At 61.3% G+C, this 45,091-nt stretch carries 45 protein-coding genes; 43 read left to right on the top strand and 2 right to left on the bottom strand.

Translation table 11 applies throughout. From position 1 onward, the window contains the following. Window positions 1-231 (top strand): hypothetical protein (locus RG836_RS02810; protein WP_310843034.1); only part of this gene is annotated, 231 nt, incomplete at its 5' end. A gap of 673 nt (window positions 232-904) precedes the next feature. On the opposite strand, the gene RG836_RS02805 is transcribed toward RG836_RS02810, so the two are convergent. Next, window positions 905-1,177 carry a hypothetical protein gene (locus tag RG836_RS02805; RefSeq protein ID WP_310843033.1) on the bottom strand — a complete coding sequence of 91 codons (273 nt, stop codon included), beginning with the start codon at window positions 1,175-1,177 and terminating at the stop codon, window positions 905-907. 336 nt (window positions 1,178-1,513) lie between these two features. Beyond that, entirely contained in the window at window positions 1,514-2,128 is a 615-nt protein-coding gene (locus RG836_RS02800; RefSeq protein WP_310843031.1) for a hypothetical protein, read from the bottom strand. A gap of 1,297 nt (window positions 2,129-3,425) precedes the next feature. Here RG836_RS02800 and rfbF point away from each other — a divergent pair. The 42 genes from rfbF to flhB all read left to right on the top strand — a co-directional run bounded on the left by rfbF (window position 3,426) and on the right by flhB (window position 44,850). Further along, on the top strand, window positions 3,426-4,199 hold the full coding sequence (gene rfbF / locus RG836_RS02795; protein WP_310843029.1) for a glucose-1-phosphate cytidylyltransferase: 774 nt from the start codon (window positions 3,426-3,428) through the stop codon (window positions 4,197-4,199). Next, window positions 4,181-5,263 carry a CDP-glucose 4,6-dehydratase gene (gene rfbG, locus RG836_RS02790; RefSeq protein WP_310843028.1) on the top strand — a complete coding sequence of 361 codons (1,083 nt, stop codon included), beginning with the start codon at window positions 4,181-4,183 and terminating at the stop codon, window positions 5,261-5,263. Before rfbF ends, rfbG begins: the two co-directional genes overlap by 19 nt. Then, a complete protein-coding gene (locus RG836_RS02785) occupies window positions 5,260-5,817 on the top strand; it encodes a dTDP-4-dehydrorhamnose 3,5-epimerase family protein (protein ID WP_310843027.1) in 558 nt (185 codons plus the stop codon). The genes rfbG and RG836_RS02785 overlap by 4 nt, the downstream gene beginning before the upstream one ends. After that, window positions 5,814-7,040, top strand: coding sequence for a class I SAM-dependent methyltransferase (locus RG836_RS02780; RefSeq protein ID WP_310843025.1), 1,227 nt, complete (start codon window positions 5,814-5,816; stop codon window positions 7,038-7,040). The genes RG836_RS02785 and RG836_RS02780 overlap by 4 nt, the downstream gene beginning before the upstream one ends. Then, window positions 7,037-7,894, top strand: a complete 858-nt coding sequence (locus RG836_RS02775) for an NAD-dependent epimerase/dehydratase family protein (protein WP_310843024.1) — start codon at window positions 7,037-7,039, stop codon at window positions 7,892-7,894. The genes RG836_RS02780 and RG836_RS02775 overlap by 4 nt, the downstream gene beginning before the upstream one ends. After that, window positions 7,884-8,954, top strand: a complete 1,071-nt coding sequence (locus RG836_RS02770) for a class I SAM-dependent methyltransferase (protein ID WP_310843023.1) — start codon at window positions 7,884-7,886, stop codon at window positions 8,952-8,954. The genes RG836_RS02775 and RG836_RS02770 overlap by 11 nt, the downstream gene beginning before the upstream one ends. A gap of 16 nt (window positions 8,955-8,970) precedes the next feature. Continuing rightward, entirely contained in the window at window positions 8,971-9,708 is a 738-nt protein-coding gene (locus RG836_RS02765) for a cephalosporin hydroxylase family protein (RefSeq protein ID WP_310843021.1), read from the top strand. Between the two features lie 51 nt (window positions 9,709-9,759). Then, window positions 9,760-12,693, top strand: coding sequence for a TIGR00180 family glycosyltransferase (locus RG836_RS02760; RefSeq protein ID WP_310843019.1), 2,934 nt, complete (start codon window positions 9,760-9,762; stop codon window positions 12,691-12,693). Window positions 12,694-12,723: 30 nt separating this feature from the next. Then, window positions 12,724-13,725, top strand: coding sequence for a UDP-N-acetylglucosamine 4,6-dehydratase (inverting) (gene pseB / locus RG836_RS02755; protein ID WP_310843018.1), 1,002 nt, complete (start codon window positions 12,724-12,726; stop codon window positions 13,723-13,725). Continuing rightward, window positions 13,722-14,885, top strand: a complete 1,164-nt coding sequence (pseC, locus tag RG836_RS02750) for a UDP-4-amino-4,6-dideoxy-N-acetyl-beta-L-altrosamine transaminase (protein ID WP_310843017.1) — start codon at window positions 13,722-13,724, stop codon at window positions 14,883-14,885. Before pseB ends, pseC begins: the two co-directional genes overlap by 4 nt. A 3-nt stretch (window positions 14,886-14,888) precedes the next feature. Then, entirely contained in the window at window positions 14,889-15,584 is a 696-nt protein-coding gene (gene pseF, locus RG836_RS02745) for a pseudaminic acid cytidylyltransferase (protein WP_310843015.1), read from the top strand. Then, a complete protein-coding gene (gene pseG / locus RG836_RS02740; RefSeq protein ID WP_310843013.1) occupies window positions 15,581-17,083 on the top strand; it encodes a UDP-2,4-diacetamido-2,4,6-trideoxy-beta-L-altropyranose hydrolase in 1,503 nt (500 codons plus the stop codon). The genes pseF and pseG overlap by 4 nt, the downstream gene beginning before the upstream one ends. Continuing rightward, the gene (pseI, locus tag RG836_RS02735) at window positions 17,080-18,132 is read left to right on the top strand and encodes a pseudaminic acid synthase (protein WP_310843012.1); all 1,053 of its coding nucleotides are present in this window, start codon (window positions 17,080-17,082) and stop codon (window positions 18,130-18,132) included. Before pseG ends, pseI begins: the two co-directional genes overlap by 4 nt. Before the next feature lie 230 nt (window positions 18,133-18,362). Further along, window positions 18,363-19,289, top strand: coding sequence for a ketoacyl-ACP synthase III (locus RG836_RS02730; protein ID WP_310843011.1), 927 nt, complete (start codon window positions 18,363-18,365; stop codon window positions 19,287-19,289). 104 nt (window positions 19,290-19,393) lie between these two features. Next, on the top strand, window positions 19,394-20,683 hold the full coding sequence (locus RG836_RS02725) for a motility associated factor glycosyltransferase family protein (protein WP_310843010.1): 1,290 nt from the start codon (window positions 19,394-19,396) through the stop codon (window positions 20,681-20,683). Further along, window positions 20,680-20,949, top strand: a complete 270-nt coding sequence (locus RG836_RS02720; protein ID WP_310843009.1) for a hypothetical protein — start codon at window positions 20,680-20,682, stop codon at window positions 20,947-20,949. Before RG836_RS02725 ends, RG836_RS02720 begins: the two co-directional genes overlap by 4 nt. 263 nt (window positions 20,950-21,212) lie before the next feature. Further along, window positions 21,213-22,064 (top strand): flagellin domain-containing protein, encoded by an 852-nt coding sequence (locus RG836_RS02715; protein ID WP_310843008.1) that lies wholly within the window; start codon window positions 21,213-21,215, stop codon window positions 22,062-22,064. Between the two features lie 73 nt (window positions 22,065-22,137). Then, window positions 22,138-22,503, top strand: coding sequence for a flagellar protein FlaG (locus tag RG836_RS02710; protein ID WP_310843006.1), 366 nt, complete (start codon window positions 22,138-22,140; stop codon window positions 22,501-22,503). 80 nt (window positions 22,504-22,583) lie between these two features. Further along, window positions 22,584-23,987, top strand: a complete 1,404-nt coding sequence (gene fliD, locus RG836_RS02705; protein ID WP_310843005.1) for a flagellar filament capping protein FliD — start codon at window positions 22,584-22,586, stop codon at window positions 23,985-23,987. Window positions 23,988-24,116: 129 nt separating this feature from the next. Beyond that, window positions 24,117-24,512 carry a flagellar export chaperone FliS gene (gene fliS / locus RG836_RS02700; RefSeq protein WP_310843004.1) on the top strand — a complete coding sequence of 132 codons (396 nt, stop codon included), beginning with the start codon at window positions 24,117-24,119 and terminating at the stop codon, window positions 24,510-24,512. Between the two features lie 11 nt (window positions 24,513-24,523). Next, entirely contained in the window at window positions 24,524-24,820 is a 297-nt protein-coding gene (locus RG836_RS02695; RefSeq protein WP_310843003.1) for a flagellar protein FliT, read from the top strand. Window positions 24,821-24,990: 170 nt separating this feature from the next. After that, window positions 24,991-26,466: a sigma-54 dependent transcriptional regulator gene (locus RG836_RS02690; RefSeq protein ID WP_310843002.1), complete on the top strand. Its 1,476-nt coding sequence runs from the start codon at window positions 24,991-24,993 to the stop codon at window positions 26,464-26,466. A 128-nt stretch (window positions 26,467-26,594) separates the two neighbouring features. Beyond that, window positions 26,595-27,803, top strand: coding sequence for a sensor histidine kinase (locus tag RG836_RS02685; protein ID WP_310843001.1), 1,209 nt, complete (start codon window positions 26,595-26,597; stop codon window positions 27,801-27,803). A 5-nt stretch (window positions 27,804-27,808) separates the two neighbouring features. Further along, window positions 27,809-29,224, top strand: coding sequence for a sigma-54-dependent transcriptional regulator (locus RG836_RS02680; RefSeq protein WP_310843036.1), 1,416 nt, complete (start codon window positions 27,809-27,811; stop codon window positions 29,222-29,224). 134 nt (window positions 29,225-29,358) lie between these two features. After that, a complete protein-coding gene (gene fliE, locus RG836_RS02675) occupies window positions 29,359-29,688 on the top strand; it encodes a flagellar hook-basal body complex protein FliE (protein WP_310842999.1) in 330 nt (109 codons plus the stop codon). Window positions 29,689-29,703: 15 nt separating this feature from the next. Beyond that, window positions 29,704-31,488 carry a flagellar basal-body MS-ring/collar protein FliF gene (gene fliF / locus RG836_RS02670; protein ID WP_310842998.1) on the top strand — a complete coding sequence of 595 codons (1,785 nt, stop codon included), beginning with the start codon at window positions 29,704-29,706 and terminating at the stop codon, window positions 31,486-31,488. After that, window positions 31,481-32,500: a flagellar motor switch protein FliG gene (fliG, locus tag RG836_RS02665; RefSeq protein ID WP_016771079.1), complete on the top strand. Its 1,020-nt coding sequence runs from the start codon at window positions 31,481-31,483 to the stop codon at window positions 32,498-32,500. Before fliF ends, fliG begins: the two co-directional genes overlap by 8 nt. Before the next feature lie 4 nt (window positions 32,501-32,504). Next, window positions 32,505-33,311 carry a flagellar assembly protein FliH gene (gene fliH, locus RG836_RS02660; RefSeq protein WP_310842991.1) on the top strand — a complete coding sequence of 269 codons (807 nt, stop codon included), beginning with the start codon at window positions 32,505-32,507 and terminating at the stop codon, window positions 33,309-33,311. After that, window positions 33,301-34,659: a flagellar protein export ATPase FliI gene (fliI, locus tag RG836_RS02655; RefSeq protein ID WP_310842990.1), complete on the top strand. Its 1,359-nt coding sequence runs from the start codon at window positions 33,301-33,303 to the stop codon at window positions 34,657-34,659. Before fliH ends, fliI begins: the two co-directional genes overlap by 11 nt. A gap of 6 nt (window positions 34,660-34,665) precedes the next feature. Beyond that, window positions 34,666-35,115 carry a flagellar export protein FliJ gene (gene fliJ, locus RG836_RS02650; RefSeq protein WP_310842988.1) on the top strand — a complete coding sequence of 150 codons (450 nt, stop codon included), beginning with the start codon at window positions 34,666-34,668 and terminating at the stop codon, window positions 35,113-35,115. A gap of 84 nt (window positions 35,116-35,199) precedes the next feature. Next, window positions 35,200-35,499: an STAS domain-containing protein gene (locus tag RG836_RS02645; protein ID WP_310842986.1), complete on the top strand. Its 300-nt coding sequence runs from the start codon at window positions 35,200-35,202 to the stop codon at window positions 35,497-35,499. 5 nt (window positions 35,500-35,504) lie between these two features. Beyond that, window positions 35,505-37,211, top strand: a complete 1,707-nt coding sequence (locus RG836_RS02640) for an ATP-binding SpoIIE family protein phosphatase (protein ID WP_409078050.1) — start codon at window positions 35,505-35,507, stop codon at window positions 37,209-37,211. Window positions 37,212-37,242: 31 nt separating this feature from the next. Next, entirely contained in the window at window positions 37,243-37,611 is a 369-nt protein-coding gene (locus RG836_RS02635) for an Hpt domain-containing protein (RefSeq protein WP_310842983.1), read from the top strand. 83 nt (window positions 37,612-37,694) lie between these two features. Then, entirely contained in the window at window positions 37,695-39,056 is a 1,362-nt protein-coding gene (locus RG836_RS02630; RefSeq protein WP_310842981.1) for a flagellar hook-length control protein FliK, read from the top strand. Between the two features lie 404 nt (window positions 39,057-39,460). Next, the gene (gene fliL / locus RG836_RS02625; RefSeq protein WP_310842979.1) at window positions 39,461-39,961 is read left to right on the top strand and encodes a flagellar basal body-associated protein FliL; all 501 of its coding nucleotides are present in this window, start codon (window positions 39,461-39,463) and stop codon (window positions 39,959-39,961) included. Window positions 39,962-39,970: 9 nt separating this feature from the next. Then, window positions 39,971-40,939 carry a flagellar motor switch protein FliM gene (fliM, locus tag RG836_RS02620; protein ID WP_310842977.1) on the top strand — a complete coding sequence of 323 codons (969 nt, stop codon included), beginning with the start codon at window positions 39,971-39,973 and terminating at the stop codon, window positions 40,937-40,939. Window positions 40,940-40,985: 46 nt separating this feature from the next. Then, window positions 40,986-41,447 (top strand): flagellar motor switch protein FliN, encoded by a 462-nt coding sequence (gene fliN / locus RG836_RS02615; protein WP_310842975.1) that lies wholly within the window; start codon window positions 40,986-40,988, stop codon window positions 41,445-41,447. Continuing rightward, entirely contained in the window at window positions 41,448-41,897 is a 450-nt protein-coding gene (gene fliO, locus RG836_RS02610; protein WP_310842972.1) for a flagellar biosynthetic protein FliO, read from the top strand. Then, the gene (gene fliP / locus RG836_RS02605; protein WP_310842969.1) at window positions 41,897-42,652 is read left to right on the top strand and encodes a flagellar type III secretion system pore protein FliP; all 756 of its coding nucleotides are present in this window, start codon (window positions 41,897-41,899) and stop codon (window positions 42,650-42,652) included. Before fliO ends, fliP begins: the two co-directional genes overlap by 1 nt. Then, complete coding sequence (gene fliQ, locus RG836_RS02600; protein ID WP_096509573.1) at window positions 42,649-42,918, top strand: flagellar biosynthesis protein FliQ; 270 nt, start codon at window positions 42,649-42,651, stop codon at window positions 42,916-42,918. Before fliP ends, fliQ begins: the two co-directional genes overlap by 4 nt. 3 nt (window positions 42,919-42,921) lie before the next feature. Continuing rightward, window positions 42,922-43,707 carry a flagellar biosynthetic protein FliR gene (fliR, locus tag RG836_RS02595; protein ID WP_310842966.1) on the top strand — a complete coding sequence of 262 codons (786 nt, stop codon included), beginning with the start codon at window positions 42,922-42,924 and terminating at the stop codon, window positions 43,705-43,707. A gap of 3 nt (window positions 43,708-43,710) precedes the next feature. Further along, complete coding sequence (gene flhB, locus RG836_RS02590) at window positions 43,711-44,850, top strand: flagellar biosynthesis protein FlhB (RefSeq protein ID WP_310842963.1); 1,140 nt, start codon at window positions 43,711-43,713, stop codon at window positions 44,848-44,850. Window positions 44,851-45,091: the final 241 nt, after the last annotated feature.

The raw sequence follows: 45,091 nt of genomic DNA, 5'->3' as shown, positions 1-45,091 counted from the left end.
CCAACGGGGCGGGTGGATCAAAAGCAAAAGCGAGGCGAGCTGACACTCGACCTGATGGGTATACGCAATTCTGTGGATATCCTCGAACACTGGGGGAGCTGCGGTGCGACGATTCGACTTGCCAGCGATGACGGCCTGACAGCCAACCCATCACCGGCGGATGTACCCAAATCAAACCTGTGGGAGCGGGCTTGCTCGCGAAGGCTTTGTGGCTGGCGATGGGGTTGTTGAGGGTGTACATATCCGTTGCTGCGGTAACGGCGACTTACGGTTTCGCCCTTACGGCGAGGCACCTTTTTCAAACGCCAAAAAGGTCCCCCAAAAGGCTGCCCCAAATGTCCGGCCCCTCGCTGAGGCTCGGGGTCCCTTCGCTCCGGCATTCATCCGGGGGCATCGCCCTCCGGTTGGCTTCGCTGGCACCTACATGCGATGGGCATGACTCCGTCATGCGGCGCTACGCGCCAGTCCCCGGATAAACGCCTCCACTCAGCCTCCCAACGGGGCCGGTGGATCAAAAGCCAGATCAAGATCAAAAGCGCGGCGAGCTGACACTCGACCTGATGGTGTACACAGTTACCGCGTACACCTCAAACCACTGTGGGAGCTGGCTTGCCAGCGATGACGGCCTGACAGCCAACCCATCACCGGCGGATGTACCCACATCAAAACCTGTGGGAGCGCGCTTGCTCGCGATGACGGCAGTCCAGTCACTCTCAATCATTGAAGTGACGAGCAAATCACCAGGCAATCACAAGGCCTGTAGAAGCTGCAGTGCGACAATTCGATTCGATTCGTCTACTAACGTATCAGCCCATTTAGCAATTACGCTGGCCCAGCGCTTTGTGGGCGAGGCGTCACTTTTTTTTCCAAAAAACAGGCGCCTGAAAGGCGCCCATTTTTTAACTCAACTCGATACTTGATCCCTGAGTCGCCTTCCAATCACATCCATCAAGTCACAAGCATCCCGCAACGGAATCACTAGCAGTTTGGCGAAGTCATGGAGCACCACGGTGTCACTGCTGAACTCCTCGCGAAATGCGATGTTCTCCAAGACTTGGGTGACTGTGCGGAAGCGGTAATCGGCAGTGGCTTGCAACACATCAAGCGGGGCTTCAGTGTCGATAAGGAAAGCCGCGGGGGTGATGTCGATACCGGTGATAGGCATGTAGCGATTCATATAGTGAAACTCCGATCAAAACGCAAAGTTGACCGCCTCACAGACGTCGCCAAACGGCTGGGTGGCAGCTGTACGCAGGTTGGCGAACCGGGATCGGAAAACCGGCAGACCCGAAGGTCTCCCACGCACAGCTGCCATATATAGGCAGCTTTGCGAGCGTGCAAAAGCGCTTGCAAGAAAGCAATGCTTTTGCACCCGATCGACGGGTCGCCAAACCCGGTCATCGTTTTTGGATGACGGGCGGACTATAAGCGGTGGTCGGCAGAGGGGCAAGGCGGAGCTTTCTGAGCCTTGTGTAGGAATAATTTAGTTTTCTAAGGCGAATATGGCAGCCTCTTACTTACTTGTGCTGCCAGATTTGGCATTCAGGTAAATTTTGTTGCTCACTTTCAATCCCCCGCAATACGTGAAATACATTCCTGCCCCCGCGTTTGTGGATGCCATCCATCCACCCATTTCCTTGAAATCAGCTTCTGTGCATCTTCCATCATCGATCAACTGACGTGCCGCTCGTGCGAATAGATCTTTATAGATCCGGTAGTCATCAGATCCGCTGACTAGCGAATAATCCCCTGTCGCTCCTTCTCCCGGATCTGCTGGTCGATTTGGACTCAGATCTTTGTTCTGCACCCATTCAGCAAACTTTCCGCTTTGAATTCCGTTGGTGCTGGTGCAAGCGCTGTTGCCTTCCTTCACGTACTGACTTTTTCCGCCTTCACAAGACGCTGAATATGATTTGGTAATACGGCTCCAACCATTTTTGATTTCCAGAATCTCTGCACCTTCCCGAAACATGAGATGCCCAGCGACACCACATTCTTTCGAGGGGCAGGTGCGGCGTTCTGTTCGATCAGTCGTCACCCATTGCATATTCTCAGCAAACACACATGTGAGCGGTGCCACCAGTACTGCAAACAGCACCACGTTTCGAATGGCCTTTCCAATATCCAATTTGCAACTCCTGAAATATTACTTCTCGCGAGTTTGCGAATTAGCGAACCGAATCATCCACAGAGGCGAGGACGTCGGTCTTGCCTATTTATCTTTCGGTTTCTCAGCATCACTGCGCTTTTTACGAATTTGACCATCATCGTTTCTTGAGCGAGGCTGATCGCCTCCGCCGGGTTTCGGAACAACAACCCCTTTATTAATCGGCCGCCTATCAGTCATTTTTTTTCCTCTGACTTTGATTGAAATCACTTTCCTTGGCTCGCGGTAATGCGGGCCACCATGAAGGTAGTCGCAATATTCAATATCGGTTGAGGGAATTAAGATTTAGCAAATGGGGTGAGGTTAAGGGTGTTGATGGCAGGTCAGTTATTGCAGGTGGACCCCTATACTCAGGAGCGCCGACTGATCTGTGATGGTGGCCACTTGTGGGTGTACGCAGATGAAGCTTTTCAGGAGCCGGCTTGCTCGCTATGCCGTCCTTATAGACCACCTGAACGTCGTTGATTGAGTACATATCCATTCCTGCGGCAACGGCCACTTACGGTTTCGCCCTTACGGCGAGGCACCTTTTTCAAACGCCAAAAAGGTTCCCCAAAAGGCTCGCCCTAATGTACGGCCCCTCGCTAAGGCTCGGTGTTCCTTCGCTCCGGCATTCATCCGGGGGCATCGCCCTCCGGTTGGCTTCGCTGGCACCTACATGCGATGAGTTCGACTGCGTCGAACGGCGCTGCGCGCCAGTCCCCGGATAAACGCCTCCACTCAGCCTCCCAACGGGGCGGGTGGATCAAAATCAAAAGCGCGGCGAGCTGACACTCGACCTGATGGGGTACGCAAATTAATGCTGACACCTCCGATTCTGTGGGAGCTGCAGTGCGACGATTCGACTTGCCAGCAATAGCGCCCTGACAGCCAACCCATCACTGCCAGATGTACCCAAATCAAACCTGTGGGAGCGGGCTTGCTCGCGAAGACGGTCTACCCGTCAGCCAATAAACCCGGATGTACCTCAGTCCAAATGTGGGAGCGAGCCTGCTCGCGAAAGCGCCTTGTCGAACGCTGAATCTCCATCGCCTGACGAATTGCCTTCGTGAGCAGGCTCCCGCCGCGAGAATCCGCCTGCATCCAAAGCCAATCACTGCCCCGGCGCAATTGGCTCACTTCCTGCAAGTCCCCCGTATATCGCCATAAAACCTTCACCCTCAGCGTGAAAGGCCCAATGGCCACGAGTGAATGACGTGCACTGTCGGTACCGCCACCCCAAGGGACGCCGGGCCGCGCGAAGAGCAAGAGGACAGCGATGAAGGCAGTAATCCTGGCAGGTGGTCTCGGTACGCGGATCAGCGAAGAGTCGCACCTCAAGCCCAAGCCGATGATTGAAATCGGTGGCAAGCCAATTCTTTGGCACATCATGAAACAGTACTCGGCCCACGGGATCCACGACTTCGTTATTTGCCTGGGCTACAAGGGCTACGCGATCAAGGATTTCTTCGCCAACTACTTTCTGCACACGTCCGACGTGACCTTCGACATGTGCAATAACCGCATGGACGTTCACCAGAATTACAGCGAGCCGTGGCGGGTCACGCTGGTCGAGACCGGTGAGGACACCATGACCGGCGGCCGTTTGCGGCGCGCCTCGCGTTATCTGGATGGCGAGCAGGCGTTTTGCTTTACCTACGGCGATGGCGTGTCGGACCTGAATATCGGCGCGCTGGTGGATTTCCATCTGGCCCACGGCAAGCTCGCCACGGTGACGGCGGTGCAGCCCCCCGGCCGTTATGGCGCGCTGGAACGCGATGGCGACAGCGTGCGCGGCTTTATCGAAAAACCGCGCGGTGACGGTGGCTGGATCAACGGCGGCTTCTTCGTGCTGTCGCCCAAAGTGTTGCCGTATATCGCTGATGACCAGACCTCCTGGGAAGCCGAGCCCTTGGCGGCGCTGGCGGCTGAGGATCAACTGCACGCTTTCCAGCACGACGGTTTCTGGCATCCGATGGACACCCTGCGGGACAAGAATCACCTGGAACAGCTGTGGCTGAACGGGGAGGCCCCATGGAAGCAGTGGGACTGAGCCCGGAGTTCTGGCGCGGCAAACGTGTCCTGCTGACCGGCCATACCGGGTTCAAGGGCAGTTGGCTGACGTTGTGGCTGCACAGCCTCGGCGCTGAGGTCAGCGGGTTTTCCCTGGACCCGGCGACCGAGCCGAATCTGTATGACCTGGCGCGGGTCAGCGAGGGCATCAATGACCAGCGCAGTGACCTGCGTGATCTCGGTGCCTTGCTCGAATTGATCGCCGAGACCCAGCCGGAAATCGTCCTGCACCTGGCGGCTCAGCCGTTGGTGCGCGAAGGCTATCGCGATCCGCTGGGCACTTACTCCAGTAATGTCATGGGCACGTTGAATCTGTTGGAAGCGATCCGTCAGATCGGCGGCGTGCGCGCCTGTGTGCTGGTGACCACCGACAAGGTCTACGCCAACCAGGAATGGTTGTGGCCGTACCGCGAGAACGAACCGCTCGGCGGGCATGACCCTTACAGCAGCAGCAAGGCTTGCTGCGAGTTGCTGGCGCAGTCCTATGCCGCGTCGTTTTTCCCGGCCGAGCGGCACGGCGAGCACGGTCTGGCCCTGGCCACCGCGCGCGCCGGCAATGTGTTGGGTGGCGGTGATTTCGCCCCGGAACGCTTGATTCCCGATGTGCTCAAGGCCTGGTCGGCGGACAAACCGGTGACCCTGCGTTATCCACAAGCGGTGCGCCCGTGGCAGCACGCGCTGGAGCCGCTGGCCGGTTACCTGCAACTGGCGGCGGGCCTGTACCAGCATGGTCCTGAGTTCGCTGGTGCGTGGAACTTTGGCCCGAGTGACGCGGACATGTGCAGCGTCGGTGAGGTGGTGGAGTTGCTCGCCAAACGCTGGCCGGAAGCGCCAGGTTTGCGAGTTGAGCCGAGCGAATTGCACGAGGCCGGCCTGCTGCGTCTCGACAGCAGTCGCGCCCGGCAATTGCTGGCTTGGCAACCGCGCTGGTCGTTGCGCGAATGCCTGACGCAAACCCTGGACTGGCATCTGGCCTGGCAGAACGGCGACGACATGCGTGAAGTCACCCTCGGCCAATTGAATCTCTACCGAGGCGCGTTGTGAGCGAGTTTTCCATCCAGGCGTTGCCGCTGAGCGGCTTGTTCAGCGTGCAGCACAGGCGCTTTGACGATCAGCGCGGGCACTTCGCCCGCTTGTTCTGCGAGGGCAGCCTCAGCGCGTTCGGCCAGCCGTTCCATATCCGCCAGATCAATCACTCGTGTACCCGCGAGAAGGGCAGTGTGCGCGGCCTGCATTACCAGAATGCGAAAGCCCCGGAAGCCAAGTTAATCACCTGCCTGCGCGGTGAGGTGTGGGACGTGGCCGTGGACTTGCGCCCCGATTCACCGACCTTCCTGCACTGGCACGCCGAGCATCTGAAGGCCGGTGACGGTCGCAGCCTGTTGATCCCGGCCGGGTTCGCCCACGGATTCCAGAGCCTGAGCGACGACGCTGAATTGCTCTATTTACACAGCGCCGATTACAGCCCCGATCACGAGGGCGGATTGTCGGTGACTGATCCACGGCTGGCGATTAACTGGCCGTTGCCTGTCAATAATCTGTCGGCGCGGGATGCCAGCCATCCCTTGCTCGATGAGTTCGCCGGAGTGCGTGTATGAACTGCCGTGGTTGCGCAACGCCGCTGACGTTGTCGCTGATTGACCTGGGCACCTCGCCGCCCTCCAACGCCTATGTCCACGCCGAGCGGCTGGAGCAGGCTGAGCAGTGGGTGCCGCTGAAAGTCGCGGTGTGCCAGCAATGCTGGCTGGTGCAAACCGAGGACTACACCCGCGCCGACAGCCTGTTCGACGCCGAATACGCGTATTTCAGTTCGTTCTCCAGCACCTGGCTGGCCCATGCCGAGCGGTATGTTGCCGAGATGGCCGAGCGCTTCGGCCTGAACGCCGACAGCCGGGTGGTGGAAATTGCCGCCAACGACGGTTACCTGTTGCAGTACGTGGCCGGGCGCGGCATTCCGTGCCTGGGCGTCGAGCCGACCCGCAGCACCGCGCAAGCGGCGCGAGACAAAGGCTTGGAGATTCGCGAACTGTTCTTTGGCCGTGACACGGCGTTGCAGTTGAAGAACGACGGCTGGGCGGCTGACTTGATGGCGGCCAACAACGTGCTGGCCCACGTGCCGGACATTAATGATTTCCTCGGCGGTTTCGCGACCTTGCTCAAGCCCACGGGCGTGGCGACTTTCGAGTTTCCGCAATTGCTGACGCTGATGGCCGGGCAGCAGTTCGACACGTTGTATCACGAGCACTATTCCTACCTGTCGCTGACCGCCGTGCAGGCGCTGTGCGCGCGCAATGGCCTGGAGGTGTTCGACGTCAGCCCGCTGCCGACCCACGGCGGTTCGTTGCGAGTATTCGTGCAGCGCCTCGACGGTGATCGTCGCGCCGTGCTGCCGGCGGTGCAGCAACAGGTGCAGGCCGAGCAGGACGCCGGGGTGAAAACCGCTGCGTACTACGCGACGCTGGCGCCGAATGCCGAGCGCATCAAGCATGAACTGCTGCGCTTCCTGCTGCAGGCCAAGGCTGAAGGCAAACGGGTGGTCGGCTACGGCGCCGCCGCCAAGGGCAATACCTTGCTCAACTATGCCGGGGTCAAACCGGACCTGCTGGCCTGGGTCGCCGATGCCAACCCGCACAAGCAGGGCAAGTATTTGCCGGGCAGCCGTATTCCGATTGTCTCGCCGGCGCACATCGCTGCGGATAAACCGGACTACGTGCTGGTGCTGCCGTGGAACCTGCTGTCGGAAGTCAGCCAGCAACTGGCGCACGTCCGTGAGTGGGGTGGTCGCTTCGTGATCGCCGTGCCTGAGTTGACCGTCCTGTGAAAGTGCTCGTCACCGGCGCTACCGGGTTCGTCGGCCGGCATCTGGTCGCGGCCCTGTTGGCCCGTGGTTGTCAGGTGCGGGCGGTGGCGCGCAATGCCGAGACGGCGGCGAACCTGCCGTGGATCAAGGATGTCGAGTTCATTGCCGCGGATATCCACGACCCGGCGCTGGATGTTGCAGCGCTCAGCGAAGGTTTCGACGCGCTGGCGCATCTGGCCTGGCCGGGTTTGCCGAACTATCGGGCGCTGTTCCATTTCGAACACAACCTGATGGCCGATTACCGCTTTATCAAATCGGCGGTCATCGCCGGCATCGGCCAAGTGCTGGTGACCGGCACCTGCTTCGAGTACGGCTTGCAAAGCGGCCCACTCAGCGAAGACACCGCACCGCAGCCGAGCAACCCTTACGGCCTGGCGAAGAACACCCTGCGCTTATTCCTGGAAAACCTCCAAGCCGAACAACCCTTCACCCTGCAATGGGCGCGGCTGTTTTACCTGCACGGCGCCGGGCAGAACCCCAACAGTTTGCTCGCGGCGCTGGACCGGGCGATCGACGCCGGTGACGCGACGTTCAACATGTCCGCCGGTGAGCAACTGCGTGATTACCTGGCGATCGACACCGCCGCCGATTACCTCGCCGCCGTGCTGCAGCAGCGCCAGTTCAACGGTGTGTTCAATTGCGCCAGCGGCCAGCCGATCTCGGTGCGCGCTCTGGTGGAACAACGGGTGCGTGAACGTGGCGCGACGATTCAGCTGAACCTTGGACATTACCCGTATCCGACCCACGAACCCCTGGCGTTCTGGGGCGTGGCGGAACGCTTGCAGCAGTTAACGGGAGCAGAACATGGTGCATGAGTTGTATCGGGTCTCCGACCTGCCGGTGTTGCAGAACCGCACCTTTGCCGACGCCGCGTCGGCCAGGGCTTCGGCCAGCGCCGACATCGTGCTGGTGCAGGATGAAACCAGCGGGCTGATCTTCAACGGCGCCTTTGATGCCGACAAGCTCAGTTATGACGCCGACTATCAGAATGAACAGGCGCACTCGGGCCAGTTCCAGCAGCACCTGGACGACGTTGAAGGCATTATCGCCAAGCATTTCAAGGGGCGGGAGCTGATCGAAGTCGGCTGCGGCAAGGGTTACTTCCTTGAATTGCTCAAAGCCCGCGGCTACGCGGTCACCGGCATCGACCCGGCCTACGAGGGCAACAACGCCGACGTGATCAAGGCACCGTTCACCCGTGGCCTCGGTTTGTCTGCCGATGCCCTGGTGCTACGCCATGTGCTGGAACATATCCAGGACCCGGTGAGCTTTCTCGCGGCCATGGCCGAGGCCAATCAGGGCGGGCAGATCTACATCGAAGTGCCGTGCTTCGACTGGATCATCGAGCACCGTGCCTGGTTCGATGTGTTCTATGAGCACGTCAATTATTTCCGCCTCGACGACCTGCGCCGTTTGTTCGGCACCGTGCACGAGGCCGGGCACCTGTTTGGCGGCCAGTACCTGTACATCGTCGCCGACCTCGCGACCCTGCGCCTGACCCCCGATCAACCGGTGCCACGCCTGGCGCTGCCGGACAATTTCAGCAGCAGCCTCGCGCGCGCGGTGCAGATTATCCAGGCCTCGCCCGAGCAGGGTTCGGCGATTTGGGGCGCGTCGTCCAAAGGCGTGATTTATTCGCTGTTCCTGCAACGAGCCGGGGTGGCCGTGGACCGCGTGGTCGACATCAACCCGGCCAAGCAGGGCCGCTATTTGCCCTTGAGCGGTGTGCGCGTGTCGTCGCCGCAAGAGGCCATGGACGCGCTGCCCGAAGGCGCCCATCTGTTTGTGATGAACTCCAACTACCTCGAAGAAATCAAGCGGATGACCGGTGGACGCTACGTCTATCACGCCGTCGACAGCGCTTCGTTCCTGTGACTATTGAGATTCGACCATGACCGACAACAGCATCAACCAAGCCTTTGAAGCCCAATGCCAGGAAGAGATCGCGCGCCAGGGCGACGACCAGAAACTCACCGGCCTGGCCCGGGAGTTTTTCAACGAATCGGCCAAGCACAAGTACAGCTACCACTTCTCCTGGATGGGCCGCCCGATCATCCAGTTGCCGCAAGACATGATGGCGATGCAAGAGATCATCTGGCAGGTCAAGCCTGACTTGGTGATTGAGTGCGGCATCGCCCACGGCGGTTCGATCATCTACTACGCCTCGTTGCTGGAGCTGCAAGGCCACGGCGAAGTGCTGGGCATCGACCTCGACATTCGTCCGCACAACCGCGAAGCCATCGAAAGCCACCCGATGGCCAAGCGTATTTCGATGATCGAAGGTTCCAGCATCGACCCAGCGATTGCCGATCAGGTGCGTGCGGCTGCCGAAGGCAAAAAAGTGATTCTGGTGCTCGACTCCAACCACACTCACGACCACGTCCTTGAAGAGCTGCGCCTGTACGCGCCACTGGTCTCGGTGGACAGCTACTGCGTGGTGATGGACACCGTGGTCGAAGACATGCCCGCGGACTTTTTCCCGGATCGCCCATGGGGCCCGGGCGACAACCCGAAGACCGCCGTGTGGAAATACCTGGAAGAAAACCGCGACTTCGAAATCGACCAGCAACTGCAAAACAAACTGCTGATCACCGTGGCGCCGGACGGCTACCTGCGTCGCGTTCGTTAATCAATATCTGACTGTTGTTCTCGGCGCGTGGCCGGTTGTGGGGATAGGAATATGCACGTTCAAAACACTGCTGGAAATAATGTGGCAGCGCTGGACCAGCGCTTGACGGTGGTGGTGATTTCCCACAACCGCAACGCGTTCCTGCGTCGCACTTTGCACTACTACAGCAGCTATCCCTGCACGATCCTGGTTCTGGATTCGTCGACCGAAGCCGATCCGCACATCACCCGTGATTTCCCGCGGGTCGATTATCGGCACTTGCCGCAGTTCACTTACACCGGTCTGCAGGAAAAACTCGCCTTCGGCGTGAATCAAGTGACCACGCCGTACATGGTGCTGGCGGCCGATGACGACTTCCTGATCCATGACGCAGTCACCGAGTCGCTGGAATTTCTGGAAGCACACGCCGACTACGGCATGTGCCACGGCTACGGGATCATGTACCTGGCCCGCGCCACCGAAGTGAATTTCTTCCGCCGCGATCGTAAGGGCCAGGAAGACTACGGCTCGGACAGCGCCGAAGAGCGCCTGATGCAATTCATGGGGCACTTCCTGCCACCGTTCTATGCGGTCAGCCGCACCCGGTTACTCCAGGACTGGCATAACGCGTTGCTGCCGGGCACCAGTTTCGAATGGCAGGAAATCGGCCACGCCTATTACATGCTGGCGCGGGCCAAGGCGCGGATTCTGCCGATCCCGTTCGCCGTCAGGGAAATCCCCTACGGCGCCTCGGAGCACAACACCAACGTGCTGACGGTGCTGACCCTCAAGGACGCGAAAACCGTCGCCGATCGCGAGCGCTTTGCCGAGTTTCTCGCCTCGCTGCCGACGGCGATGAACCACCAGACTCCGGCCGACGGCAAGCAAGTAGCCCTCGACAGTTTCGCCGCCATGGCCGACTGCCTGAACAACCTGCGCTCGTTGAAAGGCACACTGATTTTTACCTCGGCCTGGCCAGAGGTCGGCCAGGAGCCGGTGCGCACCTTCAACACCGAGCAATTTGTGGAGATGCCGTTCTACAATCAGCGGGTGTTCGATCTGCTGACCGAGCTAGAGTTTCTCCTGCACAGCATGCCCGCCGGCAAGCTGCAGTTGCAGGAACTGGAAGGCATTCTGCTCAAACAGCACGACTTGATGCGCGTGCATCCCAACGACAACGAGCGGACCTTGCGCGCGCGGTTGTGGGAAGCCCACAGCCTTAATCTGTTCAACCGCACCGTGGTCGCGCGCCTGGTGGAATCCCTCAAGGGCAGCGAAGACGCGCAAGAAGGCCTGAAGCTGCAAGCCTGGGCGGAACGCCTGGCCTCGGTGCCAGCGCAGAGCCCGCAATCGCTGCTGGAAAACATGCCGTCCGGGCGCCTGCTCAGCTGGCTTGATGCCCGTGCCCCGGACGCGACGCAGCTGTCATCGATCGCCGCGCACCTGGCCCGGCACAACGGTGGCCCGCAATTCGGCATCCTGCTGCTGGACCTGGACGCTGACATGGTCAAGTTGCAGAGCACGTTCGACAGCCTGGTCAGCAGCCATTGCAAGGCGTTCAACGTGGTGGTGTTCACCACGGGTGATCTCCCGGCGATCACCACGCCGCGCGACACCGTGCATTTCGTCAAAGTCACGACCACCAACTACGTCGAGCGCATCAACCAGAGTCTCAAGCAGTTCACCAGCGACTGGCTGTTGCTGGGCGAGGCGGGTGACCAATTCACTGCCAGCGGTTTGCTGCGCGCCAGCCTGGAACTGCTTGGCGCCGAGGGTGTGCGTGCCGTGGCCATGGACGAAATCCAGCGCCAGGCCAACGGTGCCCTGAGCGATGTGTTCCGGCCCGGGGTCAACCTTGATCTGCTGCAAACCGTGCCGTCGCTGATGGCGCGCCATTGGTTGATCCGGCGTGACGTGTTGGTCGCCGCCCGTGGCTACTCGGCGGAATACCCGCAGGCGCTGGAGTTCGACCTGCTGCTGCGCCTGATCGAAGACGGCGGCCTCGCTGGCCTGGCACATCTGGCCGAGCCGTTACTGATCAGCAACGCGGCGCCGGCGGAGGAAAACCCGCAGGAGCGTCAAGTCCTGACTCGTCACCTGGCCAACCGGGGTTATCGCGCCCAGGTCAGTTCGGAACTGCCGCAAACCTGGCAGATCGACTACCAGCATGCCGAGCGTCCGCACGTGTCGATCCTCCTCGACAGCCAGGACAACTTCGAAGACCTGCAGCGCAGCGTGGTCGGTGTGCTGCAACGCACCCGCTACCAGCGTCATGAAATCCTGATTGCCGATAACCATAGCCAGTCCGAGGAATTGCTGGCCTGGCTGGCGACCCTGGACGGCAAGAGCGAGCGCATCCGCATCCTGCGCAGCGACCGACGCCTGAGCACATCGGCGCTGTACAACTTCGCCGCACGGCAGGCCAAGGGCGAATACCTGGTGCTGATGTCGTCGGCGTCGGAAGTGGTCAACTCCAACTGGCTCGACAGCCTGGTCAACCAGGCCAAGCGCCCGGAAGTCGGGATTGTCGGTGCCAAACTGATGGACTTCCGCGGCGTCACCACTCAGGCCGGCATGGTCCTGGGACTCAATGGCGTGGTTGGCTCGGTGTTTGTCGACGAGCGCAAAGACGCCAAGGGTTACCTGTTCGGCCACCAGGTGGAGCAGAACTACTCGGCGGTGTCCGGCGCTTGCCTGATGATCGGCAAGGCCTTGTTCGACGCGGTCGGCGGGCTGGACGAGGAGCACTTCGACGAGGCCTTCGCCGATGTCGACCTGTGCCTGAAAGTCGCCGATGCCGGCTACCTGATCGTCTGGACCCCGCAGGCGCAACTGCTGCACCCCGGCACCCTGGTCGACGCCCCGCAAACCGCCGCCGCACTGCGCGACAAGTGGCAGGCACGCATGGCCCAGGACACCGCTTACAACCAGAACCTGGCCCTGACCGGCAAGGGCTTTACCCTCAGCGAAGCGACCCGTGTGAACTGGGCGCAGTTGCTCGCATAAGCCTGGCAGACAGGTACAAGGACTCAAGGCATGTTCAACGGTAAATCGATTTTCATCTCCGGCGGCACCGGTTCGTTCGGGCGCAATTTCATCCGCCGCCTGCTGGAGCAATACCAGCCCAAACGCGTGGTGGTGTTCTCCCGCGATGAGCTCAAGCAGTACGAGATGCAGCAGACATTCAACGCGCCGTGCATGCGTTATTTCCTGGGCGATGTGCGCGACGGCGAGCGCTTGCGCCAGGCCATGCGCGGTATCGATTACGTGGTGCATGCCGCAGCGCTCAAGCAAGTGCCGGCGGCGGAATACAACCCCACCGAATGCATTCGCACCAACGTCAACGGCGCGGAGAACATCATCGCCGCCGCCATCGACAACGGTGTCAAGCAAGTGGTGGCATTGTCCACCGACAAGGCCGCGAGCCCGATCAACCTGTACGGCGCGACCAAGTTGCTGTCGGACAAACTGTTCGTCGCCGCCAACAACATTGCCGGCGAGCAACAGACCCGGTTCGCCGTGGTGCGTTACGGCAACGTCGCGGGTTCGCGGGGCTCGGTGGTGCCGTTCTTCAGCAAACTGATCGCCGATGGTGCCACTGAGCTGCCGATTACCGACGAGCGCATGACACGCTTCTGGATCACCCTCGACCACGGCGTGCAATTCGTGCTCGACAGCTTCGCGCGGATGCACGGCGGCGAAGTGTTCGTGCCGAAGATTCCGTCGATCCGCATCGTCGACCTGGCCACGGGCATGGCCGAACACCTGCCGCAGAAGAACATCGGCATTCGTCCTGGGGAAAAACTCCACGAGTTGATGGTGCCGCTGGACGATGCGCGCATGACCCTGGAATTTGACGACCACTACACCATCCAGCCGTCGATCCGCTTCACCAGCGTCGACGTCGATTTCGCTGTGGACAAACTCGGCGAGCGCGGGCGGCCGGTGAGCGAAGATTTCGAATACCGCTCCGACACCAACCCGCACTTTCTCTCGGTGCGCCAGATCAACGAGCTGCACGCCGGGCTGAGCGCATGATTCCCTACGGTCGGCAAAGTCTCGACCAGGCCGACATCGACGCCGTGGTGGCGGTGTTGCAGTCCGACTGGTTGACCCAGGGCCCGGCAATCGCCGGGTTCGAACAGGCGCTGGCCGCGCGTTGCGGGGCGGGTTACGCGGTCGCGGTGTGCAACGCCACGGCGGCGCTGCACATTGCTTGCCTGGCGGCGGACCTCGGGCCGGGCGACCGTTTGTGGACCACGCCCAACACCTTTCTCGCGTCGGCCAACTGCGGCCGTTATTGCGGGGCCGAGGTGGACTTTGTCGACATCGATCCGCTGACCTGGAACCTCGACGCCGAAGCCCTGGCGAGCAAACTGCAACAGGCTGAACGTGACGGCAGGTTGCCCAAAGTGCTGGTGGCGGTGGCGTTTTCCGGGCAGAGCTGCAACATGCGGCGGATTGCCGAACTGGCCGAGCGCTACGGCTTCACCGTGATCGAGGATGCATCCCACGCGGTGGGCGCGAGCTACGCCGGGCGACCGGTGGGATGTGGCGAGTTCGCCGCCATGACGGTGTTCAGTTTTCACCCGGTTAAAATCGTCACCAGTGCCGAGGGCGGCATGGTCCTGACCAATCGGCCCGAGCTTGCCGAGCGCCTGCAACGCCTGCGCAGCCACGGCATGACCCGCGACCCGCAACACATGACCGAAGCCAGCCATGGCCCGTGGTACTACCAGCAAATCGAGCTGGGCTTCAATTACCGCATGACTGATCTGCAAGCCGCGCTCGGGCTGTCGCAGTTGAGCAAACTCGAGGGCTTCATCGCCCGTCGCCGTGAACTGGCGGCGCGTTACGACCGCTTGCTCGCCGACCTGCCGCTGACCTTGCCCGCTGCGCAAGCCGAGGCCGAGTCCGCGTGGCACCTGTACGTGGTGCGTTTGCAACTCGGTCGCATCAAGCTCAGCCACCGCCAGGTGTTCGAAGGCCTGCGCGCGGCGGGCATCGGCGTCAACCTGCACTATATTCCGGTCCATCTTCAGCCGTACTATCGTGACCTGGGCTTCGCCGAGGGTGACTTCCCCGAGGCCGAGCGCTATTACGCCGAGGCGATCAGCTTGCCGCTGTTCCCTCTGCTGACCGATGAACAACAGGACTTTGTGGTCGAGCAACTGCGACGGCTGGTCCTTGAGGAGTAGCGTGTGAGCGCAGTCGCGATCATCCCCGCCCGCGGCGGCAGCAAACGCATTCCGCGCAAGAACCTGTTGCCGTTCGACGGCGTGCCGATGATCGCCCGTTCGATCCGCACGGCGTTGGCCTCTGGGCTGTTCGAGCGGGTGGTGGTCAGCACCGATGACCGCGAGATCGCCGACCTGGCGCTGGCCGAAGGCGCCGAGGTGCCGTTTATGCGCCCGGCGGCGCTGGCGGATGATTTCACCGGCACGGCGGCAGTGATGGTGCATGCCTTGGGTGAGCTGCCGGCGTTCGATTTTGCCTGCTGCATCTACGCCACCGCACCATTGTTGCAAGCGCGTTATCTAAGCGAAGGGCTGGACCTGCTGACGCAACACCCGGACAAATCCTTTGCCTTTTCCGTGGCCAGTTTCGGTTTCCCGGTGCAGCGCGCGTTGACCCTGGACGAGGAGGGCGCGCTGACCTCGCTGTACCCGGAATTTCGCCAGACGCGCTCTCAGGACTTGCCCGAAGCTTTCCAGGACGCCGGCCAGTTTTACTGGGGCCGCCGCGACGCCTGGCTGCGCGGCGACCTGCTGTTTTCCCCGGCGAGCCTGCCGGTGATCCTGCCGCGTCACCTGGTGCAGGACATCGACACCCGCGAGGACTGGAAACGCGCCGAGTACCTCTACGCGGCGCTGCGGGCGGGCGGTGAGTTGTCATGAGAGTGCTGATCCGCGCCGACGCCTCGCCGACCATCGGTAGCGGCCATATCGCCCGTTGCCTGACGCTGGCGCGGGTGCTGCGCCGGCAGGGCGCCGAGGTGACGTTCGCCTGCCGACAGTTGCCGGGGCATCGCTTGCGGGCATTGGCTGACCAAGGTTTTCGGACCTTTGCTTTGCCTGATCGCTACCCCGACGAAGACCCTGGCCAAGCCATCGAATCCCTGTTGCCGTGGCAAGCGGACATCGACGCCTTGGCAGCGGCGCTGAGCGACGAGCCGGGGTTCGACTGGATCATCGTCGACCACTACGGCCTAGACCACCACTGGCAAACCGCCGCGCGCCGCTTTGCGCCGCGAATCATGGCGATCGACGACTTGGCCACGCGCAGCTACGCGGTGGACCTGCTGCTCAATCAGAACCTGTCCGGCACGGCGCAGGCTTACGACGGTTTACTGATGACGTCCAGCCGATTGTTGATGGGGCCGCGATTTGCCCTGCTGCGCGATGAGTTTGATTGCCCGGCCATCGAGATCAGGGCTGTGGCCCAGCGAGTGCTGGTGAACTTCGGCGGCTTCGACGCGGCCCGGCAGACCCATCACGCCATGCTGGCGTTGGCGGATTTCACTGAGCTTGAGGTGGATTTTGTCGCCGGTGCGGATAACCCGGCCTGGTCGGCGATGCAGCAACTGGCGGCCACGCGGCCGAACTGGCGGTTGCACGAATACGTCAGCGACTTCTACCGGTTGATGACCGAGGCCGATCTGTTTGTCGGCGCCGGTGGCGGCACCAGTTGGGAGCGGGCGGCCATGGGCCTGCCGACGATCTGCATCGCGGTGTCAAACAACCAGCAGGCCAACGGCGAGGTGATGGCGAGGGCCGGTGCGCACGTATTCCTCGGCGCCCGCGAGCAGGTCAGCGTCGAGCAACTGCGCCAGGCCATCGGTTTTGTCGTGGGCAACCAAGGCGTGCGTCAGAGCCTGGCGCAGTGCTCGCGGCAATTGGTGGATGGCTTGGGCGTGCAGCGGGTGGCGGCGGCATTGCGCGGCGCGGTGCTTGAATTGCGCCGGGCCACAGCGGAGGATTCGCGCCTGCTATTCGACGGGCGTAACGCCGAGGCGGTACGTCGGCAATCCCTGGATGCGCGGCCGATCGAATGGCCGGCGCACCAAGCCTGGTTTGCCGCGAGTTTGCTTGATCGTCAGCGCTTGCTGCTGATCGCCGAAGCGGCGGATGGGCCGATCGGTGTGTTGCGTTATGACCTCAGCGGCAACGAAGCGCTGGTGTCGATTTACTTGTTTGAACCACGTTTCGGTCAGGGCTGGGGCAGGGCGCTGCTGGCCCGCGGCGAGGCCTATGTCGCGGCGCACTGGCCCAACCTCAGCGCGATCAACGCGCAGGTGCTGCCAGCCAATCCGTCGTCATTGAATCTGTTTCGCCACGCCGGCTACGCGCAAAGTGCCTGCGAATTTCGGCGCGTTATCAAAGGATCTTCAGCATGAGCAGTTTCAAGATCGGCCACCACAGCATCGGCGCCGACGCGCCGCCGTTCATCATTGCCGAGATGAGCGGCAACCATAACCAGTCGCTGGACGTGGCGTTACAGATCGTCGAGGCTGCCGCCAAGGCCGGCGCCCATGCGCTGAAGCTGCAGACGTACACCGCCGAGACCATGACCCTGGACCTGTCCGAGGGCGAGTTCTTCATCCAGGACCCCAACAGTCTGTGGGCGGGGACCTCGCTGTATGCCCTCTATGAAAAGGCCCATACGCCGTGGGAATGGCACGCGCCGATTTTCGCCCGGGCCAAGGAACTGGGGATGCTCGCATTCTCCACGCCGTTCGATGACAGCGCCGTGGACTTTCTTGAAAGCCTCGACGTCCCGGCCTACAAGATCGCCAGTTTCGAAAACACCGATTTGCCGCTGATCCGCCGGGTTGCGGCCACCGGCAAGCCGCTGATTATTTCCACCGGCATGGCCAGCCTTGCCGAACTCGACGAAACCGTGCGCGCCGCCCGTGAGGCCGGTTGCCGCGACCTGGTGCTGCTCAAGTGCACCAGCACCTACCCGGCGACGCCGGCCAACAGCAACGTGCGGACAATTCCGCATTTGCGCGAACTGTTCGGCTGTGAAGTGGGGCTTTCCGACCACTCCATGGGCGTTGGGGTGTCGGTGGCTGCCGTAGCACTGGGCGCGACCGTGGTCGAAAAACACTTCACCCTCGACCGTGCGGCCGGCGGTGTCGATGCCAGTTTCTCCCTGGAACCGGCGGAACTGGCTAGCCTGGTGGTGGAAACCGAACGCGCATGGCAAGCCATGGGCCAGGTGCATTACGGCGTCACCGAGGCCGAGCGCAAGTCGCTGGTGTACCGCCGCTCGCTGTACGTCACCCAGGACATGGCGGCCGGAGAAGCCTTCAGCGTCGCCAATGTGCGGGCTATTCGTCCGGGGCTGGGCCTGGCGCCCAAGCACGCTGAAAGCCTGCTCGGCCGCCGTGCCCGCCAGCCGATCAAACGCGGCACGCCGCTGAACTGGTCGTTGGTCGAATAACCGCTTGTGCCCTCGATTCGGCAAAATAGCGTGACCTGCGAGTCATAACGCGCATCTTCACTGTATTGTATTGACCGGGGAGATGGCGCCTGGCCTGTTTTCAGGACCAGTGATAGCCCTTTACGCTCCCCGTTGGCGCCCATCGTGGCGGCAAAAACACTTATGGTTAGTCGGCGCCCCTCGATTCCTGCGAGCGGTGGTACTGGGCTGTTTAATATTGGGAAGCCGTAATGATTGGCATAAAAAGCATTGCGAGCTACGTTCCTGTAGCCGGCGTGGACAATTACGCACAAGGTGCAAAATTCGAGAAGGATGAAGAATTCATCCTCGGTAAAATCGGCTCCGCCTTCCTGCCGCGTAAAGACGCCGAACAGGAAACCTCGGACCTGTGTGTCGAAGCGGCCAATGCGCTGTTCGCCAACAATCCTGACCTGAAGCGTGAATCCATCGATGTGCTGATCGTCGTCACCCAGAACGGTGACGAAGAAGGTTTGCCGCACACGGCGGCCATCGTGCAGGACAAATTGGGCCTGACCACCAACGTCGCGGCGTTCGATATCTCGCTGGGCTGCTCGGGCTATGTCTACGGCATCTACGCGATCAAGGGCTTCATGGAAGCCGCCGGCCTGAAGAACGGCCTGCTGATCACCGCTGACCCGTACTCGAAGATCGTCGACCCGGAAGACCGCAACACCACCATGCTGTTCGGCGACGCCGCCACCGCCACCTGGATGGCCGACGGCGCACCGTGGCAGTTGGGCAAGGCCAAGTTCGGCACCGACGGTTCCGGCGCGCCGCACTTGAAGGTCAGCGATGGTGTGTTCTTCATGAACGGCCGCCAGGTGTTCAATTTCGCATTGCTCAAAGTCCCGGCGCATTTGCACGAACTGCTCGACGAGTCGGGCCTGCAAGGCAGCGACATCGATGCCTTCTGCATCCACCAGGGCAGCGCGGCGATTGTCGATGCCGTGGCGCGACGCTTCGAAGGCGAGCCGGAGAAGTTCATCAAGGACATGGTCGAGACCGGCAACACCGTGTCGTCGAGCATTCCACTGCTGCTGGAGAAGCATGTGCTCGACTCCGACTGGAAGCGCGTGGCGCTCAGCGGTTTCGGTGTTGGGTTGTCGTGGGGATCGGCGATTATCTATCGCCCGTAAGCCTGATCGCGGCTTGAATCCGTAGTCACACAAATAGCGTTCAAGGTGTAACCTTGAACGCTATTTTTTTGCCCGTCCTTTCCACCAAGCCAGCGCGAGGCCCCATGAGCGAGTTCTTTGCACACCACGTCGAGCTGATCCAGCGGCGCTGGCCCGCGCTGGCGGCGCGCTTGTTGGTGGAAGACACAAGCCCGTTGCAGGCTGATCTGGTGGAAGGCCTGGGTTCGACCTTGAGCGTCAACGGCATTCAGCTCACCAGCCGCCATGACCGGGTGGCCGAGGCGCAGCTACAGGCTGCAAGCCTGGCGCCGGACAGCCCGGTGCTGCATGTTTACGGCACCGGTCTGGGGGATTTGCAGGCCGAGTTGCTGGCACGTGAGCCGCTGCAGCGGCTGTACGTACACATTCTCAACGGCGCGGTGTTTGCGCTGGTCCTGCAATTGCTCGAACAACCGTGGCTGGAAGACCTGCGGGTCGAGTTGTTGTACGCCGGCGACCTCGGGGAAATCCAGTTGCCGTTTTTCGCCTTGCCATCGGAGCTGGTGCTGGCAGATGACTTCAATGCGAAGATCCGCGATCGACTGATCAGCGAAACCCACCTGGCGTTCAACAACCGCGAGTTTGACCCGCAGTCGCCGGAGATCGTCGAACGGCTGGCGGCCAGTGGCCAATTGCTGGAGCGCGATACTGATGTGGCACGGTTGTTCGGCAGCTCCGTAGACCGTGAGGTGTTCGTCATCGCCACCGGGCCGAGCCTGGAGCAGCATTTCGAGACCTTGCGCACGATCCGCCAGCGCGCTGAACGGCCGCTGTTTATCTGCGTGGACACGGCTTATCGGCCGTTGCTTGAGCACGGCATCCGGCCCGACATCGTGGTCAGCATCGACCAGCGTATTTCCGCCCGGCACTTGCCGCCGCAAGACAGCGCCGGTATCACCCTGGTCTATATGCCAATGGTCGACCCGCAGGTGCTGGGGGCGTGGCAGGGGCCGCGCTGCGTCGGCTATTCGGTCAGTCCGATCTATCAGCAGCTGCGGCAGCAACAGCCCCGTGGCGAGCTGTACGTCGGCGGCAGCGTGATTCATCCGGCGGTCGATCTGGCGGTGAAGATGGGCGCGACGCACGTCACTTTGTTCGGCGCCGATTTTGCCTTCCCGGGCAACAAGACCCACGCCGGCTGGAGTGACGGTGACCTCGGCCCGCAACTTGGGGCCGCCAAGCACTGGGTGCTGGACGGCCAGGGCCAGCGGATCAAGACCCAACTCAACTTCCGCAGCTACCTGTGCGAGCTGGAGCGCTTTATCGCCGGCCATCCGCAGGTGCGCTTCTATAACAGCAGCCGGGCCGGGGCGATGATCGTCGGCGCGCTGTATCACCCGGAGTTCGTGCAATGACTGGCCTCGCCGGTTCGATCGCCCAGGCGCAGCACTGCGCCGACCTGTTCCGGCTGGGCCGGGATGTGGAGGCAGGCTTGTTGATGGTGGACTGGGTCACGGCCGTGCAGCCAAGTGTCGAGCGCCTGCCGGACGAATTGCAGCAGGCCTGGGGCAATGTGCTGGGATTGCTGCTGGATTGCCAAGAGCGACAAAACTGGCTGGCGTTGGCTGACTACCTGCAATACGAAGCAGTGGCAGTGTTACAGGAAGGCCTGTCCTCTTAGGTACGTCGCTCGCCTTTTTCCCGAGCCGGCGTTGGCGAGCCCTTGCCAACCCCTTGCCGGCAATTCCCTGACGTCATTTTTTCGCCCGTCACCTGCTCGCAAACCCTTGATTTATGAGGGGTGGCATGGTGATGGCTTTTTTTTTTGAAATTCCCCTAAAGCAAGTTGCATTCACGACGATAACTATTACGAAGGTTCTCTAGGCCATACCCGGCGGTTGCCAGGGCCGGAAGCCGCAGTACCCAACCAACGAGGAATTCGTCATGGCTTTAACAGTAAACACCAACGTTACATCGTTGAGCGTTCAGAAGAACCTGAACCGCGCTTCCGACGCACTGTCGACTTCGATGACTCGCTTGTCTTCCGGCCTGAAAATCAACAGCGCTAAAGACGACGCCGCCGGCCTGCAAATCGCTACCCGTATGACCTCGCAAATCCGCGGTCAGACCATGGCTATCAAAAACGCCAACGACGGTATCTCGATCGCTCAGACCGCTGAAGGCGCGATGCAAGAATCGACCAACATTCTGCAGCGTATGCGTGAACTGGCCGTACAAGCTCGAAACGATTCGAACGGTACTCAAGACCGTATCGCGTTGAACAAAGAATTCGCCGCTATGTCGGACGAATTGACCCGTATCGCCAACTCCACCAACCTGAACGGCAAGAACCTGATGGACGGTTCCGCTGGCACCATGACCTTCCAGGTCGGTTCCAACACCGGTTCGGCTAACCAGATCACTCTGACCCTGGCTTCGGGCTTCGGCGCAGCAACCCTGTCGGTTGACTCGGCTACCACCCAGATCACTGGTAACAGCTCGGCTACCGCTCAAGCTTCGTTCTCGGCTGCCATCACCCGTATCGACGCCGCTCTGCAGACCATCAACAGCGCGCGTGCCGACCTCGGTGCTGCACAAAACCGTCTGACCAGCACCATCTCCAACCTGCAGAACATCAACGAAAACGCCGCTGCTGCACTGGGTCGCGTACAAGATACCGACTTCGCTGCTGAAACTGCACAGCTGACCAAGCAACAAACTCTGCAACAAGCTTCCACCGCAGTTCTGGCCCAGGCCAACCAACTGCCATCCGCTGTTCTGAAACTGCTTCAGTAATAGCTGATTGAGCTTTGGCGAGGGGTGTGCGCTGGTCGTACCCCCTCGCTTTTTTACTTTAGAGGTGATGGACATGGATATGAGCGTGAAGCTGAACTTGTCTTATCCGGCGGCCCGGCATGCAACCCCGGTTGCTGACCCTGCTGTGGAGAAGCCTCGAGCGGAAGCCGCTGCGGTGGTTGACGTCAAGGAAGTTCGCAAGACTGCCGAAACCGAGCAGGAAAAACTGAAGATGGCCGTCCAGGAAATCGAGAAGTTTGTGCAATCGGTTAAACGTAATCTAGAGTTCTCGATCGATGAGCCTTCGGGCAAAGTGGTCGTGAAGGTCATTGCCAGTGATTCCGGTGAGGTGGTCCGTCAGATCCCCAACGAAGAAATCCTGAAACTGGCCAACAGTTTGAATGACGCCAGCAGCCTGTTGTTCAGCGCCCAGGCCTGACATCTGGCACGAAATTTGTTGCTATGTTCTTTTGGGCGTTAGTGGTCAAAAGACCGGCGAAACACTGAAGGGAGTTTCACATGGCAAGTCCAATTCTACCGGGCACGGGTTTAGGTTCGGGCCTGGATACCGGGGCTATCGTCAAGGCTTTGGTTAACTCCGACAAAGCGGCCAAGCAAGGTCAGATCGACCGTGGCACCGCGACCAATACCGCGAGCATCTCCGGTATCGGCACTTTGAAGTCGTTGCTGGCCACGTTCCAGACTGCGCTCAAAGACCTGGGCAGCACCACCAACCCTCAGTTCACCGGTTTTGCCGCGACCTCGTCCGACGTCAAGATTGCTGGCGCAGTTGCCAACAACGCAGCTGTGGCGGGCACCTACAAAATTGAAATTACCCAGGTAGCCACCTCGTCGAAAGTGGCCAGCGGCGCGTTCGCCGGTGGTGCGTCGAGCGTGATTGCCCAGGGCGGCGGCCTGACGATCACCCAGAACGGCAAGAACTATTCGGTTGTGGTGCCGGACGGTTCGACCCTGCAACAGGTTCGTGACTCGATCAACAGCAAGTTCGCCACTGATGGCCTCAGCGCCAACATCGTCTCCGACCAGTTCGGTGCGCGCCTGGTGCTGGGTTCGAGCGTGACCGGTGTTGGCTCCGAAATCTCCACCAGCGGCATTCCCAGCCTGACCATGAACGGCGCGCAGAAAATCGGTTCGCCGACCACCGCGACCTCGTCGGGCGCCTTGGGCGAATTGCCGATCGACGCGATCTACACCGTCGATGGCCTGGAACGCAGCAGCAAGTCGAACACCATCACCGACGTCTCTGGTCTGTCACTGACCTTGCTCACCAAGGGCAATCTCTCGGTGACCGTGGCCGGCAACAACGATGGCCTCAAGGCGTCGATTCAGAAGTTTGTCGACGCCTACAACGCCATCGCGAACGCCGTCACGTCCCTCACCAAGCCGTCCCTGGACGACGATGGCAACCTGACTGTTTCCGCCGCGCTGACCGGTGACCCGTTGCCGCGTTCGTTGCTGGCCGCGATCCGGGCCCCTTTGTCGCAGACCGGGGCCGGCGACAAACTGACCGTGCTCTCGCAGTTGGGCATCACCACTGACCAGAAGACCGGTGCGTTGAACTTTGACTCGGTCAAGTTCAAGTCCGCGATGGAAGACAAGAAGCTCGCAGGCGAAGTGCAGACGCTGTTCACCGGGACTAACGGCCTGGTCGAGCGCATGAACAACGTGATCAAGCCGTACACCGATACCGGCGGTATCCTTGATACGCGAACCACCAACCTGAACAAAATCAAGACCAAGTTGATCAACGATCAGCAGGCGCTGGATCGTCGGGTCGAAACCCTCACGGCGACGCTGACCAAAAAGTACAACGACATGGATACCCTGGTCGGCAAGTTGAAAGCGACAGCGGCGAACATTACGTCAATGTTCGAGGCGATGAACGCTCAGCAAAAAGGCTGATACGCACAAACGCCAAAAGCCCGGCAGCGTTTTTCCACGCTCCGGGCTTTTTGTATTTGCATCTAAAGTTTTTTGACGCGTCGTCGATACACTGATTATACGAACCCAAGTTTTCAGATGAGGTAGAACATGAATCCGATGTTAGCCCTTCGCCAATACCAGAAGATTGGCGCTCAGGCGCAGACTTCCGAAGCGAGCCCCCATCGTCTGGTACAGATGCTGATGGAAGGCGGGCTGGATCGTATTGCCCAGGCCAAGGGTGCCATGGAGCGCAAGGACATTCCGAACAAGGGTGTGCTGATCGGCAAGGCCATCGGCATCATCGGTGGCTTGCGCGAAGGTCTGGACCTGGAAAATTCGGCGGACACCGTCGGCGAGCTGGACAATCTTTACACGTACATGATGAAGCGTTTGGCGGAAGCCAATATCAAGACTGACCCGAAAATCCTCGACGAAGTGGCTGATCTGCTGCGTACCGTCAAGGACGGCTGGGACGCGATTGCCGCGCCGGCCCCGCAGTTTTAAGGAGAACCACCATGAGTCTCGTACTGCAGCGAATCGAACAAACCCGTGGCGCCCTGGTAGATGCATTGGCCGAGCGCAACTGGGAAGCTATTGGTCAATTGGACCTGGCGTGCCGATCCTGTATGGAAGACGTCTTGAGTGAAGCTCCGGTGGACGAAGCCGCGTTGCGTGACAATCTTGAGGAGTTGCTGGGGGTCTATCGGCAGTTGCTTGACGCGGCAACAGGGGAAAGGCAGGCAATAGTCGACGAGATGTCACAGATCCATCAAGCACAGAACGCGGCAAAGGTTTACCATCTGTTTGGTTAATCCTTAGTTAACATCAACCCTGCGCGCGCCATAAATTTGACTGCGTACGGTTTTTTGACTTAACTAGTGGCTGTTCAAAGATTCCAGACGTACATCGGGCCGAGAGTGCCTATGGCGTCTAGCTTGCCCCTCGTTCTGGGCATTGAGTTGACAAGGGAAGTTGCTATTGCATGTGGCGTGAAACCAAAATTCTGCTGATTGATGACGATAGCGTCCGCCGCCGCGACCTGGCGGTGATTTTAAATTTTCTCGGCGAAGAAAATTTACCCTGCGGTAGCCATGACTGGCAGCAGGCTGTCGGCTCTTTGTCATCTAGTCGTGAAGTCATTTGCGTCCTCATCGGGACCGTCAATGCACCTGGCGCTGTTCTGGGCCTGTTAAAGACACTCTCAACCTGGGATGAGTTCCTTCCGGTTTTGCTGATGGGTGATAATTCTTCCCTCGACTTGCCCGAAGACCAGCGCCGCCGCGTGTTGTCGACCCTGGAAATGCCGCCCAGCTACAGCAAATTGCTGGACTCCCTGCACCGCGCCCAGGTCTATCGCGAAATGTACGACCAGGCCCGCGAGCGCGGTCGGCACCGTGAACCCAATCTGTTCCGCAGCCTCGTCGGCACCAGCCGGGCGATCCAGCACGTGCGCCAGATGATGCAGCAAGTGGCCGACACCGACGCCAGCGTGCTGATCCTCGGCGAGTCCGGCACCGGCAAGGAAGTGGTTGCGCGCAACTTGCACTACCACTCCAAGCGCCGTGATGCGCCGTTCGTGCCGGTCAACTGCGGGGCGATCCCGGCCGAGTTGCTGGAAAGCGAATTGTTCGGCCACGAGAAGGGCGCCTTCACCGGGGCGATCACCAGCCGTGCCGGGCGTTTCGAACTGGCCAATGGCGGTACGCTGTTTCTCGATGAAATCGGCGACATGCCGCTGCCGATGCAGGTCAAGCTGCTGCGCGTCTTGCAAGAACGCACCTTTGAGCGCGTGGGCAGCAACAAGACCCAAAGCGTCGACGTGCGCATCATCGCCGCGACCCACAAGAATCTCGAAAGCATGATCGAGATCGGCACCTTCCGTGAAGACCTCTATTACCGTCTGAACGTGTTCCCGATCGAGATGGCGCCACTGCGCGAGCGTGTCGAAGACATTCCGCTGCTGATGAACGAACTGATCTCGCGCATGGAGCACGAGAAGCGCGGTTCGATCCGCTTCAATTCCGCCGCGATCATGTCGCTGTGTCGTCACGGCTGGCCGGGCAACGTCCGCGAGCTGGCGAACCTGGTGGAGCGTATGGCGATCATGCACCCGTACGGGGTGATCGGCGTGGTCGAGCTGCCGAAGAAATTCCGCTACGTCGACGACGAAGATGAGCAACTGGTCGACACCTTGCGCAGCGACCTCGAAGAGCGGGTGGCCATCAACGGGCACACGCCGGACTTCAGCGCTGGCGCCACGCTGCCGCCGGAAGGCCTGGACCTCAAAGATTACCTCGGTGGCCTTGAGCAAGGGCTGATTCAGCAGGCGCTGGACGATGCCAACGGTATCGTTGCGCGGGCAGCTGAACGTTTGCGCATCCGCCGCACCACCCTGGTGGAGAAGATGCGCAAGTACGGCATGAGCCGTCGTGAAGGTGATGAACAGGCGGATGATTGACGCCTGTTTTACAAGCGCTTCATAACTAAGCGGTTTTTTTTAGGCACGGGTATTGCTAAGTCCCTCGCAACGTTCCGTTTAACTGACGGTCAGCCAAGCGAGAGAGCACGATGCCCCAAGCCGCCCAGATGTCTCCTGTCCCCCAGTCTGCGTTGGTGCCCACCTCCGTGGAGCAGGCCAGTCGGCTGGGTCTTGAGCAGGCGTTCTCGCTGTTCAACCAGGTGTCCAGCCAACTCAACGACTCCTACAGCATGCTCGAAGCCCGGGTCACCGAGCTCAAGGGCGAGTTGGCGGTGGTCAGCGCCCAGCGCATGCAGGAGCTGGCGGAAAAAGAACGGCTGGCCAATCGTCTGCAAAACCTCCTCGATCTGTTGCCCGGCGGCGTGATTGTCATCGACGCCCAAGGCATCGTGCGCGAAGCCAACCCGGCCGCCAGCGACATGCTGGGCCTGCCGCTGGAAGGTCAGCTGTGGCGCGAAGTCATTGCCCGCTGCTTCGCCCCGCGCGAAGACGATGGTCACGAAATTTCCCTCAAGGACGGCCGTCGCTTGTCCATCGCCACTCGCTCGCTCGACGCCGAGCCGGGGCAGTTGGTGTTGCTCACCGATCTCACCGAAACCCGTCACCTGCAAGGGCAACTGGCGCGCAATGAGCGGCTTTCGTCCCTCGGGCGCATGGTCGCATCTCTGGCGCATCAGATCCGCACACCGCTGTCCGCCGCCTTGCTCTATGCCAGCCACCTGACCGAGCAAGCGTTGCCGGTGGACACCCAGCAGCGCTTCGCCGGGCGCCTCAAGGAGCGCCTGCATGAGCTCGAACATCAAGTGCGCGACATGCTGGTGTTCGCCCGTGGCGAGTTGCCGCTGACCGACCGCGTCACGCCCCGGGAGTTGATGCAATCGTTACAGGCCGCCGCCCTGACTCATGTGCGCGATCTGCCGATGCGCTGGCAGTGCGACAGCCATACCGGTGAACTGCTGTGCAATCGCGACACCCTGGTGGGCGCGGTACTCAACCTGATTGAAAACGCAGTTCAGGCCAGCGCCGGCAATGTGCGTCTGAAAGTGCATGTGTACACCCGCGGCAACGTCTTGCGTGTGTGCGTCAGTGACACCGGCAGCGGCATTGATAAAGCGGTGCTGGCGCGGCTCGGCGAACCTTTCTTCACCACCAAGACCACCGGCACCGGCCTCGGCCTGACCGTGGTCAAAGCCGTGGCGCGTGCGCATCAGGGCGAATTGCAATTGCATTCACGCCCCGGACGCGGCACCTGCGCGCTGCTGACCTTGCCGCTGTTCAGTGCGCAAGCGTCGAACCGTTGCGATGGAGCCGAGTGACCGACATGGGAATCAAGGTGTTGCTGGTCGAGGATGACCGCTCGTTACGTGAAGCGCTGGCCGATACCTTGCTGCTGGCCGGGCATGACTACAAAGCCGTCGGTTCCGCCGAGGAGGCGCTGGAGGCGGTGGCCTGCGAGCCGTTCAGTCTGGTGGTCAGCGACGTCAATATGCCGGGCATGGACGGTCATCAATTGCTCGGCTTGCTGCGCAGTCGCCAACCGCAACTGCCGGTGCTGCTGATGACCGCCCATGGCGCGGTCGAGCGGGCAGTGCAGGCGATGCGTCAGGGTGCCGCCGATTACCTGGTCAAGCCCTTCGAACCCAAAGCTTTGCTCGACCTCGTCGCCCGTCATGCCCTCGGTACATTGGCGGCGGTAGAGGGTGACGGGCCGATTGCCTTTGAGTCGGCCAGTGTGCAATTGCTGGAGCTCGCCGCACGGGTGGCGCGCAGTGATTCAACGGTGTTGATCTCCGGCGAGTCCGGTACCGGCAAGGAAGTGCTGGCGCGCTACATCCATCAACAGTCGTCCCGGGCCAGTCAGCCGTTCATTGCGATCAACTGCGCGGCGATTCCCGACAACATGCTCGAAGCCACGCTGTTCGGTCATGAGAAGGGCTCGTTTACCGGCGCCATCGCGGCGCAGGCCGGCAAGTTCGAACAGGCCGACGGTGGCACTATCCTGCTCGACGAAATTTCCGAAATGCCTCTCGGGCTGCAAGCCAAGTTGTTGCGGGTGCTGCAAGAGCGTGAAGTCGAGCGTGTCGGTGGGCGCAAGCCGATCACCCTGGACATCCGCGTGGTTGCCACCACTAACCGCGATCTCGCCGGGGAAGTGGCGGCGGGGCGCTTCCGTGAGGACTTGTACTATCGCCTGTCGGTGTTCCCTCTCGCCTGGCGCCCGTTGCGCGAACGCACCGCCGATATCCTGCCGCTGGCCGAGCGCCTGCTGGCCAAACACGTCAATAAAATGAAGCACGCCGCCGCCAGGCTGTCGGCGGAGGCGCAAGCCTGCCTGATTGGGTACCCGTGGCCTGGCAATGTGCGAGAGCTGGACAACGCGATCCAGCGCGCCCTGATTCTGCAGCAAGGCGGGCTGATCCAGCCGCAGGATTTCTGCCTGACCGGCCCGGCGCTGTTCGCGCCGCTGCCGCCGTCCATGCCCCTGCCGATGGCGGTCGCGCCCATGGCGCGGGCCGCCGAGGTCGACGCCGCGCCGCCCGGTGAATCCGCCGGGGGGTTGGGTGATGACCTGCGCCGCCGCGAGTTCCAGATGATCATCGACACCCTGCGCGCCGAGCGCGGCCGCCGCAAGGAAGCCGCCGAGCGCCTGGGCATCAGCCCGCGCACCCTGCGCTACAAGCTGGCGCAGATGCGCGACGCCGGGATGGACGTCGAGGCCTACCTGTTCGCCACCTGAAATGCCTGACAGGGCTTTTTGTAGGGCGCAGGCGTGGACTGGCACCGTTGTTGCTAATACCTAGGTACCCGCCGAGTGAGTGTCAAAAAAACGCGGGCCGCCAAACGACACGTTGCTCGTCAAAGAGAGAAATCATGAGCCAAGGTATTGAATTCAATCGGTTGATGTTGGACATGCGCTCCATGCAAATGGATGCCATGTCGGCCTCGAAATCGACTGCCGTCGTTCCGCAAATGAGTGGCAGCAGTTTTTCCGACATGCTCGGTCAGGCCGTCAATAAAGTGAACGATACCCAGCAGGCGTCCAGCCAATTGGCCAGTGCCTTCGAAATCGGCAAGAGCGGCGTCGACCTCACCGATGTGATGATTTCTTCGCAGAAAGCCAGTGTCTCGTTCCAGGCTCTGACCCAAGTGCGCAACAAGCTGGTCCAGGCCTACCAAGACATCATGCAGATGCCGGTCTAAGGAAGATATTGAGTCATGGCAGAAGCAGTCGCCGATAACGTTCCGGCCAAGGCCACCCCGATAGACGGCAAACCGCCGTTGTTCGGCCTGTCCTTCCTGGAAAACCTCTCCGAGATGACCATGCTGCGTCAGGTCGGCCTGTTGGTGGGCCTGGCCGCGAGCGTGGCGATTGGTTTTGCCGTGGTGCTGTGGTCGCAGCAACCGGACTACCGGCCACTGTACGGCAGCCTTGCCGGCATGGACGCCAAGCAGGTCATGGACACCCTGGCCGCTGCCGACATTCCTTACACCGTCGAACCCAATTCCGGCGCCTTGCTGGTCAAGGCCGATGACCTCGCCCGCGCGCGCCTGAAACTGGCCGGCGCCGGTGTCTCGCCCACCGACGGCAACATCGGTTTTGAAATCCTCGACAAGGACCAGGGCCTTGGCACCAGTCAGTTCATGGAAGCCACGCGCTACCGTCGCGGTCTCGAAGGCGAACTGGCACGCACCATCTCCAGCCTGAACAACGTCAAGGGTGCGCGTGTGCACCTGGCGATTCCGAAGAGTTCGGTGTTCGTGCGCGATGAACGCAAGCCCAGCGCCTCAGTATTGGTTGAACTGTATTCCGGCCGCTCCCTGGAGCCAGGCCAAGTGGTGGCCATCGTCAATCTGGTGGCGACCAGCGTTCCCGAGCTCAGCAAATCGCAGATCACCGTGGTCGACCAGAAGGGCAACCTGTTGTCGGACCAAGCGGAGAACTCCGAACTGACCATGGCCGGCAAGCAGTTCGATTACAGCCGCCGCATGGAGAGCATGCTCACCCAACGCGTGCACAATATCTTGCAACCGGTATTGGGCAACGACCGCTATAAAGCCGAAGTCTCGGCTGACGTGGATTTCAGCGCCGTCGAGTCGACCTCCGAGCAATTCAACCCGGACCAGCCGGCGCTGCGCAGCGAGCAATCGACCTCCGAACAACGCACCGCCAGCAATGGCCCGCAAGGCGTACCGGGCGCCTTGAGTAACCAGCCGCCAGCGCCGGCCGCCGCGCCGCAAACCACTGGCGGCGCCACCGCATCCGCCGGCATGGTGCAGCCAGGTCAACCGCTGCTGGACGCCAACGGTCAACAGATTATGGACCCGGCCACCGGCCAGCCGATGCTCGCGCCGTACCCGGCGGACAAGCGTTCACAATCGACCAAAAACTTCGAGCTCGATCGCTCCATCAGCCACACCAAGCAGCAACAGGGCCGTCTCAATCGCCTGTCGGTGTCGGTGGTGGTCGATGATCAGGTCAAGGTCAACGCGGCCAATGGCGAGACCAGCCGTGCGCCGTGGAGCGCCGACGAATTGGCGCGCTTCACTCGCCTGGTGCAGGACGCGGTCGGTTTCGACGCCAGCCGGGGTGACAGTGTCAGCGTGATCAACATGCCGTTCTCCGCCGAGCGCGGCGAAGTGATTGCCGACATTCCGTTCTACTCGCAACCCTGGTTCTGGGACATCGTCAAGCAAGTGCTGGGTGTGCTGTTCATCCTGGTGCTGGTGTTCGGCGTGCTGCGTCCGGTGCTCAACAACATCACCGGTGGCGGCAAGGGCAAGCAACTGGCGGTCGGCAGCGACGTCGAGCTGGGCGGTATGGGTGGCCTGGATGGCGAGCTGGCCAACGACCGCGTCAGCCTCGGCGGCCCGCAAAGCATTCTGCTGCCAAGCCCGAGCGAAGGCTATGACGCTCAGTTGAATGCAATCAAGAGTCTGGTGGCCGAAGATCCGGGTCGCGTGGCCCAGGTCGTGAAAGAGTGGATTAACGCAGATGAGTGATAACCGAGCCGCTACCGTCAAACTGACCAAGGTCGACAAAGCCGCGATTCTGCTGCTGTCCCTTGGCTCAACCGATGCCGCGCAGGTGCTGCGCCACATGGGCCCGAAAGAGGTCCAGCGGGTTGGCGTGGCCATGGCCCAGATGGGCAACGTGCACCGTGAGCAGGTCGAGCAGGTGATGAGCGAGTTCGTCGACATCGTCGGCGACCAGACCAGCCTCGGCGTCGGCTCCGATGACTACGTGCGCAAAATGCTCACTCAGGCCCTGGGCGAAGACAAGGCCAATGGCCTGATCGATCGCATCCTGCTCGGCGGCAACACCAGCGGCCTCGACAGCCTCAAGTGGATGGAGCCGCGCGCCGTGGCCGACGTGATCCGCTACGAACACCCGCAGATCCAGGCGATCGTGGTCGCATACCTCGACCCGGACCAGGCCGGTGAAGTGCTCGGCAACTTCGACCACAAAGTGCGCCTGGACATCATCCTGCGCGTGTCGTCGTTGAACACCGTGCAGCCGGCGGCCTTGAAAGAATTGAACCAGATTCTCGAGAAGCAGTTCTCGGGCAATTCCAATGCCTCGCGCACCACGCTGGGTGGCATCAAGCGCGCGGCCGACATTATGAACTTCCTCGACAGCTCGATCGAAGGCCAACTCATGGATTCGATCCGCGAAGTCGACGAAGACCTGTCCGGTCAGATCGAAGACCTCATGTTCGTGTTCAACAACCTGGCCGACGTCGACGACCGTGGCATCCAGGCGCTGTTGCGCGAAGTTTCTTCCGATGTGCTGGTGCTGGCCCTCAAGGGTTCGGACGAAGGCGTCAAGGAGAAGATCTTCAAGAACATGTCCAAGCGTGCCGCCGAACTGTTGCGCGACGACCTCGAAGCCAAGGGCCCGGTGCGCGTCAGCGACGTGGAAACCGCGCAGAAAGAAATCCTCACCATCGCCCGCCGTATGGCCGAAGCCGGGGAAATCGTTCTCGGCGGCAAGGGCGGCGAGGAAATGATCTAAGCCCATGGCCAAGATTGATGAGTCGCCCTCTGACCTGATTCGTGCCAGAGACGTCAGGGGTTTTGATACCTGGTCGATGCCCAGCTTCGACCCGTTTGTCCCTGAGCCCGAGCCGGAACCGGAGCCCGAGCCGCCGGAAATGGAAGAAGTGCCGCTGGATGAAGTCCAGCCACTGACCCTCGAAGAACTCGAAAGCATCCGTCAGGAGGCTTACAACGAAGGCTTCGCTATTGGCGAGAAAGAAGGTTTTCACAGCACCACGCTCAAGGTCCGCCAGGAGGCCGACGTAGCGCTCGCGGCCAAGGTCGCCAGCCTCGAGGCCCTGATGGTCAACTTGCTGGAGCCGATCGCCGAGCAGGACACGCAGATCGAAAAAGCCCTGGTGGACCTGGTGCAGCACATCACCCGCCAGGTAATCCAGCGCGAACTGGCCATCGACTCGACGCACATCGAACACGTCATGCGCGACGCTCTCAAGCTGTTGCCGCTGGGCGTGGGCAACGTGCGGCTGTACATCAATCCTCAGGATTTCGAACAGGTCAAAGCCCTGCGCGAACGCCATGAGGAAACCTGGCGCATCGTCGAAGACGAATCGCTGCTGCCCGGCGGTTGCCGGGTCGAGACCGAGCACAGCCGCATCGACGCCACCGTCGAAACGCGGGTGGCGCAGGTGATGGACAAGCTGTTCGATCAACTCCACGAACAAGCCCTGCACCCGGCCGCCCCGGACCTGAGCCTGGAGCTGCCGCTGGACGCCAAGCCGGACAGCGCCACCGTCGAGCCGGAACTGGACGACCCCGATGCGCCTTGATCGCACCAGTTTCGCCAAGCGCCTGAGCAGCTACGCCGAAGTTACGGAACTGCCTGGCGCGCCGATTCTCGAAGGTCGCCTGTTGCGCATGGTCGGCCTCACACTCGAAGCCGAAGGCCTGCGCGCCGCCATGGGCGCGCGCTGCATGGTGATCAACGACGACAGCTATCACCCGGTGCAGGTCGAAGCCGAGGTCATGGGCTTTTCTGGCACTAAAGTATTTCTGATGCCGGTGGGCAGCGTCGCTGGGATCGCCCCTGGTGCCCGCGTGGTGCCGCTGGCCGACACCGGTCGCCTGCCGATGGGCATGAGCATGCTCGGGCGGGTGCTGGATGGCGCCGGCCGGGCGCTGGATGGCAAGGGCGGGATGAAGGCGGAAGACTGGGTGCCGATGGACGGCCCGACCATCAACCCGCTTAAGCGTGACCCCATCAGCCAGCCGCTGGACGTTGGCATCCGCTGTATCAACGGCTTGCTCACTGTCGGTCGTGGCCAGCGCCTGGGCCTGTTCGCCGGTACCGGCGTCGGTAAGAGTGTGCTGTTGGGCATGATGACCCGGTTTACCGAGGCCGACATTATTGTGGTCGGGCTGATCGGCGAGCGGGGGCGCGAAGTGAAGGAATTCATCGAGCACATCCTCGGTGAAGAAGGGCTCAAGCGCTCCGTGGTGGTGGCGTCCCCGGCGGACGATGCGCCGCTGATGCGTTTGCGCGCGGCCATGTACTGCACGCGCATCGCCGAGTATTTCCGCGACAAGGGCAAGAACGTCCTGTTGCTCATGGATTCGCTGACCCGTTTCGCCCAGGCGCAGCGGGAAATCGCCCTGGCCATTGGCGAGCCGCCGGCGACCAAGGGTTATCCGCCGTCGGTGTTCGCTAAACTGCCGAAACTGGTGGAACGTGCCGGTAACGCCGAGAAGGGCGGCGGTTCGATCACCGCGTTCTACACCGTGCTGTCCGAAGGCGACGACCAACAAGACCCGATCGCCGACTCGGCGCGGGGCGTGCTCGACGGGCACATCGTGCTGTCGCGGCGCCTGGCCGAAGAGGGGCATTACCCGGCCATCGACATCGAAGCGTCGATCAGCCGGGTAATGCCTTCGGTGGTCAGCAAGGAACACATGGCCCGGGCGCAGATGTTCAAACAATACTGGTCGCGTTATCAGCAGAGCCGCGACCTGATTAGCGTCGGCGCCTACGTGCCCGGCGGTGACCGCGAAACCGACACCGCGATCAACCTGCAACCGGCCATGGTCGGTTACTTGCGCCAGGGTTTGAACGACAACATTGGCATGGGCGCCAGCGAGCATCACCTGGCAACCATTTTCGCCCCGGCGCCGGGCGGCTAACCGGCCATGGCTCAAAGCCGCGCGGCACGCCTGGCACCGGTCGTGGACATGGCCGAGAAGGCGGAAAAAACCGCCGTCTTGCGCATGGGTCACTTCCAGGGCCAGGTGCGGGTGGCGGAAAGCAAACTGGCAGACCTCGAAGCTTTTCGCCTGGAATACTCCGAGCAGTGGATCGTGCGCGGCAGCAGCGGGGTGACCGGCCAGTGGTTGCTTGGCTACCAGGGCTTCCTGGCGCAGTTGGGGACTGCCATCGATCAACAGCGCCAAAGCCTGCAATGGCACCAGAACAACCTGGATAAATCCCGCGAAGCCTGGCAGCAGGCTTTCGCTCGCGTCGAAGGGTTGCGTAAACTGGTGCAGCGTTACATCGATGAAGCGCGGCAACTGGAAGACAAGCGCGAGCAAAAACTCCTCGACGAATTGTCCCAACGCCTGCCACGGCAAAACCCCTACTAAGTGTTATCACCATCAGATTCTTGCCCAAGCTTGTACCAGGTGCTAAACCTTGTACACGTTTGCCCATGACAAGGAAGCCACAGCATGTCAGTCGTTGCAGAAGTATCTGGGGGGAAGTTGACGATTTCGATCATCGGTCGCTTCGATTTCGCCAAGCATCAGGAATTTCGCGAATCCTACGAGTTGTTGGATACAAAGCCGAAGTCCATCGTCGTTGACCTGAGGGAGTCCAGCTACCTCGACAGTTCGGCGCTGGGGATGTTGTTGCTGCTGCGCGACCATGCCGGCGGTGATGACTCCGACGTGAGGCTGATCAACAGCAGTTCGGACGTGCGCAAGATTCTCGCGATTTCCAATTTCGACAAACTGTTCGACATCAGTTGAGCAGCCTGGCGCTACCGTCGGGAGCCCTGACGGTTTTGATTGCCGAAGACAGCACCGCCGACCGGATGCTGCTGTCGGGTATCGTCCGTCGTCAGGGCCATCAAGTGCTGACGGCGGCCAACGGTGCCGAAGCGGTGAACGCGTTTCGCCAGCAGGCCCCCGACCTGGTGCTGATGGACGCAATGATGCCAGTGATGGATGGGTTCGAAGCGGCCCGGCACATCAAGGCATTGGCCGGCGAAACCCTGGTGCCGATTATCTTCCTCACCTCGCTGACCGAAAGCGAAGCACTGGCGCGCTGCCTCGACGCCGGCGGTGACGACTTTCTGGCGAAGCCCTACAACCCGGTGATCCTCGCGGCCAAGATCAAGGCCATGGATCGCTTGCGGCGCTTGCAGGCCACGGTGCTGGAACAGCGTGACCTGATCGCCCGCCACCACGAATACCTGCTCAACGAACAGCGCGTGGCCAAAGCGGTGTTCGACAAGGTCGCGCATTCCGGATGCCTCAGCGCGCCGAACATACGCTACCTGCAATCGCCCTATGCGCTGTTCAATGGCGATCTGCTGCTGGCGGCGTTCACCCCGGCCGGCGATATGCATGTGCTGCTCGGCGATTTCACCGGCCACGGTTTGCCGGCGGCAGTGGGCGCCATGCCCCTGGCGGAAGTGTTCTACGGCATGACCGCCAAGGGCTACGGCCTGGCGGAAACCCTGCGCGAGATGAACGCCAAGCTCAAGCGCATCCTGCCAGTGGACATGTTTTGCTGTGCGACCCTGATCAGCCTGAGCTTCCAGCGCCGCTCGGTCGAGGTGTGGAACGGCGGCATGCCCGACGGCTATTTGCACGACATTGCCACCGGCGCGCGTAAGCCATTGACGGCACGGCACCTGCCGTTGGGCGTACTCAGCCCGCAAGCGTTCGACGATCGCACTGAAGTCTTTCCGATGGCGGTGGGGGATCGAGTGTTCCTGCTGTCCGACGGGGTGATCGACACCAGCGACGTCAACGAACAGTTGTTCGGGGTTGAGCGCTTGCAGCAGGTGTTCGCTGCCAATCGCGACCCAGACCTGTTGTTCGAGGATATCGAGCAGGCGTTGCGCGACTTCCGCGGCCAGGCCCGGGACGATGTGAGCATGGTCGAAGTCAGCCTGCTGGAAGCGACGCAACTGGCACCGCCGCCCATGGTTTACTCCGACAGCGGTCAGTGCAGCCCGCTGGATTGGCTGGTGAATTTCGAGTTTCGCGTGGCCACCCTCAAGCGCTTCAATCCTCTGCCGTTCATGCTGCAATTGCTGCTGGAAGTGCATGGATTGCGCGCGCAAAGTGGTGCGCTGTACAGCGTCCTCGCCGAACTCTATTCCAACGCGCTGGAGCACGGCGTGTTAGGCCTTGATTCGAGCCTCAAGCGCGATGCACAGGGGTTTGCGCGTTATTACCAGTTGCGCAACGAGCGACTGGAGCAATTGCAGGACGGCTATATTCGTGTGCAGTTGCAGGTGGAACCGCATGCGCAGGGCGGTCGCCTGATTATCCATGTGGAAGACAGCGGTGCCGGTTTCGATGTCGGGAAAGTGATGGCCCGGCCAGTGGACGAGGGCCGTCTGTCGGGGCGCGGCGTCAGCCTGATCCGGCAGTTGAGCCGCAGCGCTGAATGGTCCGACGATGGGCGCCGTGTGCGCGTGGAGTTTTGTTGGGAGGCTCTGGCATAATCCCGCGCATTCTTGATCAGGGAGCGAGCAAGTGGCTGACACACATCTGGATCACGGCGTGCTGATCGCGTTACAGGACGTCATGGAGGAGGAATACCCACTGTTGTTGGATACTTTCCTCGCCGACTCCGAAGAACGTCTGCGGTTGTTGCGGATGGCGCAAGATGCCGGGCAAATCATCGATGCCGCCCACAGTTTCAAGGGCAGCAGCAGCAACATGGGCGCCCTGCACCTGGCGGCGCTGTGCCATCAGCTGGAACAGCGCGCCAAAGAGCACAACCTAGCCGATGTCGAATCGCTGGTGCTGGCCATCGATCGGGAGTTCGCTCTGGTGCGACCGCAATACGAAGCTGAACGCCAGCGTTCACAGGCGGACGCCGACGCCGTTCGGCGCTTTTAAGCGCACCGCGCTGAATCTGGCTCGACCCTTGCAATCAACTCCGTCACCTGTACCTACGATTCCAGTGCAGCGGAGACCGTTTCATGGCTGTTAACCCCAATTTGCTGCTCCAGGCTGCCGCGCAGGCCAAGACCCAAGCCGTCACCGCCAATTCACCGGCGGTGGCTGCGGCCCCTGCGGACAAGGCGTCGAGCTTCGCCCAAGTGTTCGCCGACCAGGCCCAGAGCAAGCCCGCTGACAAGAAAGATGTGGCTGCCAAACCGTCTCAGGACAAAGCCAGCGACGCGTCGGTGAAGAAGCCTGCTGCCGACGATAAATCTGCCGCTCCCGAGTCGACCGTTGCCGATAGCGGCAAAAGCTTGCCCGCCGACAAACCGGCGGCCAGTGACGACCAGGCCGATGCGGATGCCGACGACGCGCCTGAGAGCACCACGCCAGTAGCGGACACCGCGCCGGTCGATCCGGCTCTCGATCCGGCCTTGGTGCAAGTCGTGCAACCGAGCGTGCCAGCGGTCACCGTAGAAACGCCAACTGTGGTGACTACGCCAGCATTGCCGGTGGAAGAGCCGTTGCCCGCTGCTACTGCAGTGGCTGCCGCCCCGGCCGTGGCCATTGACCCGAATTTCGATCCGTCCGCCGATCCGCTGGATGATCTGCCAGCGGTACGCCTGGCCATGGAACAGAGCGGCCACGTCTCCGCCGCCAGCCAGGCGCAACCCAAGGCCACGCCCGCCCAGGCGCAAGCCGAAGGTGACCCGACTTCCGCGCAAACGTTCGCTGCCGGCATGGCCAGCATGCTCGACGTGCAGGCTGACCAGGACAGCACCAGCCAGGGCGGCGAAAAGGCGTTCAGCGGGCTGATCGATGACGGCCTCAAGGACCTGAAATCCGCCACCAGCGACACCCGCGTCGATGACTTCGCCAATCGCCTCGCGGCGTTGACCCAGGCCGCCACGCCGAAGACCGCCAACGCCGTGCCGGTCAACCAGCCGATCGCCATGCACCAGAGTGGCTGGACCGAAGAAGTGGTCAACCGGGTGATGTACCTGTCCAGTGCCAACCTCAAGGCCGCCGACATTCAGTTGCAGCCGGCCGAACTGGGGCGCCTGGACATCCGCGTCAACATGGTTCCGGACCAGCAGACCCAAGTGACCTTCATGAGCGCCCATCCAAGCGTGCGCGAAGCCCTCGACGGGCAAATGCATCGCCTGCGTGACATGTTCGCCCAACAGGGTATGGGCCAGGTCGACGTCAACGTGTCCGACCAGTCCCGTGGTTCACAGCAGCAAGAGCAGCAGGCGCAACAACAGGCGCAGAGCGGCCGCACCAGCGCCAGCGGCGGTCGTCTCGACGCCATGGACGACGAACTCGCGCCAACGGTGACTGAGGTCGCTGCGGCGGCAACCAGCGTGATTGGCTCCAGCGCGGTCGACTATTACGCCTGACCGCGAACTCTGTGAGGGCTGGCTTGCCAGCGATAGCGGTGTATCAGTCGATGATGAGGTTGACTGTCAGGTCGTCATCGCTGGCAAGCCAGCTCCCACAGGGGCCGCCTCGAGCGATTTTGATCTGCTCTGCTTTTTGTGGTGAGGGGGCTTGCCCCCGTTGGGCTGCGAAGCGGCCCCCCGCTTTTGCTTCAAGCTCGATCAGGCATTGCTTCTACGGTACTGGCGAGCCGGACAGTACGGCGATCCGCCGATTATCCAGCGGCTGCCAGTCAGCCTTCGCGAGCAGGCTCGCTCCCACTGGGGGCGCCCCCACCGATTTCCCCCTCCGTTACTTCTGGCATAACACTTGCTCTTGCCTTGCCGTGCGACTGTGAAAACCCGATTAGTGACGGATTATTGGCATGGCGAAGAGTGACGCAGCAGTAAAAGAACCGGTCAACAGAGGCAAGCTCAAGCTGATCATCGTGATCGTGCTGGCCCTGCTGCTGGCGGTCGGCCTATCCGTGGGGGCGACCTGGTATTTCATGCACAGCGCGCAGGCCAAGCCGGCGCCCGCCGCCGATGCGGCACCGGTAGGCAAGCAACCGGCGATTTTTGAACCGCTCGCGCCGGCGTTTGTCGCCAATTACACGCAGAACGGCCGCCAGCGCTACATGCAAGTGAGCATCACCATGCTCGGGCGCAATCAGGCCGATCTGGAAGCCTTGAAAGTGCACATGCCGGTGATCCGCAATAACCTGGTCATGCTGTTCTCCGGGCAGAGCTTCGATAGCCTGGCCACCCCGGTCGGCCAGGAAATGCTGCGCCAGAAAGCCACGGCCAGCGTGCAGGAAGTGGCTCAGAAAGAGCTCGGCAAAGTGGTGATCGAACAGCTGCTCTTCACTAATTTCGTACTGCAGTAGGAACACGACATGGCCGTGCAGGACCTGCTGTCCCAGGATGAAATCGATGCGCTGTTGCATGGCGTCGATGATGGTCTGGTACAGACCGATACCGTTGCCGAACCCGGCAGCGTCAAAAGCTACGACTTGACCAGTCAGGATCGCATCGTCCGTGGACGCATGCCGACCCTGGAGATGATCAACGAGCGTTTCGCCCGTTACACCCGCATCAGCATGTTCAACATGTTGCGTCGTTCGGCGGACGTGGCGGTGGGCGGCGTGCAGGTGATGAAGTTCGGCGAATACGTGCACTCGCTGTACGTACCGACCAGCCTCAATCTGGTCAAGATCAAGCCGCTGCGCGGTACGGCCCTGTTCATCCTCGACGCCAAACTGGTGTTCAAGCTGGTGGACAACTTCTTCGGCGGCGACGGCCGTCACGCGAAGATCGAAGGGCGTGAATTCACCCCGACCGAACTGCGCGTCGTGCGCATGGTGCTGGAGCAGGCCTTCATCGATTTGAAAGAAGCCTGGCAGGCGATCATGGAAGTCAATTTCGAGTACATCAACTCGGAAGTGAACCCGGCCATGGCCAACATCGTCGGCCCGAGCGAGGCCATTGTGGTGTCGACTTTCCACATCGAACTCGATGGCGGTGGCGGTGACCTGCACGTGACCATGCCGTACTCGATGATCGAGCCGGTGCGCGAAATGCTCGATGCCGGTTTCCAGTCCGACCTCGACGACCAGGACGAACGCTGGGTCAACGCCCTGCGCCAGGACGTGCTGGATGTCGACGTACCGCTCAGTGCCACCGTTGCCCGTCGCCAGTTGAAATTGCGCGACATCCTGCACATGCAGCCGGGGGATGTGATCCCGGTGGAGATGCCGGAAGAGATGATCATGCGCGCCAACGGCGTGCCGGCCTTCAAGGTCAAGATGGGCTCGCACAAAGGCAACCTCGCGTTGCAAGTGATCGAGCCGATCGAGCGTCGCTGAGCGGCGCCTTCCCCCTAATTGAATTCTTGACCGCCGAGGACAAACGATGAATGACGATATGAACGCCCAGGACGACCAGGCTCTGGCCGATGAATGGGCTGCCGCCCTGGAAGAAACCGGTGCTGCCGGCCAGGACGATATCGATGCGCTGCTCGCCGCCGACGCCGCCACCGCGCCGTCTTCCAATCGCTTGCCGATGGAAGAATTCGGCAGTTCGCCGAAGAGCAACGAGCAAGTGACTCTCGACGGTCCGAACCTGGACGTGATCCTCGACATCCCGGTGTCGATCTCGATGGAAGTCGGTAGCACCGACATCAACATCCGAAACCTGCTGCAACTCAACCAGGGTTCGGTGATCGAGCTTGATCGCCTGGCCGGCGAGCCGCTGGATGTGCTGGTCAACGGCACGCTCATCGCCCACGGCGAAGTGGTGGTGGTCAACGAAAAGTTCGGCATTCGCCTGACTGACGTGATCAGCCCAAGCGAACGCATCAAGAAGCTGCGCTAAGTGAAGCGGCTTCTCGGCTTTTTGCTGCTGTTGCCATTCAGCGTATTGGCAGCGGACCCGGCGGCGACTGCGCCCGCCGCTGCTGTGGCGGCTCCGGTGGCCAGCAGTGGTATCGCGGGACAACTGACGCAGTTGGTGCTGGGCCTGTTGCTGGTGCTGGGACTGATCTTCTTTCTCGCCTGGATGTTGCGTCGCGTGCAGCAGGCCGGTCCGGCGGGCAAGGGCCAGGTGATCCAGTTGATCGGCTCCCGCGCCCTCGGCCCGCGTGATCGTCTGATGCTGGTGCAAGTGGGCAACGAGCAGATTCTGCTCGGTCTGAGCCCCGGCACCATCACCGCGCTGCACGTGCTCAAAGAGCCGGTGCAAGTACCCGATGCCCAGCAGGCGACCCCGGAATTTGCCCAGCGCTTGATGGAGCTGTTGGGCAAGGACAATAAGGACAAAAAGTAATGCCGTTGCGCATCCTTTTGGCGTTGCTGCTGATGCTGGCCGCGCCGCTGGCCTTCGCTGCCGACCCGCTGTCGATTCCGGCGATCACCCTTGGTACCAATGCCGACGGCGCCCAGGAATATTCGGTCAGCTTGCAGATCCTGCTGATCATGACCGCGCTGAGTTTCATCCCGGCGTTCGTCATGCTGATGACCAGTTTCACCCGGATCATCATTGTCTTCTCGATCCTGCGCCAAGCTCTCGGCTTGCAGCAAACGCCGTCGAACCAGATTCTCACCGGCATGGCACTGTTCCTGACGCTGTTCATCATGGCGCCAGTGTTCGACCGGGTGAATCAGGATGCGCTGCAGCCTTACCTGGCGGAAAAACTCACCGCCCAGGACGCGGTGGCCAAGGCCCAGGTGCCGATCAAGGACTTCATGCTTGCGCAAACCCGCAGCAGTGACCTTGAGCTGTTCATGCGCCTGTCCAAGCGCACCGACATCGCTACGCCGGACCAGGCGCCGCTGACCATTCTGGTTCCGGCGTTCGTGACGTCCGAGCTGAAAACCGCGTTCCAGATCGGTTTCATGATCTTCATTCCGTTCCTGATCATCGACCTGGTGGTGGCAAGTATCCTGATGGCCATGGGTATGATGATGCTGTCGCCGCTGATCATTTCCCTGCCGTTCAAAATCATGCTGTTCGTGCTGGTGGATGGCTGGGCGCTGATCATTGGCACCCTGGCCAGTAGCTTCGGCGGTGTTTCGCCATGACGCCGGAAGTTGCGGTCGACATCTTCCGTGAAGCCCTGTGGCTGACCACTATGATGGTCGCTGTGCTGGTCATCCCGAGCCTGTTGGTCGGCCTGATCGTGGCGATGTTCCAGGCCGCGACCCAGATCAACGAACAAACCCTGAGCTTCCTGCCGCGCCTGCTGGTGATGCTAGTGACCTTGATCGTCGCCGGGCCGTGGCTGGTGCAGACCTTCATGGAATACATCCTGCAGTTGTACGGCAGCATTCCGCAGGTCATTGGCTAAGCCATGCAATCGCTGCTGCAACTGACCGACACGCAGATCAGCACCTGGGTGGCGACCTTCATGTTGCCGCTGTTTCGCATCGGCGCCTTGCTGATGGTCATGCCGGTGTTTGGCACAACCCTGGTGCCCACGCGGGTGCGGCTGTATTTCGCCCTGGCGATCACCGTGGTGATCGCGCCCGGCTTACCGCCCCTGCCGGCGGTCAATCCGCTGGACTTGAGCGGCTTGCTGCTGATTGGCGAACAGATCCTGATCGGTGCGGTGCTGGGATTTTCCTTGCAGTTGTTCTTCCAGGCGTTCGTGGTGGCGGGGCAGATCGTCGCGATCCAGATGGGCATGGGCTTCGCTTCGATGATCGACCCTACCAACGGCGTGTCGGTGGCGGTGATCGGGCAATTCTTCACCATGCTGGTGACGTTGCTGTTCCTCTCGATGAATGGCCACCTGGTGGTGTTCGAAGTGCTCACTGAGAGCTTCACCACGCTGCCGGTGGGCAGCGGTTTCATGGTCAATCACTATTGGGAGCTGGCCGGCAAACTGGGCTGGGTGCTGGGCGCCGCGCTGTTGCTGGTGCTGCCGGCGATCACCGCGCTGCTGGTGGTGAACATCGCGTTCGGCGTGATGACCCGCGCCGCGCCGCAACTGAACATTTTCTCCATCGGCTTCCCGCTGACCCTGGTGCTCGGCCTGTTCATCGTCTGGGTCGGGCTGGCCGACCTTCTCAATCAGTATCAACCGCTGGCCGTCGAGGCCCTGCAGTTGTTACGCGAACTGGCACAGGCGCGCTGAGTCATGGCTGAGAGCGAAAGCGGTCAGGACAAAACAGAAGACCCCACGGAGAAACGCAAAAAGGACTCCCGGGAAAAGGGCGAGATTGCCCGGTCGAAAGAGCTCAATACCCTAGCAATCATGCTCGCCGGCGCCGGCGGCCTGCTGATTTTTGGCGGCGCGCTGGCGCAGGACATGATGGAACTGATGCGCATGAACTTCTCGCTGCCCCGCGAGGTGATCATGGACCAGCGCGCCATGGGCAGCTATTTGCTGCATTCCGGGCAGATCGCATTGGTGGCCATTCAGCCGGTGATGATCACCTTGCTGCTGGCGGCGATCATCGGCCCAATTTCCCTGGGTGGCTGGCTGTTCGCCGCCGGCTCGCTGGCCCCGAAATTCAGCCGCATGAACCCCGGCGCCGGCCTCAAACGAATGTTTTCCACCAAGGCATTGGTGGAGCTGCTCAAGGCCTTGGCCAAGTTTTTCATCGTGCTGTTCGTCGCGCTCGTGGTGTTGCAGTCGGACATCGACGATTTGCTGCGCATCGCTCATGAACCACTGGACATGGCGATTATCCACAGCTTGCAATTGGTGGGCTGGAGCACTCTGTGGATGGCCTGCGGGCTGATCATCATCGCTGCCGTCGACGTGCCGGTGCAGCTGTGGGAGAGCCACAAGAAACTGCTGATGACCAAGCAGGAAGTCCGCGACGAGCACAAGGACCAGGAAGGCCGGCCGGAGGTCAAGCAACGGATTCGTCAGTTGCAGCGCGAGATGTCGCAGCGGCGGATGATGGCGGCGATTCCCGAAGCCGACGTGGTGATCACCAACCCGACGCACTACGCCGTCGCGCTCAAGTACGACCCGGACAAGGGGAATGCGCCGGTGTTGCTGGCCAAGGGCAGTGACTTCCTGGCGCTGAAGATTCGCGAAATCGCCGTGGCCAACGAAGTGTTGCTGCTGGAGTCGCCAGCCCTGGCTCGTTCGATCTATTACTCGACCGAGCTGGAGCAGGAAATCCCGGGCGGGCTGTACCTGGCGGTGGCGCAGGTGTTGGCCTATGTCTACCAGATCCGCCAGCACCGCGCGGGCAAGGGTAAGCGGCCGGAGCCGTTCAATCAGGATCTGCCGATCCCACCGGAATTGCGCCGCGATTCCTGAGTCGTCCCGCTGATGGGAGTCTGCCGGCTCTGGGCGGCGTTCCGACGAAGGCTATCTCCCTGTTGACCAAGTAAATTGCGGATGTCCCCGAACCCTGTGGGAGCTTGGCTTGCCAGCGATGACTTTTTATCAGGCACTAGAAATTTTGCAGGTGTACATATCCATTCCTTTGGTGATGGCTGATATAGGTTCCGCTCTTACAGCGGGTTACTTGGAAAAGCGCCAAGTAACCAAGCGCTCT

Origin of the sequence: Pseudomonas rhizozeae, from assembly GCF_031583775.1 — a bacterium.
Lineage (GTDB): Bacteria > Pseudomonadota > Gammaproteobacteria > Pseudomonadales > Pseudomonadaceae > Aquipseudomonas.
The sequence above is the reverse complement of the archived record's forward strand: the minus strand, read 5'-3'. Positions and strand labels throughout refer to the sequence as shown.

Coding starts and splice junctions, on each gene's coding strand:
- pseB (WP_310843018.1), top strand. CDS start 12,724: ATGTTCAACGGTAAATCGATTTTCATCTCCGGCGGCACCGGTTCGTTC.
- RG836_RS02730 (WP_310843011.1), top strand. CDS start 18,363: ATGATTGGCATAAAAAGCATTGCGAGCTACGTTCCTGTAGCCGGCGTG.
- pseI (WP_310843012.1), top strand. CDS start 17,080: ATGAGCAGTTTCAAGATCGGCCACCACAGCATCGGCGCCGACGCGCCG.
- fliQ (WP_096509573.1), top strand. CDS start 42,649: ATGACGCCGGAAGTTGCGGTCGACATCTTCCGTGAAGCCCTGTGGCTG.
- fliM (WP_310842977.1), top strand. CDS start 39,971: ATGGCCGTGCAGGACCTGCTGTCCCAGGATGAAATCGATGCGCTGTTG.
- RG836_RS02725 (WP_310843010.1), top strand. CDS start 19,394: ATGAGCGAGTTCTTTGCACACCACGTCGAGCTGATCCAGCGGCGCTGG.
- rfbG (WP_310843028.1), top strand. CDS start 4,181: ATGGAAGCAGTGGGACTGAGCCCGGAGTTCTGGCGCGGCAAACGTGTC.
- fliI (WP_310842990.1), top strand. CDS start 33,301: ATGCGCCTTGATCGCACCAGTTTCGCCAAGCGCCTGAGCAGCTACGCC.
- fliE (WP_310842999.1), top strand. CDS start 29,359: ATGAGCCAAGGTATTGAATTCAATCGGTTGATGTTGGACATGCGCTCC.
- RG836_RS02645 (WP_310842986.1), top strand. CDS start 35,200: ATGTCAGTCGTTGCAGAAGTATCTGGGGGGAAGTTGACGATTTCGATC.
- rfbF (WP_310843029.1), top strand. CDS start 3,426: ATGAAGGCAGTAATCCTGGCAGGTGGTCTCGGTACGCGGATCAGCGAA.
- fliP (WP_310842969.1), top strand. CDS start 41,897: ATGCCGTTGCGCATCCTTTTGGCGTTGCTGCTGATGCTGGCCGCGCCG.
- RG836_RS02685 (WP_310843001.1), top strand. CDS start 26,595: ATGTCTCCTGTCCCCCAGTCTGCGTTGGTGCCCACCTCCGTGGAGCAG.
- fliL (WP_310842979.1), top strand. CDS start 39,461: ATGGCGAAGAGTGACGCAGCAGTAAAAGAACCGGTCAACAGAGGCAAG.
- RG836_RS02720 (WP_310843009.1), top strand. CDS start 20,680: ATGACTGGCCTCGCCGGTTCGATCGCCCAGGCGCAGCACTGCGCCGAC.
- fliJ (WP_310842988.1), top strand. CDS start 34,666: ATGGCTCAAAGCCGCGCGGCACGCCTGGCACCGGTCGTGGACATGGCC.
- RG836_RS02630 (WP_310842981.1), top strand. CDS start 37,695: ATGGCTGTTAACCCCAATTTGCTGCTCCAGGCTGCCGCGCAGGCCAAG.
- RG836_RS02710 (WP_310843006.1), top strand. CDS start 22,138: ATGGATATGAGCGTGAAGCTGAACTTGTCTTATCCGGCGGCCCGGCAT.
- fliH (WP_310842991.1), top strand. CDS start 32,505: ATGGCCAAGATTGATGAGTCGCCCTCTGACCTGATTCGTGCCAGAGAC.
- RG836_RS02760 (WP_310843019.1), top strand. CDS start 9,760: ATGCACGTTCAAAACACTGCTGGAAATAATGTGGCAGCGCTGGACCAG.
- flhB (WP_310842963.1), top strand. CDS start 43,711: ATGGCTGAGAGCGAAAGCGGTCAGGACAAAACAGAAGACCCCACGGAG.
- RG836_RS02715 (WP_310843008.1), top strand. CDS start 21,213: ATGGCTTTAACAGTAAACACCAACGTTACATCGTTGAGCGTTCAGAAG.
- fliR (WP_310842966.1), top strand. CDS start 42,922: ATGCAATCGCTGCTGCAACTGACCGACACGCAGATCAGCACCTGGGTG.
- fliF (WP_310842998.1), top strand. CDS start 29,704: ATGGCAGAAGCAGTCGCCGATAACGTTCCGGCCAAGGCCACCCCGATA.
- RG836_RS02770 (WP_310843023.1), top strand. CDS start 7,884: ATGGTGCATGAGTTGTATCGGGTCTCCGACCTGCCGGTGTTGCAGAAC.
- RG836_RS02765 (WP_310843021.1), top strand. CDS start 8,971: ATGACCGACAACAGCATCAACCAAGCCTTTGAAGCCCAATGCCAGGAA.
- RG836_RS02805 (WP_310843033.1), bottom strand. CDS start 1,177: ATGAATCGCTACATGCCTATCACCGGTATCGACATCACCCCCGCGGCT.
- fliD (WP_310843005.1), top strand. CDS start 22,584: ATGGCAAGTCCAATTCTACCGGGCACGGGTTTAGGTTCGGGCCTGGAT.
- RG836_RS02690 (WP_310843002.1), top strand. CDS start 24,991: ATGTGGCGTGAAACCAAAATTCTGCTGATTGATGACGATAGCGTCCGC.
- RG836_RS02680 (WP_310843036.1), top strand. CDS start 27,809: ATGGGAATCAAGGTGTTGCTGGTCGAGGATGACCGCTCGTTACGTGAA.
- RG836_RS02695 (WP_310843003.1), top strand. CDS start 24,524: ATGAGTCTCGTACTGCAGCGAATCGAACAAACCCGTGGCGCCCTGGTA.
- pseC (WP_310843017.1), top strand. CDS start 13,722: ATGATTCCCTACGGTCGGCAAAGTCTCGACCAGGCCGACATCGACGCC.
- fliN (WP_310842975.1), top strand. CDS start 40,986: ATGAATGACGATATGAACGCCCAGGACGACCAGGCTCTGGCCGATGAA.
- fliS (WP_310843004.1), top strand. CDS start 24,117: ATGAATCCGATGTTAGCCCTTCGCCAATACCAGAAGATTGGCGCTCAG.
- RG836_RS02780 (WP_310843025.1), top strand. CDS start 5,814: ATGAACTGCCGTGGTTGCGCAACGCCGCTGACGTTGTCGCTGATTGAC.
- fliG (WP_016771079.1), top strand. CDS start 31,481: ATGAGTGATAACCGAGCCGCTACCGTCAAACTGACCAAGGTCGACAAA.
- pseG (WP_310843013.1), top strand. CDS start 15,581: ATGAGAGTGCTGATCCGCGCCGACGCCTCGCCGACCATCGGTAGCGGC.